This is a genomic window from Hahella sp. HN01 (assembly GCF_018986435.1).
GTDB lineage: Bacteria > Pseudomonadota > Gammaproteobacteria > Pseudomonadales > Oleiphilaceae > Hahella.
Genome location: NZ_JAHMIN010000004.1, coordinates 173,014 through 230,684, shown reverse-complemented (window position 1 = coordinate 230,684; position 57,671 = coordinate 173,014). Strand labels below are relative to the sequence as shown.

The 57,671-nt window shown below is 54.4% G+C and carries 45 protein-coding genes and 1 pseudogene (2 of these 46 only partly in view); 20 read left to right on the top strand and 26 right to left on the bottom strand.

Going from position 1 to position 57,671, the window contains the following annotated elements; genetic code table 11:
- A protein-coding gene (locus KP814_RS05905) for a chemotaxis protein (RefSeq protein WP_216735883.1) crosses the window boundary here: on the bottom strand, positions 1-386 show its 5' end (the start). It extends 1,312 nt beyond the left edge of the window; 386 of the gene's 1,698 nt are visible here — the first part of the coding sequence; its start codon is at positions 384-386; its stop codon lies beyond the left edge, outside the window.
- A gap of 364 nt (positions 387-750) precedes the next feature.
- Between KP814_RS05905 and nhaB the strand changes: the two genes are divergently transcribed.
- On the top strand, positions 751-2,250 hold the full coding sequence (gene nhaB / locus KP814_RS05900) for a sodium/proton antiporter NhaB (RefSeq protein WP_216735882.1): 1,500 nt from the start codon (positions 751-753) through the stop codon (positions 2,248-2,250).
- Positions 2,251-2,358: 108 nt separating this feature from the next.
- On the opposite strand, the gene dnaQ is transcribed toward nhaB, so the two are convergent.
- Genes dnaQ through KP814_RS05885 form a run of 3 tightly spaced genes read right to left on the bottom strand, consistent with a single transcriptional unit; the run spans position 2,359 to position 4,313 of the window.
- Positions 2,359-3,081 (bottom strand): DNA polymerase III subunit epsilon, encoded by a 723-nt coding sequence (gene dnaQ / locus KP814_RS05895; protein ID WP_216735881.1) that lies wholly within the window; start codon positions 3,079-3,081, stop codon positions 2,359-2,361.
- 10 nt (positions 3,082-3,091) lie between these two features.
- A complete protein-coding gene (rnhA, locus tag KP814_RS05890) occupies positions 3,092-3,538 on the bottom strand; it encodes a ribonuclease HI (RefSeq protein ID WP_127969882.1) in 447 nt (148 codons plus the stop codon).
- Positions 3,525-4,313 (bottom strand): class I SAM-dependent methyltransferase, encoded by a 789-nt coding sequence (locus tag KP814_RS05885; protein WP_216735880.1) that lies wholly within the window; start codon positions 4,311-4,313, stop codon positions 3,525-3,527. The genes rnhA and KP814_RS05885 overlap by 14 nt, the downstream gene beginning before the upstream one ends.
- 194 nt (positions 4,314-4,507) lie before the next feature.
- Between KP814_RS05885 and gloB the strand changes: the two genes are divergently transcribed.
- A complete protein-coding gene (gene gloB, locus KP814_RS05880; RefSeq protein WP_216735879.1) occupies positions 4,508-5,281 on the top strand; it encodes a hydroxyacylglutathione hydrolase in 774 nt (257 codons plus the stop codon).
- 84 nt (positions 5,282-5,365) lie between these two features.
- A complete protein-coding gene (locus KP814_RS05875) occupies positions 5,366-7,111 on the top strand; it encodes a LysM peptidoglycan-binding domain-containing protein (protein ID WP_216735878.1) in 1,746 nt (581 codons plus the stop codon).
- A gap of 123 nt (positions 7,112-7,234) precedes the next feature.
- On the opposite strand, the gene KP814_RS05870 is transcribed toward KP814_RS05875, so the two are convergent.
- Positions 7,235-8,677, bottom strand: coding sequence for an HDOD domain-containing protein (locus KP814_RS05870; RefSeq protein WP_216735877.1), 1,443 nt, complete (start codon positions 8,675-8,677; stop codon positions 7,235-7,237).
- A 381-nt stretch (positions 8,678-9,058) separates the two neighbouring features.
- Between KP814_RS05870 and KP814_RS05865 the strand changes: the two genes are divergently transcribed.
- The 6 genes from KP814_RS05865 (at position 9,059) to KP814_RS05840 (ending at position 16,956) form a co-directional block, all read left to right on the top strand.
- Positions 9,059-10,861, top strand: a complete 1,803-nt coding sequence (locus KP814_RS05865) for an extracellular solute-binding protein (RefSeq protein WP_216735876.1) — start codon at positions 9,059-9,061, stop codon at positions 10,859-10,861.
- A gap of 3 nt (positions 10,862-10,864) precedes the next feature.
- A complete protein-coding gene (locus KP814_RS05860; RefSeq protein WP_216735875.1) occupies positions 10,865-11,950 on the top strand; it encodes a microcin C ABC transporter permease YejB in 1,086 nt (361 codons plus the stop codon).
- A gap of 3 nt (positions 11,951-11,953) precedes the next feature.
- Complete coding sequence (locus tag KP814_RS05855; RefSeq protein WP_216735874.1) at positions 11,954-12,985, top strand: ABC transporter permease; 1,032 nt, start codon at positions 11,954-11,956, stop codon at positions 12,983-12,985.
- Between the two features lie 13 nt (positions 12,986-12,998).
- Positions 12,999-14,588 (top strand): ABC transporter ATP-binding protein, encoded by a 1,590-nt coding sequence (locus KP814_RS05850; RefSeq protein ID WP_216735873.1) that lies wholly within the window; start codon positions 12,999-13,001, stop codon positions 14,586-14,588.
- A 257-nt stretch (positions 14,589-14,845) separates the two neighbouring features.
- A complete protein-coding gene (locus KP814_RS05845; RefSeq protein ID WP_011396388.1) occupies positions 14,846-15,628 on the top strand; it encodes an enoyl-ACP reductase in 783 nt (260 codons plus the stop codon).
- A 257-nt stretch (positions 15,629-15,885) separates the two neighbouring features.
- Positions 15,886-16,956 (top strand): alpha/beta fold hydrolase, encoded by a 1,071-nt coding sequence (locus KP814_RS05840; protein WP_216735872.1) that lies wholly within the window; start codon positions 15,886-15,888, stop codon positions 16,954-16,956.
- A 71-nt stretch (positions 16,957-17,027) separates the two neighbouring features.
- Here KP814_RS05840 and KP814_RS05835 read toward each other — a convergent pair whose 3' ends face one another.
- A complete protein-coding gene (locus tag KP814_RS05835; RefSeq protein ID WP_216735871.1) occupies positions 17,028-17,447 on the bottom strand; it encodes a PilZ domain-containing protein in 420 nt (139 codons plus the stop codon).
- 3 nt (positions 17,448-17,450) lie between these two features.
- On the bottom strand, positions 17,451-19,256 hold the full coding sequence (locus KP814_RS05830; protein WP_253938189.1) for a DUF1631 family protein: 1,806 nt from the start codon (positions 19,254-19,256) through the stop codon (positions 17,451-17,453).
- 756 nt (positions 19,257-20,012) lie between these two features.
- On the opposite strand from KP814_RS05830, the gene KP814_RS05825 reads away from it, so the two are divergent.
- The gene (locus tag KP814_RS05825; protein ID WP_216735870.1) at positions 20,013-21,083 is read left to right on the top strand and encodes a 3-deoxy-7-phosphoheptulonate synthase; all 1,071 of its coding nucleotides are present in this window, start codon (positions 20,013-20,015) and stop codon (positions 21,081-21,083) included.
- Between the two features lie 97 nt (positions 21,084-21,180).
- On the opposite strand, the gene KP814_RS05820 is transcribed toward KP814_RS05825, so the two are convergent.
- Both KP814_RS05820 and KP814_RS05815 read right to left on the bottom strand, forming a co-directional pair.
- Positions 21,181-22,044 carry a universal stress protein gene (locus KP814_RS05820; RefSeq protein WP_216735869.1) on the bottom strand — a complete coding sequence of 288 codons (864 nt, stop codon included), beginning with the start codon at positions 22,042-22,044 and terminating at the stop codon, positions 21,181-21,183.
- On the bottom strand, positions 22,044-23,537 hold the full coding sequence (locus KP814_RS05815; protein WP_371824036.1) for a SulP family inorganic anion transporter: 1,494 nt from the start codon (positions 23,535-23,537) through the stop codon (positions 22,044-22,046). Before KP814_RS05815 ends, KP814_RS05820 begins: the two co-directional genes overlap by 1 nt.
- A 318-nt stretch (positions 23,538-23,855) precedes the next feature.
- Here KP814_RS05815 and KP814_RS05810 point away from each other — a divergent pair, with 318 nt between their 5' ends.
- From KP814_RS05810 to KP814_RS05800, 3 genes are all read left to right on the top strand, one after another.
- Positions 23,856-25,631: an ABC transporter substrate-binding protein gene (locus KP814_RS05810; protein ID WP_216735868.1), complete on the top strand. Its 1,776-nt coding sequence runs from the start codon at positions 23,856-23,858 to the stop codon at positions 25,629-25,631.
- A gap of 260 nt (positions 25,632-25,891) precedes the next feature.
- Positions 25,892-26,086 carry a DUF6316 family protein gene (locus KP814_RS05805; protein WP_127969866.1) on the top strand — a complete coding sequence of 65 codons (195 nt, stop codon included), beginning with the start codon at positions 25,892-25,894 and terminating at the stop codon, positions 26,084-26,086.
- A 341-nt stretch (positions 26,087-26,427) separates the two neighbouring features.
- Positions 26,428-26,658, top strand: a complete 231-nt coding sequence (locus tag KP814_RS05800) for a hypothetical protein (RefSeq protein WP_216735867.1) — start codon at positions 26,428-26,430, stop codon at positions 26,656-26,658.
- 178 nt (positions 26,659-26,836) lie between these two features.
- Here the strand turns inward: KP814_RS05800 and yegD are convergent, their stop codons facing one another.
- The 12 genes from yegD to KP814_RS05740 all read right to left on the bottom strand — a co-directional run bounded on the left by yegD (position 26,837) and on the right by KP814_RS05740 (position 41,665).
- Positions 26,837-28,216: a molecular chaperone gene (gene yegD, locus KP814_RS05795; protein WP_216735866.1), complete on the bottom strand. Its 1,380-nt coding sequence runs from the start codon at positions 28,214-28,216 to the stop codon at positions 26,837-26,839.
- Between the two features lie 265 nt (positions 28,217-28,481).
- The gene (locus tag KP814_RS05790) at positions 28,482-28,835 is read right to left on the bottom strand and encodes a hypothetical protein (RefSeq protein ID WP_216735865.1); all 354 of its coding nucleotides are present in this window, start codon (positions 28,833-28,835) and stop codon (positions 28,482-28,484) included.
- A 38-nt stretch (positions 28,836-28,873) separates the two neighbouring features.
- Complete coding sequence (locus KP814_RS05785; RefSeq protein ID WP_216735864.1) at positions 28,874-29,212, bottom strand: hypothetical protein; 339 nt, start codon at positions 29,210-29,212, stop codon at positions 28,874-28,876.
- 80 nt (positions 29,213-29,292) lie between these two features.
- Positions 29,293-30,330, bottom strand: a complete 1,038-nt coding sequence (locus tag KP814_RS05780; protein WP_216735863.1) for an NAD(P)-dependent oxidoreductase — start codon at positions 30,328-30,330, stop codon at positions 29,293-29,295.
- Positions 30,331-30,334: 4 nt separating this feature from the next.
- Entirely contained in the window at positions 30,335-31,381 is a 1,047-nt protein-coding gene (locus KP814_RS05775; protein ID WP_216735862.1) for an MBL fold metallo-hydrolase, read from the bottom strand.
- A 71-nt stretch (positions 31,382-31,452) separates the two neighbouring features.
- A complete protein-coding gene (locus tag KP814_RS05770) occupies positions 31,453-32,220 on the bottom strand; it encodes an SAM-dependent methyltransferase (protein ID WP_216735861.1) in 768 nt (255 codons plus the stop codon).
- A 138-nt stretch (positions 32,221-32,358) separates the two neighbouring features.
- Positions 32,359-35,658: a benzoate-CoA ligase family protein gene (locus KP814_RS05765; protein ID WP_216735860.1), complete on the bottom strand. Its 3,300-nt coding sequence runs from the start codon at positions 35,656-35,658 to the stop codon at positions 32,359-32,361.
- Between the two features lie 31 nt (positions 35,659-35,689).
- Complete coding sequence (locus KP814_RS05760) at positions 35,690-37,210, bottom strand: NAD(P)/FAD-dependent oxidoreductase (protein ID WP_216735859.1); 1,521 nt, start codon at positions 37,208-37,210, stop codon at positions 35,690-35,692.
- Between the two features lie 48 nt (positions 37,211-37,258).
- Positions 37,259-38,446, bottom strand: coding sequence for a Phenylacetic acid catabolic protein (locus KP814_RS05755; protein WP_216735858.1), 1,188 nt, complete (start codon positions 38,444-38,446; stop codon positions 37,259-37,261).
- 4 nt (positions 38,447-38,450) lie between these two features.
- Positions 38,451-39,851 (bottom strand): enoyl-CoA hydratase/isomerase family protein, encoded by a 1,401-nt coding sequence (locus KP814_RS05750; RefSeq protein WP_216735857.1) that lies wholly within the window; start codon positions 39,849-39,851, stop codon positions 38,451-38,453.
- A 28-nt stretch (positions 39,852-39,879) separates the two neighbouring features.
- Complete coding sequence (locus KP814_RS05745; protein ID WP_216735856.1) at positions 39,880-40,860, bottom strand: NAD-dependent epimerase/dehydratase family protein; 981 nt, start codon at positions 40,858-40,860, stop codon at positions 39,880-39,882.
- A gap of 88 nt (positions 40,861-40,948) precedes the next feature.
- On the bottom strand, positions 40,949-41,665 hold the full coding sequence (locus KP814_RS05740) for a nitroreductase family protein (RefSeq protein ID WP_216735855.1): 717 nt from the start codon (positions 41,663-41,665) through the stop codon (positions 40,949-40,951).
- 224 nt (positions 41,666-41,889) lie between these two features.
- Here KP814_RS05740 and KP814_RS05735 point away from each other — a divergent pair, with 224 nt between their 5' ends.
- The 4 genes from KP814_RS05735 to KP814_RS05720 are packed head-to-tail and all read left to right on the top strand — an operon-like array spanning position 41,890 to position 47,039.
- Positions 41,890-42,504: a Dabb family protein gene (locus KP814_RS05735; RefSeq protein WP_216735854.1), complete on the top strand. Its 615-nt coding sequence runs from the start codon at positions 41,890-41,892 to the stop codon at positions 42,502-42,504.
- Between the two features lie 49 nt (positions 42,505-42,553).
- Entirely contained in the window at positions 42,554-43,408 is an 855-nt protein-coding gene (locus KP814_RS05730; RefSeq protein ID WP_127969851.1) for an outer membrane lipoprotein-sorting protein, read from the top strand.
- A gap of 23 nt (positions 43,409-43,431) precedes the next feature.
- Positions 43,432-44,694: a hypothetical protein gene (locus KP814_RS05725; protein ID WP_216735853.1), complete on the top strand. Its 1,263-nt coding sequence runs from the start codon at positions 43,432-43,434 to the stop codon at positions 44,692-44,694.
- A 14-nt stretch (positions 44,695-44,708) separates the two neighbouring features.
- The gene (locus KP814_RS05720) at positions 44,709-47,039 is read left to right on the top strand and encodes an RND family transporter (RefSeq protein WP_216735852.1); all 2,331 of its coding nucleotides are present in this window, start codon (positions 44,709-44,711) and stop codon (positions 47,037-47,039) included.
- Between the two features lie 487 nt (positions 47,040-47,526).
- Here the strand turns inward: KP814_RS05720 and KP814_RS05715 are convergent, their stop codons facing one another.
- Both KP814_RS05715 and KP814_RS05710 read right to left on the bottom strand, forming a co-directional pair.
- Positions 47,527-47,832, bottom strand: coding sequence for a hypothetical protein (locus KP814_RS05715; protein ID WP_216735851.1), 306 nt, complete (start codon positions 47,830-47,832; stop codon positions 47,527-47,529).
- Positions 47,833-47,963: 131 nt separating this feature from the next.
- Complete coding sequence (locus KP814_RS05710; protein WP_216735850.1) at positions 47,964-48,425, bottom strand: Lrp/AsnC family transcriptional regulator; 462 nt, start codon at positions 48,423-48,425, stop codon at positions 47,964-47,966.
- A 147-nt stretch (positions 48,426-48,572) separates the two neighbouring features.
- Between KP814_RS05710 and KP814_RS05705 the strand changes: the two genes are divergently transcribed.
- Positions 48,573-49,496, top strand: coding sequence for a DMT family transporter (locus tag KP814_RS05705; RefSeq protein ID WP_371824035.1), 924 nt, complete (start codon positions 48,573-48,575; stop codon positions 49,494-49,496).
- 138 nt (positions 49,497-49,634) lie between these two features.
- Here the strand turns inward: KP814_RS05705 and KP814_RS05700 are convergent, their stop codons facing one another.
- From KP814_RS05700 to KP814_RS05695, 3 genes and pseudogenes are all read right to left on the bottom strand, one after another.
- Positions 49,635-50,360 carry a substrate binding domain-containing protein gene (locus tag KP814_RS05700; protein WP_253938188.1) on the bottom strand — a complete coding sequence of 242 codons (726 nt, stop codon included), beginning with the start codon at positions 50,358-50,360 and terminating at the stop codon, positions 49,635-49,637.
- Positions 50,361-50,426: 66 nt separating this feature from the next.
- Positions 50,427-50,585, bottom strand: a pseudogene (locus KP814_RS33340) (LysR family transcriptional regulator); the annotation flags it as partial.
- Positions 50,586-51,320: 735 nt separating this feature from the next.
- Positions 51,321-51,638: a 2Fe-2S iron-sulfur cluster-binding protein gene (locus KP814_RS05695; protein WP_216735848.1), complete on the bottom strand. Its 318-nt coding sequence runs from the start codon at positions 51,636-51,638 to the stop codon at positions 51,321-51,323.
- Between the two features lie 1,147 nt (positions 51,639-52,785).
- On the opposite strand from KP814_RS05695, the gene KP814_RS05690 reads away from it, so the two are divergent.
- On the top strand, positions 52,786-55,002 hold the full coding sequence (locus KP814_RS05690; RefSeq protein ID WP_216735847.1) for a M4 family metallopeptidase: 2,217 nt from the start codon (positions 52,786-52,788) through the stop codon (positions 55,000-55,002).
- 537 nt (positions 55,003-55,539) lie between these two features.
- Positions 55,540-57,671 carry the 5' portion of a choice-of-anchor B family protein gene (locus KP814_RS05685; protein ID WP_216735846.1) on the top strand. The gene runs 13 nt beyond the window's last position, so 2,132 of the gene's 2,145 nt are visible here — the first part of the coding sequence; its start codon is at positions 55,540-55,542; the stop codon falls past the right edge of the window.

Genomic DNA, 57,671 nt, shown 5'->3' with positions numbered 1-57,671 from the left:
CGCAGGAGATTGATGATCTCCAACAGCAATTCGGGATGGTCTTCACGACGACGCTGGTAGTATTCGGTATAACGGCGCAGTACAAATAAAGCCTGACTCAACGACGACAGCAATCCGTTTTTATCCTCAGCCGCACCGACGGGAACTTCATTGGCGATCGCCACGGATTCCTGACACAGAACGGTGCCGCCCTGCAGTTCAATCAATACAAAAATACCGCGCAGTTGATTCAGATAATCAATGCAATTCTGTAGATCTTCGCCGCTTTCGCGGTTTTCCTGAAAACGTTCGAGACTAAGCTCCGCTTGCTCAATCGTATTATTGATCTCCCTTTCGACCAGATCGAAGGAACTAGACTTTTTCGCGGCTAGCGTCGCGTCAACCATATACGATGTCCTTAATCCTCAGTTCATCAGCAACTGGGGAGTTTATTGTCAAAAAGTGGAAAATCGCCGAGTTATTACTAACTTATAACACAAAATTCAAGTTAAACAAGAAACTAACTGTTTCATTTGTTATCTGCTTGCGGAATCGCGAAAGCCCCGCAGGCATTAGGCCTAAAGAGAGAAACGATAAAAGGCGAATTCAAGAATAGTTGGCTATTATTGGAGTCACAACCGAATGCTCTCGCTGAAGCGGCAGTGCGAGCTTAAATGCATGGATTTATTGCCGTTTTTCATTAGAATGGTCGATCCTTACAATTTTTTAACTGGTCGTTTCGGCGGCCGCATTCGTTAACAGGAGCCAAGTATGGTGACCACTTTGCCGCAGGCGTTTTACAGTAATTTCCTGGGAAACGCCCCGAGCTGGTACAAGAAGGCCATTTGCCTCTTTCTACTGATTAACCCTTTCATCTTTATGGTCAGCCCCTACATCGCAGGCTGGGTGCTGATTCTGGAATTCATCTTCACTCTGGCGATGGCGCTGAAATGTTATCCGCTGCAACCTGGCGGCTTGCTCGCTATCGAAGCGGTCCTCATCGGCATGGTGTCGCCGCATACAGTATATGAAGAAGTCTCCGGCAACCTGGAAGTTATCCTGCTGCTGGTGTTTATGGTGGCCGGCATCTATTTCATGAAAGAGCTGCTGCTCTACGTGTTCACCAAAATACTGCTCAGCATTCGCTCCAAAGCGGTGCTTTCGCTACTGTTCAGCCTGGTGGCGGCGGTGCTCTCCGCGTTCCTGGACGCATTGACGGTAACCGCGGTCATCATCAGCGTCGCCGTCGGCTTTTACTCGGTCTACCACAAGGTCGCGTCAGGCAAACATTTCCACCACGATCACGATCATGGCGACGATGAGTCGGTCCATCACGACCACCGCTCCGACCTCGAACAGTTCCGCGGCTTCCTGCGCAGCCTGTTGATGCATGCCGCAGTGGGCACCGCGTTAGGCGGCGTATGCACGCAGGTGGGCGAGCCCCAGAACCTGCTGATCGCGCAGCGGATGGGCTGGGACTTTATCGAGTTCTTCGTACGCATGGCGCCCATCTCCATGCCTGTACTGGTGGCCGGTCTGGTGACTTGTTTCATTCTGGAAAAGACCCACTGGTTCGGTTACGGCGACGATATCCCTGCTTCCGTGCGCAAAATCCTGGAAGATTTCAATGAAGCCGAAAAGAAGAAAATGACGCTGCTGCATGAGTCCAAACTGATCGCCCAGGCGGCTGTCGCCGTTATCCTGGTAGTGGCGCTGGCGTTTCATTTGGCGGAAGTGGGCCTGATCGGTTTGACAGTCATTATCCTGGCGACCGCGTTTTGCGGCGTAATTGAGGAACACCAGATCGGCAAGGCCTTTGAAGAAGCGCTGCCCTTCACCTCCCTGCTGGTCGTGTTCTTCGCCGTGGTTGGGGTTATCCATGAACAACACTTGTTCACCGGCATCATCAATTATGTGCTGGGTCTGGAGAAGAGCATTCAGCCCGGCATGTTCTTTATCGCCAACGGCGTGCTGTCGATGATCAGCGATAACGTCTTCGTTGCGACGGTTTACATAGATGAAGTGCGTAACGCCTTCAAAGACGGTTTGATCGACAGAGCGCATTACGAAGCATTAGCCGTGGCGATCAATACCGGCACCAACCTTCCAAGCGTCGCGACGCCAAATGGCCAGGCTGCGTTCCTGTTCCTGCTGACGTCAGCCATCGCCCCTTTAATCAGATTGTCCTACGGCAAGATGGTCTGGATGGCGCTGCCCTACACCATCGTGATGGGCGCGCTTGGTTACGTGATGATTGTCGTTACTCTCTAAAGCCACGCCAGTCGCACTTAAGAAAAGTCAGAAACAAAAAAGCCGCCTCAAACAGGCGGCTTTTTTAGTTTAAAGCGGGAACAGATTGTCGGACTAAAGCAGCCCCGCTCAGTTCAGCCCTTCATCCGGCTTCTTGCGCCACAGGCTGAAGCCAGCGGCTTTTTCCACCGCGTCCAGTTGCCTGGCGTGCTCCGCCAATTCCGCTTCAGAGGCGCGAATCACTCGCAACGACGGTCTTTGCCTATTGATTCTGCGCACTTCGGAGGCCTCTTCTTCCGCCCCACCATCTTCGGAGTGCAGCGAAAGACTGGTCTGTCCACCGGTCATGGCGAGATAGACATCCGCCAGAATCTCCGAGTCGAGCAAAGCGCCGTGGAGGTCACGGTGGCTGTTATCGATGCCGTAGCGTTTACAGAGGGCGTCCAGGTTGTTCTTCTGACCCGGGTGCTTCTTGCGCGCCATCATCAAGGTATCGACGACGGAGCAATAATCGCTGACTTTGCCGAAAGGGGCTCCCAGCATGGAGAATTCGTAGTCGATGAAGCCCACGTCAAACGCCGCGTTATGGATGACCAGCTCCGCGCCGTTGATAAAGTCCAGGAAATCCTGGGCGACTTGTTTGAATTTGGGCTTATCCGCCAGGAATTCATTGGAAATGCCGTGAACTTCAAAGGCTCCGGCGTCCACTTCCCGCTCGGGATTGATGTAAACGTGATAGTGATTGCCGGTCAGAGAGCGATCGACCACTTCAACGCAACCGATTTCAATGATCCGGTGGCCTTGGGAGGTTTCCAGACCAGTGGTTTCAGTATCCAGTACTATTTGACGCATATAAAGATTCTCAGCCTGTCTCGCCTAACGCTTCTTTAACGCCAAGATTGGCCAGCTCGTCCGCGCGCTCGTTTAATGGATGTCCGCTGTGCCCTTTAACCCAGCGCCAACTGATATCGTGCTTGTTGCGTTCTTTGTCCAACGCCTGCCACAGATCAACGTTCTTCACCGGATCGCCGCCGCTGGTGCGCCAGCCTTTCTTGATCCAGTTCTGCATCCATTCGGTGATGCCTTTGCGCACATATTGCGAATCCGTATAGAGCTCGACTTTGCAGCCTTGCTTCAACGCGCGCAGCGCCTTGATCGCCGCCATCAGCTCCATGCGATTGTTGGTGGTGTCGAGCTCTCCCCCGAATATCTCCTTTTTATTCTTTCCGTATATCAGGATTGCTCCCCAACCGCCGGGCCCGGGGTTCTTCTTGCAGGCGCCGTCGGTATAAATTTCAACTGTCTTCATTCTTTTTGTACGGCCTGTAGGGCGTAAATTGGTGGACCACAGCCGCCCCCGCGACACGCGAGCGACGCCATTGGGGCCGCAGCGGAATCACGCATCCCACTCGTTTTTGAGCAACGATAGTGTAATAAGCTCCCAGGGGCAGCCGGAAACGTGCGCCGAACTTATCAAGAAACGCAAGGCGACTCAACCATTGCAGGTTAGTGACCGGTGGCGCATAGAAACGGTAGTGTACGTCTTTAAGGCGGAAGTCCAGCAGACTCAACCAGTCCTCCAGACGCGAAGAGGTCAGAAAACGTCCGGACCAGGGCGCTTTCGGACTTCTGAATATCGCCCGACGCAATCCCCATGCGCTAAGCGGGTTAAAGCCAATGATCACCATATGGCCGCCTGAGCGCAGTACGCGCGCCGCCTCGCGCAAGGACTGGTGCGGCCGCGCGGCTACATCAAGCGTATGGTGCAGAATGACCAGATCAATGCTGTCGCTTTCCAGCGGCAACTCATGGGAATGACACACCAGAGAGCCCTCGGGCAGCTCTTTCTCCCAGCGGGGAACGGAGATGATACGGTGTCCAAGCAGGCTGGACTGCCCTACCGGCAACTCATGACTGACCAGTAACTCCAGCTGGTGATAGCCGAAGAAGCGCCCGATGCTATGTTCTACCGTCTGGCGTTGATTGGCCAGTATGGTCTGCCCCAGAGGCGACTGAAACCAGGTTTCAAATTCCTTCTGTAGACGCTCCGCTTCCATGTCGCTTTTAACTTTCAGTCCTCGCACGCATCCCCCTTGGTCAGTTCTCTGTGAAAACTTACTTTCGTTTGAAAACCACTTAACAACAGACAGCGAGCAGCTATGCTATTAACATGGTCTTCAATCTGTCAGGTTAATGATAAGGGCAGTTCAAAATATGATAAGCGCCCTACGGCAAGTTTTCTAATATTTCATCAACGCATAGCAGTCAGTAATTCAGAATGACCGAAATACTCCCCATTCCCGCCTTCAACGATAACTACATTTGGTCGATTCAAAACGATCAGGGCGACGCCTGGGTGGTGGACCCCGGCGACGCGCAGCCCGTCTTGCGTCACCTGGCGGAAAACAGCCTCACGTTGAGAGGCATTCTGATTACGCATCATCATCACGACCACATCGGCGGCGTGAACGAGCTACTGGCGAACTACGCTGTTCCGGTTTACGGCTTCATGCGCTCCGCCATCAAGGCCATCACCATACCGTTACAGGAAGGCGACCGCGTGGAGTTAGGCGACTTTTCTCTGGCAGTGCTGGAGACGCCCGGGCATACCCTGGACCATATCGCCTACTTTGGCGAGATCGCTGGCGCGCCGCGTCTGTTTTGCGGCGACACCCTGTTTTCCGCCGGTTGCGGGCGTTTGTTCGAAGGCGACCCGGCGATGATGCGCCAGTCCCTGGACAAACTGAAACGTCTGCCAGCGAATACCTATATATATTGCGCTCATGAATATACGTTATCTAACCTCCGTTTCGCTCAGGCCGTAATGCCAGAATCGGACGAGGTAAACAAAAGAAAACTTCAATGTGAGTCTTTGCGGGCCCGAGGCGTTCCAACATTGCCTGCCGTGTTGGGCGAAGAGGTCGCCTACAATCCGTTCTTAATGGCGGAACACCCCGCAGTACGGCGGATGGCGCAGGAAGTATCCGGTTCTCCCTGCGCTACTGCAACCGACACTTTTGCGGCGATTCGCGCCTGGAAGGATCGGTTCTAAAATTTTTTAACTTGCTGTCTATAAAATGTGTACCTAAAATCCGACCCTGGCATTTTTCAGGCTCAAAAGTAAAGTTGTGAAGTTATGGTTTGGATCTCGCGCCTCGCGATCACGTTGTCATTACTAGTCTGCGTCTCCTGTACGCAATTAAGAGGACTATCAAAGGAAGGCGGAGAGCCCCTGGCTGACGAAAGCGCCGCTCAACAAGCGGACGCCTCTACCCGTAAAAACGGCGAAGGGCCGGCGGGAGGCAAACAGGACCCTTGGAATCCCTCTCTGCAATCGGATTACGAATATCTCGACCTCAACGACCTCTCTCCCGAAGAGCAGTTGACTTGGGCCGCACAAGGCGCCCGGGGTGAGGACGGAGACATTGAAGGCGGCGTGGACGCAACGCCCGCCAATATCTGGAACCGCATCCGCGCTGGTTTCGCACTGGATCTCGTTAATCAGACTAACCCCCGTATCGACTCAGAACAGAAGTGGTACGCGAGTCATCAGTCTTATCTTGATCGCACTTTCGGTCGTAGCGCCCTGTATCTGCATCACATTGTGAACGAGGCGGAAAAGCGCAAGATGCCGCTCGAGCTGGCGTTATTGCCAGTGGTGGAAAGCGCCTTCGATCCTTTCGCCTATTCTCACGGACGCGCATCCGGCATCTGGCAGTTCATTCCCAGCACCGGCAAACATTTTGGACTGCAGCAAAACTGGTGGTATGACGGCCGTCGCGATATCGTCGCATCTACCGATGCCGCGCTGACCTATCTGCAGAAACTGTCGGACATGTTCGACGGCGACTGGCTGCTGGCGCTGGCGGCTTATAACTCCGGCGCAGGCACCGTTATGCGGGCGATCAAAAAGAATCAGGCGAAAGGCCTGCCGACCGATTACTGGTCATTGAGTCTGCCCCGTGAAACCAGCATGTACGTGCCGCGTCTATTGGCCATCGCCAAAGTGGTGGCGGACCCGGACAATAACGGCGTCACGCTGGTGGATATCGCAGATGAGCCTTACTTCGGGGTTGTAGAGCTGGATTCGCAAATTGACCTCGCTCAAGCAGCCAAACTGGCGCAAATTGACGTTGACGACCTTTACGTTCTCAACCCTGGTTACAACCAGTGGGCGACTGCGCCGCTGGGCCCGCACCGTCTGGCGCTGCCTTTGCCGCAGCTGAAAGTCTTTGAAGACGCCTACGCCAACACGCCGAAAAAGCAGTTGGTGAACTGGACTCGCTACAAGGTCAGACAAGGCGACACCTTGATCACTATCGCCAAACACCACAAGACCACTCCAGAAGTAGTGCAGGAAGTTAACCGTCTGAAAGGCGCGTTGATCAGAGTTGGCCAACAGCTGCTGATTCCCAGCTCTTATGAAGGCGAAGATTTCTACAGCCTGAGCGCAGACAACCGTCTGGAAGCCAAACAGTCAAAGCAGGTTGGCGGCAACGGCACCGCGAAGGTGGAGCACGTTGTGAAAGCCGGCGACACTCTGTGGGATATCGCCCAGGACTACAAAGTCAATGTCCGCAAACTGGCGCGCTGGAACGGCATGGCGCCCGGCGATGTGCTCTCTCCCGGCAAAACACTGGTTATCTGGACCAAGTCCGGCGTGCAGCAAACCGCCAAGGCGTCCTCCCCCTCCATCAAGAATCGTCAGGTTATTCGTAAGATCGGCTACAAAATTCGTAGCGGCGATTCGCTGTACCGCATCGCCAGCCGCTTTAACGTCAGCGTCAACGATCTGCTGCGTTGGAACTCTATCAACAAGGGAAGCGTGCTGCGCCCAGGCCAGCGCCTGAGCATCTACGTGGACGTCACGCAAATTAACTGATGATATCGCGGCTTACGGACTGAACGGTCACGTAAACGAAGCGACTAAAAAGCCAGCGACAACGCTGGCTTTTTTATTGCTGAAATAAGAGAAGTTGTCTAATCAACAGCGCCCGCTACGAGCTTATTTCTTCGCCAGCAGCGACAGACATAAACAGGTTTGCTGCACAAAATGCTTGAACCCCGTGTAGTAAGTTTCGCTCATGGGTCGCCCGCTGACTCTTAAATCCGCATAGAGAAAGCCGACCTCTCTACCGTTGGCGATAACGGGCCCGATAAAAAAATCCCCCATCCCAACGATATCGATGAAGTTGCGAGTGCGTAGTTTGCTAAGGGAAGCATAGCTGCCGCTGCCAATCCAGGCGGACTGATGCGAACTCATGACAGCGTGGAAAAAGTTATCCTGCGACTTGTCATAGGCGAATCTGAACCGCTCGCGCCAGTTGATCATTTTTTGCCCCACCAGGAATTTCGCACCAACCTGCGTTCGCGGCTGATTGAAAATCGCCAATACGACTCTCTCCAACCCCACCCCTCGATGGAGACCTTCCAACACCGTCTGGAACAAGACTCCGGTATCGATTTTCCCCGCCATCATTTGCATGATGCGCTGCAAGGTTTCCAGCTGAAACTGTGGGTCCGGCTGTAGCAGAGGTTCATCCGACGCCAGTTCAGCGGACTTCGCCTCCCGGCTGGTCTGCTCCAGAATTCTGGAAATCTGCGGATCAGAGTACTCCCTGGACAACTCAGCCGCTTCCTCCATACTGGCTTGCAGCTTGGCCTTGATGGTATTGACGGGCGTGTTGCTGAACACCGACACTCGCTTCAACACCGCCTGCATTTCTGGAGAGTCCCAGCCCTTCTCCACGGCGATGGAGATGTCTTCGCCCAAGCGCACCGCCTGCGCCTTTCTGCTGGGTTCATCCGGGGGCGACAAAGCTTCGCTCAGCGTGTCTCCCAGCCCCCACTCATTGGCCATTTCCCGGGTCAGCCGGTCGAAGGTCACACCTAACAAGGATTCCAGTTCCGGCGTGGAGACGCCTTGCTGGTACATGCGATAGGCCTTGTCCACAGCGGGATGAGGGTAGCCCCAGATCAGCATTTCTCCCAGGTGCAGCAACAGCGTTGCGACGAACACTTCCTCTTTTACATCCGCTCGCGCTTTATCACATAGATTGCGAGCCTGTACGGCGGCGTGAAAGGACCGCGCCATTTGCATGACCAGGCTATCGCGAGGATGCTGCTTCAACAACGCCTCCATCAAAATGGAGGACACGCAAATCGCCCTTACCGCATTGAAGCCGATATGCATGATCGCCCGGCTGACAGTGGGTATGGGAGCCCTGCTGGGGTTATACACCGCACTGTTCGCCAGCTTGATTATTTTTGAGGTCAGCGCGGGGGTCTTCAGCACCACATCCGAGAGTTGCGCCACGGAGGACTCCTCCGAGGCCGTCAACTGGTTCAGTTGCCTGATGATCGCCCCCATCACCACAGCGTCCATGTGCGCCAACTCTTCAAGCCATTCGTCCAGGCCAAAAGGCGCCTTTGTCTTTGCCAAAACCATGATCGCTCTACTGGGTTCTCTTAATTAAATAGTAGAAGTCGCCGCAGGATGCGTAAAAGTCATGCGTTGAATAAGTGTAGTCGCTTTACGGGAAGTCAGCCGTTTATGGGGTCTCGCGGCGCGTCCAACAAGTTGCGCGACAGCGATAAGAGAGCGGCTCAGCCTAAACGGATCGTAATATAAAGCGCTTGAAGCCTCGCGCCGGACAAAGCAACATGCAAACAGGAACGCCCACCCACCGGGCGCAGGGATTTTGTCGGCAAGGACGCGTGGATCACAGTTTACGGCGGCGGTCCGTCAATCATCTTGTACGCCCGCATTAAACTGCTAATATCAATAACTGCTTGTTTTCAATAAATTAACCTTTAACAAGGCTATGAAATGATTCGATCCTTCGTTCTGCTGCTCTTATGCGCCGTTAGTTTGGTATGTTATGGAGAGCCGGAGGTCATCACAGCAAAAGGCATCGCGCTCAGGGGCGAACCCAAGTACCCGGACGATTTTACCCACTTCGATTACGTTAACCCCGACGCGCCCAAAGGCGGCACGATCCGACTTCACTCCATCGGCACCTACGACAACTTTAACCGTTATGCGCAAAGGGGCACTTCCGGAGCAGGCGCAGACGAGCTATACGATAGCCTGCTGATCGCGTCACAGGACGAAATTGAAGTTTACTATCCGTTGATAGCGGAGAAGATTGAGTTCGCGTCTGATTATTCCTGGATCATTTTCCATATCAATCCCAAGGCGACCTTCCAGGATCACAAGCCGATCACCGCCCAGGACGTCAAATTCTCCTTTGAGAAGTTCGCCAATGAGGGCGTGCCTCAATTCAAGAAATATTATTCATTCATCACCTCAATCGAAGTTCTGGATGAGCATCAGGTCAAGTTCTCTATGAAGGACGCCAACAGGGAGCAGATGTTCTCCTTGTTCAGTCTCAAAATCCTGCCAGAGCACTACTGGGCTTCCCGTAATTTCGGCGACCCTATCAAAGATGTTCCCCTGGGCAGCAGCGGCGTCACCATCAGCGATTACAGTTACGGCCAATATGTTGTAGTGAAAACGCTGGATGATTACTGGGGCAAAGACCTGCCCGTCAACAAGGGCCGCAACAACATCACCTACACCCGCTACGATTACTACCGGGACGCCACTGTTGCATTCGAGGCGTTTAAGTCCGGCGAATTCGATTTTTGGCAGGAAGGTGAAGCCAAAAACTGGGCGACAGCCTACAATTTTCCGGCGATCAAGAACAAGCTCGTCAAAAAAGAAGAGTTGGCCCACAGTATCCCTCAGAGCACAACCGGCTTCGTCTACAACACGGAACGCCCTATCTTCAAAGACCGTCGCGTTCGTAAAGCGCTGAGCTATCTGCTCGATTTCGAGTGGATGAATAAAGCGCTTTTTTATGGCCAATATGTTCGCACCACCAGCTACTTCACCAATACGCCTTACTCCACCTCAGGGCTTCCCAGCGAAGCAGAGCTGGAAATATTAAATCCGCTAAAAGACCAGCTTCCGCCGGAAGTATTCGAGAAGCCATTCAAGCTGCCCGTCACCAACGGCGACGGCTACATTCGCGACAATATCCGCATCGCGCTCCAATTATTGAAGGAAGCTGGCTGGGAGCTGAGAGATGGAAAGACCGTCAACGCCAAAACCGGCCAACAAATGGAATTTGAACTTCTCAGCTACAGCCCCACTACAGAGCGCTCAGCAGCGCCGCTGAGGAGAAACCTGGAGAAAATCGGCATCATCATGAATCTGCGCCAAGTGGACCCAAGCCAGTACATCAACCGCGTGCGCACCCATGACTTCGACATGGTGTCGTTCCGTTATCCCGCCCTCTCCTATCCTTCCAGCGATCTCAAAATCCTGTTCCACTCCAGCTTTGTCGATTCCACCTGGAACTCCGCCAACCTTAGAGATCCAGCGGTGGATGCGATTGTTGAAGGGATAGAAAAAAGCCAGGAAGACCCAGACAAACTGATGGTCTACGGACATGCGCTGGATCGCGTACTGCTATGGAAGTACCTCATGATTCCACAATGGCACCTCAGCGCCTTCCGCATCGCCTATTGGGACAAATTCAGCCGTCCTGAAACCCGCCCCAAATACGATTTAGGGCAGGACACCTGGTGGTTTGACAAAGACAAAGCAGCGCAACTTGGGCGTTAATCTATGGCCGCTTACATAATAAGACGACTCCTACTGATGATCCCCACCCTTTGGGCGATCATCACCATTAACTTTTTCATTATCCAGATAGCCCCCGGAGGCCCGGTAGATCAAGCCATGGCCCAAGCCATGTCACTTGAAGGAGGCAGACTGGATAAAATATCTGGCGCTAACCAACAGGATGTAGGATCAGCAGCCAGTGAAAGCTCTCAATACCGCGGAGCGAGAGGTTTAGACCCTGAGGTTATAGCAGAGATAGAGAAGCGCTTCGGGTTTGATAAGCCAATCCACGAACGTTACTGGAATATGCTGAAAAGCTATGTGATGTTCGACTTTGGCGATAGCCTGTTCAAAAGCGGTAGCGTTGTTGGCCTTATAATAGAGCGAATGCCAGTCACCATCTCACTTGGACTTTGGACAACTCTACTTATTTACATGATTTCCATTCCCCTTGGCATCTCAAAAGCCCTGAGAAATGGGCATCAATTTGATAGATGGACCAGCAGCGTACTGTCCATCGCCTACGCAATTCCAGGCTTCCTGTTTGCTATCTTGCTGGTAATTCTATTTGCTGGCGGCACCTACTTTGACTGGTTTCCACTGCGTGGCCTGGTTTCCGAAAACTGGGACAGTTTATCCTGGCCCAATAAGATTCTGGATTACTTCTGGCATATAACTCTGCCTGTCTTGGCGATGGTTATCAGCGGCTTCGCAACACTAACCCTTTTAACCAAAAACTCATTTTTGGATGAGATCAACAAGCAGTATGTCATGACCGCCAAGGCAAAGGGGCTCACTCAGCGGGAAGTGCTTTATAAACACATATTCCGCAACGCCATGCTAATCATTATCTCGGGGTTTCCCGGCGCATTTATCAGAATTTTTTTCACCGGCTCAATCATTATTGAAGTGATCTTCTCTCTTGAAGGAATCGGACTCTTGGGCTTTGAAGCAATTACCCAACGCGATTACCCCATTGTATTCAGCACTCTCTATATCTTCACTTTAATGGGGCTTCTAATATCACTGATATCCGACCTTACTTATACCTGGGTTGACCCCAGAATTGACTTCGAGAAAAGGGGCTAGCTAATGGCGTCATTCAAGCTCAGCAATAAAAGTGCGCGGCGCTGGCAAGCATTCAAATCTCATCGAATGGGCTTTTACTCACTTTGGCTCTTTCTGTTCATATTCCTATTCTGTCTATTCGCAGAACTTGTCGCGAATGACAAACCTATTCTCGTGAAGTATGACGACAGTTATTACCTCCCAATTTGGAACACCTATCTGGAAACAGAGTTCGGTGGAGAATTCGAGTTCGAAGCGGACTATAAAGACCCATATGTCGCCAAGCTGATTGACGATAAAGGGTGGATGATTTGGCCGCTGGTTCCATACAGCTATAAAACAATCATCTATGATCTGGATTCTCCCGCTCCAAGCGCTCCAAGCACAAAAAACTTGTTAGGAACCGATGATCAGGGGCGAGATGTATTAGCCCGGGTGATTTATGGATTCAGAATATCTGTCTTATTTGGTTTTAGCCTAACCATTATCTCCGCCATCATTGGAGTAATCGCGGGGGCGATGCAAGGATATTACGGCGGCAAGATAGACTTGTTTTTCCAACGCTTTATCGAAATCTGGGCGAGTATGCCAACGCTGTTTCTCCTGATTATTCTGGCCAGCATCATTGAGCCTACTTTCTGGGTATTGCTCGGTTTCATTCTTCTCTTCACATGGATGGGGTTCGTTGGCGCGGTACGAGCAGAATTTTTACGTGGCAGGAACTTTGAGTACGTCACCGCAGCAAGAGCAATGGGCATGGGCGACAGGAGAATCATGTTCAAACATATCTTACCTAACGCAATGGTGGCCACGCTGACATTTATGCCGTTCATACTATCAGGCTCGGTGGAAACGCTCACTACGCTCGACTTCCTGGGTTTCGGCCTTCCAGCCGGCTCCCCCTCTTTAGGCGAGTTATTGGCTCAGGGCAAAGCTAATTTACAGGCCCCCTGGCTGGGCATCACGGCCTTCGTTGTTCTCGCGCTACTTATGGGCTTATTGGTCTTTATTGGAGAGGCTGTCAGAGACGCCCTTGACCCACGCACCAGCTACTAACTGAGAGAGTCTCATGGATAAAATTTTAAGCATGCAAGACCTGACTCTTAGCTTTGCCCAGGGAGGCAAAGAAAATCAGGTGGTCCATGGCGTCAGCTTTGATATCAAAGCGGGACAGACTGTGGCGCTAGTAGGCGAAAGCGGTTCCGGCAAGTCCGTTAGCTCATTGTCGATACTCAAGCTCCTGAACTCCCCTCCTCTCAAATTCAAAAGCGGCAAGATTCTCTGGCAAGGAGAAGACCTGATCAGCGCGCCGGAGTCTCGAATGCGACAAGTGCGCGGCCATGAGATAAGCGTGATCTTTCAAGAGCCGCTGACCTCTCTCAACCCACTGCATAAGATTCATCGGCAGATTTCGGAAACCATTGAAAGACACCAGGGATTGACCAAAAAGCAGTGCATGGAGCTCGCGCTGGATTGGCTCAATAAAGTCGGCATCCGCAATCCGGAACAAAAACTCAATGCGTATCCGCATCAGCTTTCTGGCGGGGAAAGACAGCGCGTAATGATCGCCATGGCGCTGGTCAACAAGCCCAAATTATTGATCGCCGATGAACCAACTACGGCGCTGGACGTTACCATACAGGCGCAAATTCTGGATTTGATCCGTGAGCTGCAGGCAGAGATGAATATGTCCGTCCTGTTTATTACTCACGACCTGCACATTGTGAGGAAGCTTTCTGACTATGTTGTTGTCATGGAAAAAGGCAATGTTGTCGAACAGGGAGAAACTCAGGCGCTATTCTCCAATCCTTCTCACCCTTATACGAAAAAGCTGATTGAGGCGGAGCCTCATGGAACGCCCCCCCAAATCGCAAAAGATAAGACACCCATCTTGGAAGTAAAAGAACTGAAATGCTGGTTCCCGATTAAAAAAGGCGTCTTCCAGCGCACGGTGGACCACATCAAAGCCGTGAACAATATCAGCCTGAGCATATTGCCCGGAGAATCCGTCGGACTGGTAGGCGAAAGCGGCTCGGGCAAGTCCACGCTGGGGCGCAGTATCTTGCGCCTGGAAAACAGCGAAGGCGTCATCAATTACAACGGTCAGCGTATAGACCTGCTGGACAGCAAATCCCTGAAGCCGCTCCGTCGGGAGATCCAGGTTATTTTCCAGGACCCTTTCGGCTCTCTCAGCCCTAGGTTGACTATCGAGGAGATTATCAGCGAGGGATTGGAAATCCATAAAATCGGCGACGCCGCCAGCCGCGAGCAAAGCGTGATTGAGGCGATGCGGGAAGTGGAGCTTGATCCGGAATGGCGCTATCGCTATCCCAATGAATTTTCCGGTGGACAGCGGCAACGTATCGCCATCGCCCGCGCGCTGGTGCTGAAACCCAAGCTGCTGATTCTCGACGAACCCACCTCTTCTCTGGACCGCACCATCCAGCAGCAGGTCATCGAGCTGTTGCAGCGACTGCAGAAAGAGCATCATCTCAGTTACTTGTTCATCAGTCATGATCTGCGAGTCGTGAAAGCCCTTTGCCACCGTATCGTGGTCATGCAGGGCGGTGAGTTGGTGGAAGCCGGCGACTGCGACGCCATTTACGCCAATCCGACGCAGCCCTACACACGCAAATTATTGGAAACTGCTTTTTATTAATACAAAGCGGCTACATCTCATACCAGCGCGCCCTCCCTCGTCCCGTTAAATTCTCCCGGGGCGTTGCGGGACGGGCCACGGCGCGCCTTTTTCTGTCATACTAAAGACTCATAGAAGCGTCGCCGTGATTAGTAAGAAAATATTTAATGTTTCAGCCGACAATAAGTTTTGGATGTTAGCTTAAGTAAATACAATCATCGGCCGTTTATTCATAAACAGCTTGAAGGTCTCTCTGAAGATAACTACAGGATAGAAAAATGGGATTACTAAGCGGAAAAAAAGCACTGATCGTCGGTGTTGCAAGTAAATTATCCATCGCCAAAGGTATTGCTGACGCTTTCCATCGGGAAGGCGCTGAAATCGCCCTGACCTACCAGAACGATAAGCTCAAGGGCCGGGTGGAAGGTTTCGCCGCGGAATACGACTCCAAGCTGACATTTCCCTGCGACGTAAGCAGCGACGCTGAAATCGAACAACTGTTCAAAGACCTCGGCCAGCATTGGGACGGCGTCGACATTCTGGTGCACTCCGTCGGTTACGCGCCAGGCCACGAGCTTGACGGCAACTACGTGGACGCCACCACTCGCGAAGGCTTCCGCATCGCCCACGACATCAGCTCCTACAGCTTCGTCGCGTTGGCGAAAGGCGCCCGCGAAATGATGAAAGGCCGCAACGGCAGCCTGCTCACTCTGACCTATCTGGGCGCAGAGCGCGTTATCCCCAACTACAACGTAATGGGTCTGGCCAAAGCCAGCCTGGAAGCCAACACCCGTTACATGGCGTGCAGCCTGGGGCCGGAAGGCACTCGCGTCAACGCGATTTCCGCAGGTCCCATCCGCACTCTGGCGGCGTCCGGCATCAAGGACTTCCGTAAGATGCTGCAGGAAAACGAGAAGCAGACCCCGCTGCGTCGCAACGTGACCATTGAAGAAGTGGGCAACGCCGCGCTGTTCCTGTGCTCTGATCTGGCCAGCGGCGTGACCGGTGAAATCATGTACGTGGACGGCGGCTTCAACATTACCGCCAGAGGCGGCGAATAAGCTATCGCTGCTGACTGCAATACCGGGGAGCCGGATCATGCCGGCTCCTTATTTAAACGTCTCCCCTTTTCTTAACCTCTCTTCGTCAGCTTTCTCCAAGGCCCTTATCCCACAGGCGCGTATTGGTTTTCAGCACCACGTCACTGTATGAGTCCGACATTAGGGTTAATGTAACCTTTTGTTATCTCGGGACATGACGCTCCCACCGCGCAACGCATATAAAAACAAAATCCACACCAGGAGTATTTCAGCCGCATATGAACAGGAAGCTCTTACTGTCGTTCTGCCTTCTATTCGTCGTCGGGCTCAGTGGCTGCGCTGGCCTCAAGCCGTCTCTCAAAGCCAGTCCCACTCTCGCCAACGCCCTGGGCGTCGCAGACATTCCCCTGAAAGAGTTAAAGAAGCAATACGCGGATAAAGACTCCCGCTTCATGGAAGTGGACGACCTGCAGATCCACTATCGCGACGTCGGCGAAGGTCCGACTATTGTGTTGCTGCACGGCATCATGTCGTCGTTACATACTTGGGAAGGATGGATTGAGGAGTTGCGCAAGAACTACCGCGTCATCGCTCTGGATCTTCCCGGTTATGGCCTGACCGGAGGGCCGGAAGACGCCGACGACTTCGATGAAGATTACGTTTACATCCGTTTCAGCAAGTTCATCAGACAACTGGAGCTAACCCGATTTAGTCTGGCGGGCAACTCCTTTGGCGGCTATCTTTCCGCCCGCTATGCCGCGGAGCATCCAGAACAGGTGGAAAAGCTCATTCTGATTGACCCGGTAGGCTACCCGCAGGAACACACGCCAGGAGTATTCGATCTGGCCACCATGCCGGTGGTGGGAACACTGGCCAACTATGTGCAACCGCCCATATTAGTGACGCGCAATGTGGAGCAGGTTTATGGCGATCCCAAGCGCATCAGCCAGGACAATCTCTATCGATACGTACACATGTCCCAGCGCCCCGGCGCCAGGAAGATTTACGTGCGCACCATGCGCATCATGAAAGAAGCCGCGGCGGAGCAACGCAACCTTCCCTTCGCGGACATTCGCTCGCCGACGCTATTGATGTGGGGAGAAGCGGATCGTTGGGTTCCCATAAAACTGGCGGAGCGCTGGCGCGGGGACGTCAGAAACATCAAGTTCATCAGCTATCCCGGGGTAGGACACGTGCCCATGGAGGAGATCGCCTACCAGACTGTGCAGGACGCTATCGTATTCCTGTCAGACCTGCAGCAGGCGCCGACACGCAGCGAGCCTTCCATTGAGGAGCTGGAATCCATTCTGCAGGGCGACGGCGGCTTCGAGCCGATGGAGGGCATCTGACGCCTTCTGCGCATCGCCCTCTCCCGGCGACCACGCCATAATCATTCCGTCACCCCGAGGATTACAAATCCTCAGTGGGTGACGTGATCCGCGTGGTCGGCGTCCTCATCGGAAAACATGGCTGACACCGCCAATTTCCACTCGACGATGGAGGTCTCTTCGGACTCAAACAACGCCAATCCGGTCATATATCCATAAGTTCCTGGCAGGCGTTTGCGCCACTTCACTTCGGCGGTAAGATGAAACTTGTCGCCGGTTTTCTCCCGCAGGATGCATATCTGCAAGATGGCCCCGACTCGCAGCGCCTCTGGAATACGCACTTGCAGCCCGTTGGCGGAGATATCCACCGTCTCGGTCGCCCGCACCGCCGGATTGAGATCGTCGCTTTCCACCGCGCCAGGGGTCATGATCTCCACATAAATCACTTCATTGTGCGGCAGACGCGGCTCCGTGCGCTGGTTATCGTCCAGGGGGTTTTCTTTCACCGACATACGTCACCTCTTCGCAATGCCTATTCTGCCCAAGGCGCGGGACAACCTTTCTTCCATTTCCACACCCGCTCCCAACACTTCAAAAAGCCCGTCGAGAATGTGGTCCACAACCTCATCACGTTTCATTTCTGTTATTTTCATCCCGAAATCATCTACAAATATCAGCTTGTCCGTGGCGTTCAAACGTACGCCCAGCTTACAGCGCACAGGTTCGCCTCCCTTCTGCAACTGCACCCAGCCCCCCACTTTGAGGCCGTCTATCGCATTACGCGCCTGCTGACGTCTCTCCAGGGCTTTTCTTTCCTGCTCTTCCAACTCCCGCCGGAGCAACTCCTGCTCCGCCTCCAGGCGTTCCTGCTCCAGCTTTCTGGCGGCTTCTTCCCGCGCAGCGATGATCGCCTTGGCTTCAGCTTCCGCTTTTTCCTGCGCCGCCTTACGCAGCGCCTTTTCCTTCGCCAGCAAACTTTGCTGACGCAAACGCTGCGCCCGATCCCAGACAATATACTCCCTGGCCAGCTCATAAAACACTTGCTGAATGCGCGTCGAGCCATCGAACGCCTGCAGGCGTCCTTCATTCTTGTCTTTGATCAAATCCTCTATGGGCTCCATCGACGTTTTTCTGCCGTTATAGTCGCCCCAAACCACCACTTTCTGCCCCGGCAGATAGACCAGAAACTTGCATACTTTGTCGAACCGGTTGAACCAGCCCCCGCGCAATTCCGTGAGCGCCAGTTCGTCAATCTGCAACTGATCTCTGACCTCATCCAGCTCCGTGGGAGCCGGCGTGAACATCACCCGCTCCACATCCTGACCTTTGACGATGCTCATCAGGATATCCTCCAGCCAGGCCAGGGTCTGCTCCGCATCGTTGGGATTGTGGCTCAGGCTCACCAGATGTTTCTCCAGCTCCTCTACGATCAATCCTGCGAAGGTGTATAACTTCTGCTGGCTGGCGGCCGTGTGATCGCCGCGAAATGTGAACACAATGCGATCGCACAGCTTACGCATGATCGAATAGTGTTTGCTGCTTTCGCCTTCCTGCAACAGCACAAGACGCATGGAGTCGAGCCAGGGCCCTTTCATGAACTGCACCACCACTTCCGGCAGCTCTACCCCCTCTGCTGATTGATTCACCGCCATCGCGGCCTTCTGGTGGATATACCAGGCATTATCGAGCCCCAATTCAGTTTCAATCAGGCGCTTTTCCAATTGATGACGGCGCTGACTTTCCCGCTGCCACTCCGCCATCAAGGCGTCGTACGCGCGACGCTGCTCGTCGGAGCTGAGGCAGTTGTCGTCATCCAGCAGATGCGTCAGCGCTGAAAGGGACTTCATTACAAAGGGCGGCGGTTGGCCTCCGCCCTCTTCCCATCCCATGAACAGCTTTTCCACCAACGCCAGCAGGCGCGCCACCGGGTGCTCTTCGTTGATGACGAATTCCGGCTGATCCAGCAGCAAGGCGGCGAATATGTATTTACGACGCAGCAGCGTCTTCTTTACGAATGGGTCCAGGGGGCTGGCGTTTTCCCAGCGCTCCGCCGCGCGGTCGATGAAAGTAAGGCAGTTGACCAGCGTTCTGTCCAATCCGCCAAGTTCTTTATTGAGCGCCAGCACCACGCCTTTGAGGTTTTCCTGCTTCTCCCGGCTGACGCTGGCCAGCTTGTCCGCCACCTCATGGCGCTCTCTGTCGATTTGCGGCGGCGCGGCGGTGTCGCCAAGAAAAGAAAAGATTTCTTTCGTCTCTGGAAGCTCCAGTCTGACCAAGGCCGCGGAAAGGGCTTCTACTGTAACTTCAGCTTGCTCCATCATGTACCTTTTGCACGCAACCCATCTTTTCAAGACAGCCGCATCAGCGAGATCCGGGCCGAAGCGGTCCGGTGTTAGAGGGGAATAAAAACGCGAGGTTAAAAATGTCCGGACGACTCTAAAAGTATAGTCGGATTTGTCGCGGACGGGTCGCGCCTGACAGATATTTCATGCGCGTCGCCTATAACCGCCAATTCTGTACAGACCCCTCTTATGACCAATCAATATGACCTCACAAACGTAATACTGTTATGCTTTAAAGCAGAGTCCGCAAGACCGAACAGCAGTGAATAACAAGGAGGACTCGATGTATAACCTTTGCGAAGATCGCCGCCGCAGAGAGCGTCGCAACCAACCGGGATCGAACGCGCCCAGGATCAAAAACCTTGAGCGTCGCAGCACTGACCGGCGCAGGGACAGACGTCCATTGGACGAATTCCCCTATTTGCCCCAGTGTTGCCTATAGTCGGCTAACGCCGACCCTACCGGAGACGGAAAATTCCGTCTCCGGGTTCCCATTCCGCGGCTAAACCGCCCGCAAACTCCCTCTGCGCGCTGAATTTCCTCGATTCATCTATAGGCTAACGCCGGCAAGCTTGCTATTCTTCTTGTCCTGCCCGGGCCCGGCCGCGCCGCGGGGTTCGCCGGCGGGATCAAATCAAACCAGCGCCATCGGGGACCTGACGAACTCTTTTTCCCATAAGCGAAGTTCGCCTGACGCCTGGAGTGCTGACACGGGAAATCAAGTAGGGATCAAGCATGTCCTTAAATCAGATTGAAAACGTAAATGTAAACAGTCAGGAGATTCTCATTACTCCTGACCAGCTTAAGAGCGACATCCCTCTGTCCGAACAAGCGGGTCAAACCGTAATCGAGGGTCGCGAAACCATCCGCAATATTCTTGATCGCAAGGATCACCGTCTGTTCGTAGTGGTCGGGCCCTGCTCGATTCACGACGTGGCGGCCGCCAAAGAGTATGCGCAGAAACTTAAAACGTTATCGGACGAATTAAAGGACACTCTCTATCTGGTTATGCGCGTGTATTTCGAAAAACCGCGCACCACCATCGGTTGGAAAGGATTGATCAACGACCCCAACCTGGATGATTCCTTCGAAATTGAGAAAGGCCTGCACCTGGGACGGCAACTGCTGGTGGAGCTGGCGGAAATGGGCCTGCCTACCGCGACGGAAGCGTTGGACCCGATTTCTCCGCAATACCTGCAGGACACCATCTCCTGGTCCGCCATCGGCGCCAGAACCACTGAGTCTCAGACTCACCGTGAGATGAGCAGCGGCCTGTCCATGCCTATCGGCTTCAAGAACGGCACCGACGGCAGCCTCACTGTGGCGGTTAACGCCATGAGCTCCGTCTCGCATCCGCATTCCTTCCTGGGCATCAACCGGGAAGGACAAGTCGCCATCATCCGCACCAAAGGCAACGCTTATGGTCACGTGGTGCTGCGCGGCGGCGGCGGTAAGCCGAACTACGACTCCGTCAGCGTCGCACTGTGCGAGAAGGAACTGCAGAAAGCCAAACTGCGCGAAGCCATCATGGTGGATTGCAGCCACGCCAACTCCAACAAGGACGCGTCACTGCAGCCGCTGGTCATGCAGGACATCACTCATCAGATCATGGAAGGCAACAAGTCTATCGTGGGCGTGATGGTGGAAAGCAATATCCATTTCGGCAATCAGCCAATCCCCGCCGATCTGGCGGATCTGCAATATGGCGTCTCCATCACCGACGCCTGTATCGACTGGGCCACCACAGAAAAGGCCTTGCGCGATATGCACGACAAGCTGAAAGACGTTTTACCAAAGCGTATCTAGACGGCGGGTCAGAAAGTTCGCGTCCGCCGCACAGGCGGACGCCTTCCCTCTTTCTTAAATCATCCTGTTCAAACTATCCCTGTTTCTCCAGGAAATCCTAGCGCAGCAATAACAATGGCTTTTGCGTCATTGTCAGCATCTTGGCGGTGAAGCTGCCGAGCAGCAGTTCACGCAGACGGGTATGGCTGTAAGCGCCCATGACAGTCAAATCGATATCGTGCTGACGCTGGTAGTCGCATAATTCCTGCTCCACCGCGCCAGTCAGTTTGGCCGTGACGACATCAACGCCAGCGTTCCGCAAACGTTGCGCCGCCTGCTCCAGCACCTGCTCATTGGCCTTGCCGTCGCGACTGACATGCACGACATGGCAACGCAGGTCTTTGTATAACGGGCTTTCCGCCACCATATTCAGGGCCTTGCCAGCGGCTTCGCTGCCGTCATAGGCCAGCATAATGCGCTGAGGCGCGCTGAATTCGCCATTCACCACCAGGACCGGACGATGCAGGGAGCGAATAATGGTTTCCAGATGCGCGCCAACGCGGCCCGCCTGACTCTCATGCTCTTCGCCGCGAATGCCCATCACCAGCACCCCGATATCGTCCTCCAGCTCAATCAGCGCCTCGGTGAGACCGCCGTGACGCTGGTTGACGATGGGATCGCTGACGCCAGCGGCGATCACTCTTTCTTTCGCCGCCTCCAGCATCAGTTTGCCTTCCTGCAACAAAATCTTGCTGCGACGCTGCTCCAGGTCGGTCAGCTCCGCCAGGAGTTTCTCTCTGCTGCCCAGACCAATGCTGCCAGTCAGATCCGACACGGCGGGCGCTTCGCGATGTTCGATGTTGTGCAACAGCTTCAAGGACGCGCCGACACGCTGCGCAATCCAGGCGGCGTAATCGCAAACGGCGCGACTGAAGTTGGAGCCGTCGATACAGGCCAACACCGTCTTGTTATTGTTATCCATTAATGACCTCCCATGATTTTCTCGATCTCTTCGGGCTTATCGTGCACGCCGAAGCGGTCAACAATTGTCTCGCTGGCCTCGTTCAGGCCGATCAACTCGACATCCGCCCCTTCCCGGCGGAACTTTATCACTACTTTATCCAACGCAGAAACGGCGGAGATATCCCAGAAGTGCGCGCGATGCAGGTCGATGACCACTTTGTCCACGACTTCCTTGAAATCAAAGTTGGCGACAAATTTGTCGGATGAATTGAAGAACACCTGCCCCACCACCCGATAGGTGCGTTGGGCGCCATCTTCACTCAGGGCGGATTCGACATACATGAAGTGGCTGACTTTATTGGCGAAGAACAACGCCGCCAGCAACACACCGAGAAAAACGCCGTAAGCGAGGTTATGAGTCGCGATGACCATGGCAACGGTAGAAATCATCACGATGTTGGTGGAGAGCGGATGCTTCTTCAGATTAATGATGGAGTCCCAGCTGAAAGTACCGATAGACACCATGATCATGACCGCCACCAAGGCCGCCATGGGTATACGCGACAACCAAGGCCCCAGGAAAGCGATCATCACCAGCAGAAAAAAGCCCGCTACGAAAGTGGATAGCCTGCCGCGACCGCCGGATTTAACGTTTATCACCGACTGACCGATCATGGCGCACCCAGCCATGCCGCCAAACAGCCCTGCGACGATATTGGCGATGCCCTGCCCCTTACATTCACGGTTTCTTTCGCTCTTTGTGTCGGTCAGGTCGTCAACGATAGTCGCCGTCATCAAAGATTCCAACAATCCCACCACCGCCATGGGTGCGGAAAACGGGAAAATGATCGCCAGCGTTTCAAAGTTCAAGGGTACGTCGGGGAACAGAAAGATTGGCAGCGTATCCGGCAGTTTGCCCATATCGCCTACCGTACGGATGTCCAGATCAAATAGCACCGCCACCGCGGTCATGGACAGAATGCAGACCAATGGCGACGGCAGGGTCTTACCAATCACCGGCACATGGGGGAACAGATAAATGATAGCCAGTCCCGCCCCGGTCATGGCGTATACGTGCCAGGTGACGTTGGTCAGCTCCGGCAATTGCGATACAAAAATAAGAATCGCCAGCGCATTGACGAAGCCCGTCACCACCGAGCGTGAGACAAAGCTCATCAACTGGCCTAGTTTCAGATACCCGGCCAGTATCTGCAATACGCCGGTCAGCAAGGTGGCTGCAAGCAGGTACTGCAGGCCATGAACTTTCACCAGATCCACCATCAGCAACGCCATGGCGCCGGTGGCGGCGGAGATCATACCGGGTCTGCCGCCGACGATAGCGATAGTCATGGCGATACAGAAAGACGCGTACAGCCCTACTTTGGGGTCAACGCCAGCGATAATGGAAAACGCAATCGCTTCAGGAATCAGCGCCAGCGCAACCACCAGTCCGGCCAGCAGATCGGCGCGCACATTTCCCAGCCAGTCATGTTTTTTTGAAAGTAACAACATATTTGTTCCACGAACGATCAGAAGCGGAGCGGCCTTCACCAGAAAGGCGAGACCGATAAAAAAAGGGCGTTGGATTATACACATTGCGCACAAAAACGCCATTTTTCCAAATTTTTCGTTTTAGAAAATCCATTCATCGCACCCACTTAGCTTATTCACATACGAATAATTACAAATAATTCAGCGCCAGCCATTTAAATTACGGCATTTTGTGTATAAATTTTATCCATTGCAATTGGCGTCATATTTCGAATGCCGGCTGTATCGCTTTCCTTTCTCAAATAAAAACGAACAAATACGAAGACAGGTTGAGTAGTTATGATCACAATAAAAAACACTTTCAGCGTCTCTATGCTTTCTCTCACTCTTGCTGCGGCGCTGCATACCGCCGACGCAGCCGCCGGCCCCTATGCCGACAGGCTGACGCCGCAAAAACGCGCGCAGGTGGAAAAATGGGTGGACAGCGAGTTCAAGGACTCCTCCATCAACCGGGATCAGCAAATCGAAGAGCTGGCCTGGTTTATCCACACCGCCGCGCCTTATCAGGGACTCGAACTGAACGTACTGTCGGAAACCATTAAAACCCACGAATATGAATCCCAAGTGTTGGCGAAGGCGTTCAACGAACTGACCGGGATTAAGATCAACCATGAATTGCAGCCGGAAGGCACAGTCATTGACCGCCTTTGGGTGCAGTTCATTGGCGACCAACACCGTTATGACGCCTTCATCAGCGACTCCGACCTGATCGGCAATCACTCCCGCTCCGGGCGTATTCTCGCTTTGAGCGATTTCATGCAAGGGGAAGGCAAAGACGTCACCTTGCCCACTCTGGACATCAACGACTTTATCGGCGTCAGCTTCGTGACCGGGCTCGACGGCAAGATCTATCAGCTTCCCGATCAACAGTTCGCCAACCTTTACTGGTTTCGCTACGACTGGTTCCAACGCCCGGATCTGAAGAAGAAGTTCAAAGAGATTTACGGTTACGAACTCGGGGTGCCGATCAACTGGTCCGCCTATGAGGACATCGCCGACTTCTTCACCAACAAGGTCAAACACATCGATGGCGAACGGGTTTACGGACACATGGATTACGGCAAGCGCGATCCGTCTTTGGGCTGGCGCTTCACCGACGCTTGGTTTTCCATGGCCGGCGCGGGAGACCCGGGGCTGCCCAACGGCAAGCCCGTAGATGAATGGGGCATCCGCATCGAAGGTTGCCACCCGGTGGGCTCCAGTATGGATCGCGGCGGCGCCACCAACAGCCCCGCCGCCGTGTACTCCCTGGAGAAATATATCGACTGGTTGAAGAAATATGCGCCGCCGGAAGCTATCAAAATGGACTTCAGTGAAGCTGGCTCCGTTCCCGCGCAGGGCCACATCGCCCAGCAGATTTTCTGGTACACCGCCTTCACTTCGGACATGACCAAACCCGGGCTGCCAGTGGTGAACAGCGACGGCACGCCAAAATGGCGTATGGCGCCCTCGCCTCACGGAGCCTATTGGCAGGAAGGGATGAAGCTGGGTTATCAGGACGCCGGTTCCTGGACCATCCCTAAAAACATGAGCCCAACCCGACAAAAAGCGGTCTGGCTGTATGCGCAGTTCACCGTGGCCAAAACCGTATCCCTGAAGAAAACTCTGGTGGGCCTGACGCCGATTCGCGAATCCGACTTGAGATCCGCCGCCATGCAAAAAGCCGCTCCCAAACTGGGCGGACTGGTGGAGTTCTACTTGAGTCCCGCCCGCAAAGCCTGGACGCCCACCGGCGTCAACGTCCCGGACTACCCCAAGCTATCGCGCTACTGGTGGCCGACGCTGGCGGACGCCATCACCGGCAAGAAAACCCCGCAGCAGGCGCTGGACACTTTGGCGGAAAGGCAGGATCGGGCGATGGCGGTTATTCAGAGAAACATGGAGCTGCAGTCCTGCGCGCCCAAAATCGCGGACGCCAGTGAGGTCAAGGGCGCAGACTACTGGCTGCGCCAACCCGGCGCGCCCAAGCCCAAACTATCCAATGAAAAACCCAAGGGCGTTACGGCATCTTACGACGAGCTGTTGAAAGCCTGGAAGAACGGCCGCGTACGCTGATATCGCCAGGAACACAAGGTATTACGACGAACGATGCGCCGGTCGGAGACTGGGAGTTCAAAGAAGTCACTCTAGTTAATCGACCGGCGCCCTATCTGAGCCCCAAAATGACTCCGTCCCTAGGGAATACCCTAGTCAAAATGAGGGGTATTCGCTGAAAGTCTTAGAAGGGCGAGGCATTTCACTCTTTTGTAACAAAGTGTAAATGTGTATAATTTTTCGCCTTTCCGGTTCTAACAGCAGTTTCTTATTGAGTAGACATGAACCAAATGACACGCACCGACGACGCGCTTCAGCGTCCCAGCTACGATCGCTCAGATCGTTTTTATATCGAAAACGGCGAGTGGTTCTACCTGACCCGCGAACAAATTCCCATCGGCCCCTACGCTTCGCAGCAAGAAGCGGAAGACGGACTCAACGCTTATATCGACTACATGCAGGTAGAAGCGGAATAAAAAAGGGAATGCAAGGATGACGAACTATCACAGGAAGATAGCCCAAAATGAGCCAAGCGCCCGCCAGTCTTAGCAGCGCGACTCTAAGTAAAAAGCGGGTGTTTGGAAATTTCTCCCCCGTAAATTGAACATTGTTGAAATAACCTACTTATCCTATTCGAAACTGCACGACAACCCCTTCCTGAACTGATCAAGTTACAGTTGCCCTCCCCCTGAGCCATCAGGCTAACTTGGACATAATCGAGACGCCCTTTAAAGTTATAGCACTGCACCGCCTTGTCTGACTCGAGACATAGAGCTATAACCAAGCTAAATCATCACGCTTATGTCGGGGGCCAGCAATGAAGAAGAAAAAGAGTTCAGATGATTCATATTGGGAAAATATGAAAGTTGCTCAAATCAAAAGGGAATATGAAGAGTTTCTAATAAGCCGGCATAAGCAGTCCAACCCTGATGAGGCCGAAATTTTTGCAGACAATAAAACAGGAAGTGGTCATCATGATTACTTAGGGTTTAAAAAACGCGAGTTAATAAAGTTACTCGCTGGAAAATTGCCGCCTTATTATGATTAACATAGATAGGATGCTACTTCTGACTTTTATATGCCGATAACCAATCGCCATTTACCTGTTATTCTTTAGCAAAGCGAGCAACCAAAACCCAAACAATCCTAACGTTAGTTTCTTGATCACTCGCTCCATTTTGTTTCCTTACTTTGCGACCTTTGTTAACGCCTTTATCGGCAGCCTGTTATCGGTAGATTTTAGCGGCCCATTGGGTCAACCCCGCCGCGACGCTGCCGAAAAAGTCGCCGTCCACGACGGGAATTTCGCCGAGTTCCTGCTCAAGCGCGGCGCGGATAACCGGGGATTTGCCGCTGCCGCCGGTGAGGTATACCAGGTCCGGGCGACACTGCGCCAGTTTCAGCGCCTCGCGCACGATGTCGATAATCCGGTTGAGCGGATTTTGAATCGCTTCGCCCAGCATCGCGCGATCCAAAGGCTGGCTGAGGCCTTTTTCGATGTAGTCGAGATTCACCTCATGGGCGTCTGCGTCTGACAGCTCGATCTTGGCCTGCTCTCCGCTGCGCACCAACTGATAGCTCTTGCGGCCTTCCTGCAGCAGCAACAGACGGTTCAATAACTCCGGGCGTTTGGCGTCGCGGCATAGCTGCGCGATGTCATCGCGGGTCTGCCAGGCGCTGAATTCCGCCTGAGTGCGCACATTGTTGATTTCGATGGCGCTCCAGAACGGCTGCGTGGGCATGGTGAGACCGGATTTTTTATCGGTTCCCAGACCAAACAACGGCATCAGGCCTTTGTATGTCAGGTAGATATCCAGATCATTTCCGCCGGTGCGCTGGCCGCAGTGCGCCAGGAAATCATCGCTGCGATTGTCGTTATTGCGGTGCGACGGCCCCATTCTCACCATGGAGCAGTCGGTGGTGCCGCCGCCGATATCGACGACTAGCAGCACTTGATCCTGCTGCATGCGACTTTCGAAGTTAACGCCCGCAGCAAGAGGCTCATACATGAATTCAAAGTCTTTGAATCCCGCCCGCTGCGCCGCGGAGGTCATGATTTCCATGGCCTGCCGGTTCGCCGCGTCGCTATCCGCTCCTTGATAATTCACCGGACGACCGATCACCGCTTGCGACAGCTCCGCTCCCGCGTTCGCCTCCGCCTGGGACTTCGCCCATATCATCATGGCGGTGACTACGTCTTCAATGAAGTCGAGTTGCGGCCGACTCAGACCGCCAGAACCCAGGAAAGATTTGGGAGACTTGATATAAAAGCCTTCATCCGGCGCTTCGATGTGCAGATCCACCGCCTGCCGGCCGACGCACAGCACTTGTTCGTCAGAACCGATGCTCAGCTCGCGGCGGGCGCGTTGCGCCTGTCCGGCAGCGTTAGGGCGGGAGGTGAGATAGGATTCACGGGCGTCCGGATCAGCAATGCGCCCGGCGACATATTCACATACCAGACTGCGATCCAGAGCATAAAGATTGGAAGGCAGCAACACCGAGTCCCGATCCAGGCCCAGCAACTTCACCTCCGATGACGCCTCTTCTCCGCGACGAATCACGCCCAGCGCGCAATTGGAGGTCCCATAATCAAAACCGGCGAACATAACTGGCCCCTTTTTGGAAAAAAGCCGGCGATTATAACGATGCGGGTCGGGGTGTTCTAGTTTAAATAGAGATAGATTCGGACGACGAGACAACGTCGCCTGCCTGATTAACGGGTAAACACGCACAGCAAAACGAGCGCACTTGAACAAATGCGCCCGTTTCGTCGCCCCTTACATTTACTTGCGTTACTCAGTAAGGGCTTGTGCGTCTGGTCGCTGTTGAAGACGGATTTTGAACAACGCGTCTTGCCGTCTTACTTTTGCATCACTCAGACTTCACCACAACAAGCTCTTCCTCCAGGTCAGCCAGAAATTCGGAGGAAATACCGGTGGTGATGGTGGTGTTGCTGGCCTGAGCAAGGGTGACGGATTCTTCGATATCCGCGCCGATTTCACTTTCCAGACCATAATCGCCCGAGCCCCATTTCACGCACTTCCACAACTCCATGGGGGCCATGTAGTCTTCCCGCAGATGCTCTTTGAATAGCTCAATGGCTTCCATCATCTCTCTGGCGGGAACGGCGCTGACGCCGACCATGTAATCGGAGCCGTCCATATTGATGGACGAACGGGGGCTGAGTGAGGACTTGTGATAAATCAACCAGATGTCTTTATTCATAATGAATCCTTTCCGTCTTTTTTATTTTAAGCATGGTGTTACGCAATAAAGTCACGCGCCCTGAAAGGCGTTGAGTTTGTTAAGTATTCATCCAGCGCGTCGATGGTTTGAAAACCCATCGTTGTCGACTCCTTTTCTTCCCCCTTAAGGGTCGCCCTGAATTCCCCATCATAGTAAAGAACCGCCTGCATGCGCTCGCCATCGGAAATGATGGTCGAGCTGGCTTGGCCACCTTCCTTCAGCGTCGCTTCCAGCGCGCTCAAGTTGCGCTGATGGCGCTCTGCGGCATTGCGAGCGCTGATTTCGCCGGGCAGGTCCAGAACAATATAGACCAGCCATAAGACAGAATTGTTGATGAAGGACAAAAGAGATTCCATTATGCGATCCATTTCCCATATCCACGGCGCGGCGCAGGCTGCGCACAACTTACCGATAGGTCCGTAATTTAAACAGACTCTCAGGTCTCCAACAAATTATGCATAGGCGCCAGGGTTTTCTGGCGGCATATTTCTTCAATTTGTTCGTCAATGGAGCGTCGCCAGTCGATCTGCGGCTGATAGCCCAGCACAGCGGTCGCGCGGCTGTTGTCAGCCCCGGTTTCCTCCAGCAAGTGAATCAGGCTGCGGGTAACCAATGGGTCAAAGGGCATCAAGGGATCAATCAGCTCCATCAGTTCGCCCACGCCATAGGCGACGGGAAACGGCACGCTGTAACAGGGTTTGGGAATCTGATGCCGGTCGGCGATGTATTCGATCACTTCACGCACGCTGGGCGGGCCGGAACCGACAATATTGAAGGCGGCGAAGTTTTCTCCCGGCGTCCATTGCGCCGCCAGAGAAAACGCCTGACCGATATCGCGACCATCGATCAGGGGCAAGCTGGTTTTGCCGCCGCGAATCCAGGGAATCAGCCGTGTTTTCAGGCGTGGCAGCAATATCGGCAGAAAACCGACGCGATAACGTCGCCCGACATAAATCCCCATGCGCAGGTTAATCACCTTAAACCAGTCGCGAGCGTATCCGCGCAGGATATTTTCGATGCGCACCAGATTACACAGGTGCGGCCAATAAGGAGGCTCGACGCCTGGACTATAGGGGTCCGAGGAACGCTCCGGCGCGGCGGCGGAAGCAGTGCTGGTGTTGATGAAAACCTTCACGCCCGCCTGCCGCGCCGCCTCGATCAATCCGAGGGTCGGCTGGAAATACAGGCGTTGCGAACTTTCGCGATGACCATACAGAGACGTCCAGGCCGCTGCGTGAATCACCACATCCACGCCCCGGCACACATCCTTGATGTAATTGGCGTCACGCAAATCGCCTTCGCGCACTTCGCAACAGACTTCCGCCGGCAGTGCGCCGGGATGACGGCAGGCGGCGATAGGCCGGATTCCTGGGACTCGACTCAGCGCTTCCAGAATATGGCTCCCGGCGAACCCCGTCGCGCCGGTCACCAGAACTTTCCTGACCTTGAACACCCCGCTGCTCCTCTCCGTCATGACCTTACACCGAAGACGCGCAGGCGGTTTCCTCCCTCTGCTGGTCGGCTTGGGAGACGGATTTGAAAGACCAGGTTTTCTCGCCCTCGCGATGCATCAACCCGATGCTTTCAAGATAACGCAGGTGCGCGGCGGTCTCTCCCAGCGCAAACATATACTGGTGAGGCGGCAGTTCCGTATTGAACAGCATGCCCACCGCTTCGAACACAGTGGTCGGTTCGCCGCAACCGCTCAAAAGTTTCTGCAACTGCCGATGATGATGCATTTTGATCTCAGCGATGCGCTCATGGTAGTTCTCTGAAGGCAGTCCATGGGCAGGGAAATATCTGGCGCAATCAATCGCCAGAAAATCCTCCAGGGACAACAGGTAGTTTTCAAGTGGGTTAGACAGACCGCCCACAATAATGCCGATATTCGGGGTGATTTTCGGCAACACGTGGTCGCCGGTGATCATCTCACGGCTGGCCTCATTCCACAGACACAGATGCTCTGGAGAATGACCGCTGCCGCTGACCACCCGCCAGTCGCCGCTGGCCGCGCTGATGATATCGCCAGTGCGCAGGAACTTGACCTGTAAAGGCAGTTCCTTCACCAGACGCTGATAGTTGCCGCGGTTTTCGATCAGTTGCTCGAAGCGCTCCCCGTCCACGCCAAACGCCCGGTAGTGCGCCGCGTAGCGGGGAATCGCGCTTTCCGCAGGGGAAAACCACAGCCGCTGCGCCATCAGCCAGTCCCCTTCGGAAATATAGGCGTCCGCCTTGAAGCGGCGCTGCAGCCAGGCCGCCTGACCAATATGATCCGGATGCAGATGGGTGATCAGGATCTTCTTGATCGGCTTTTGCTGGAAGACCGTATCCGCCAACGCTTCCCATGTCTCACGCACAGCGCGATGATTCAGGCCGGTGTCGACCAGAATCCACCCGTCCTGATCATCGATCAGATACAGGTTGATATGATCCAGGCGAAACGGCAGCGGCATTTTCAGCAGGAATACGCCCTGCCCCACCTGAACCGGACTCCCGAAAGGGATGTCCTTGTGTATGTTATCCATATCTTATTCCTCGTGCGTTAACCGCGATCCATGGGAAGAGCGGGCGAACCGCTCGGCATGCCTGACGCGAATCACTCTTTACGCAGTTCAATACCGTAGATATCGAAACCGATGCCCGCCGTCATTTTGGAAGGCGGCCAGTTCACCCACTCCCACAACGGCATGGGGCGACGCGTGACTTTCCAGGGGGCAAACAGTTCGCAGAACTTGTCCACGTTACGAATGTGCATGGGCGCATTGACCTTCTTGAAGAAGGTGCGAATGAACTTGGCGCGCAGGTCGCTCTCCGATCCGGTGATGCCGGTGGTGCTGATTTTCAGCACGGAGCCCGGCGCGCACCAGTCGTACAGGTATTGGAAGGTGCTCTTGATTTCCGCGTCGTCCACGAACATCAACACCGCGTTGGAACCGAAAGCCACTTTTCTGGAATCATCGAAGAAGCCGTCCACCAGACCTTTTTCCAGCAGCCCTGGCAACGCGCCGACGCTGGAGGTTTCGTATCTTGCGCTGGCGCCGGCGGGCAGTTTTCTGCGCGCATGCTCAACGATGTCCGGGTTGTGATCGACGTACATGATATTGGCTTCGGTCGCCCACTCATGACCTCGGGGAATGGGGCCGGCGCCGATATCCAGAATATTGTTGAAGCCTTCCTGCTGGTAGCCCTCGTACATCTGCCGGACAAACGCGCGGTTGATGCGCATCTTCTCCGGGAACGGGGTGATGAATCCCATCAGGCCTGTAATGATGGAGTCTTTCCAATCGTGGTAGTCACCCTCATCCAAAGCCGCGCTGTAAAGTGTGGCCGTGTTTGAATAGTACTTTGGGTTACTGAAGCTCATTCTACTTCTCTCCGTAAGAGTATTGTTTAGAGCCCCCCACCTCCTCCGCCCGTAGGCGGAATCAGTTTCTTTGGGGGAAGTTTTTTTATTAGTCCGCCGCGCCGGGCCCATCCCAACGTCGGCGTTTAGAGTGCGGCGCTACTGCGCCATGTTCAGCTCCCGTTCTGGAGCGCTTTCTCTCACCGGTCTGGCCCAGATGACTTCCTGAGCCATATCCCGCAGGATCGCCTTGGCGATTTTGCCGGTGGCGGTGCGGGGCAGTTCGTCCAGCGCCTCCACGCAATGAGGGGTTTTGTATTTAGGCAGACGCTCCCGCAGGAAGCGGTGCGTATCCGTCTCCACCCGCTGTTTGTCCTCGAAGCTTTCCGCTTCCCGGGCCACCACATAGGCTTTGGATTTCAATAGCCCGTCGTTGCCCTGGAATACCACCACGGAGGACTCCGCCACCGCCGCCAGCTCACCCAGCACCGCTTCGATCTCCAGAGTGGAAACCCACAGGCCGGAGGATTTGTAGGTGTCGCCATGTCTGCCGACAAAGACATACTCGCCTTTGTCGTTGGCGAAGTAGCGGTCGCCGGTCAACAGCGATCCGTCGTAGAAGGTTTCCGCCGTCTTGGCGGGATTGTTCCAATAACCCTGCGCCAGGGTAGGCCCTTTCACCCGCAGCTCGCCGATGGCGTTTTCCGTCAGGACTTTGCCGTTCTCATCGCACACGCAAAGCTCATAGCCAGGCACAGCGCGGCCGTAATAGCTTTCCTTGGCGGAGGAATGGTTGGAGACGCAGAAGATATGCAACGCCTCAGTGCTGCCGATGCCATCCAGCACTTCCACGCCGGTGGCGGCGCACCACTGTTGTGCCAGCTTGATCGGCAGCGCTTCGCCGGCGCTGACGCACAAGCGTACGGAGCGGAAGTTGTCTTCCGTTGCGCCGCCGCCTTCAAGGATGCCGCGATACACCGCCGGCACCGCAAAGAAAACCGTCGGCTTGAGTTGCCCCAAAATATCGCGAATCACTTCCGGCGCCGCCTTGGTGCTGCACAACAGCGCGGTGGCGCCGAAGTACAATGGGAAGTACAGCGAATTGCCCAGTCCATAAGCGAAGAACAACTTGGAGGAAGAGAAAATACGGTCGCGGTCGTTGATCTTCAGGGTTTTGCGCGCAAAATTCTCCGCGCTGAAGCCCATGCTCACCTGGCGATGAATCGCGCCTTTGGGTTTGCCAGTGCTGCCGGAGGTGTAGAGAATGAAGCCGATGGTTTCATCGCTGACCGGAAGAATATCCTCCACCGGCTCCATGCGGGAGGTGGCGATGTCCTCGTAGCTGACCACTTCCACATGGGTCTGCTCGTTGATCTGCTCTACGGAGTAACGAGCCACCAGTTCCGCCTCGGTGATCAGCAGCTTGGCCCCGGAATCCTCCAGATAATGGGTCAATTCCTGCTCTTTCGAGAAGGTGTTGAGCGGGATCGCGATGGCGCCGATTTGCTGCGTCGCCAGGAACATCGCCAGATATTCGGGACGGTCGTTCAGCAGCAACGCCACACGGTCGCCCTCGTCGATGCGGCTGGCTTTCAGGAAACCGGCGTATCGACTGGTCAGGCTCCACAGTTCGTCGTAAGTGTATGAAACGTCAAGCGTCTCCACCGCCGCTTTGCCGCCAAGTCCGGTTTCAACATGCTTTTTCAACAGAAAGTAAGCCGCGTTTTTTGTGGCCGCGCTGCTTATCAAAGATTTGTCGTCCATCGCTAATCGCCCTCTGTCTATCATTGCGGAGAGTTGTTCGGCGCTGATCAGCTCCGCGTGTACTTCATCGGATTCTGAGTCATAGCGGGTCAGCGTCCGTTGTGAGCTCAGGGCGGGATTTTCATCCCCGAAATCGTCCCGGAAGAAACAGCCGCGGCTTTCCTGCCGGGCCAGGGAGGAGCGCATAATGGCCTCGCCCACCAGCAGATAGGCCACCACGTCATCCAGTTCCCGGTGTTGCGCCGTCAGCGTGCGTCGTTGATCCCGAATCCAGTCGGCGAAGGCTGCCGCGCCTTCCACATCCACGCCGCTTTCCTGATAGCGCTGCAATCCCTGCTGCAACTCCGCCACCAACTTCTTGTCATAGGCGGACGCTTTGTCATCCAGCTCGAACGGCGTAGACAGCAAATGTCCCTGCCGCTTGAGCAAGTCGATCTTTTCTGAAATCACTTTGGCGGCGCAGAGATACAACGCCCACGGCAACCCTCCGACCCGATGAGCGCCGTAGTCGTGCATGGCTTCGCCGCACACGAACACGTTCTTCAGGTTGGTTTTGAATTTGTGGTGGGCCACGCCGCCCATGGAGAAATAGGAGATCTGACGAATGCGGCTGCGATCCACCGGATAAGCGTCCGCGACCAGCGCCTTGATCTCGCTGAACGTCTCAAAGTTGTATTCCCGTTCATGCCGGTTCACCGCTTCCAGAATCTCCCGCAGAGCGTCTTGACTGGCTTCCGGGCAGCGCTCCACCAGACCGGCGATGAGCGCTTCTTTGTCCGCACAGATATCTTCGATGTCGTCGGAGCCGACTACGGCGATGCGTTTGATGCTGCGGTGCAGTTCGCGATAGCGGAAGTCCACGTAGTATTTGAGATCGCCGCCCTTACGCCAGGTCATGAACGCCTGGAAGTGGTTGCTGGTGCCGCGTCCGTAGAACAGTTCCTGCTCCAGCCAGTCCACATGTTCGCCGTTCTCGTCATAGATTTCCGCGCCAGGCAGTTCTTCCGTCGGCGTCAGGGTGCCAAGGTCCGGTTGTCCGTAGCCGTGTTTGAATACGAACTCCAGATTGCTCAACCAGCCGCCGGCGGCGAGATGACGACCGTGCACGGAACCGTAGGTGCCGGTTTTCACCGAACCATGGAACAGGCCGGAATAGCCGCCGGAAGCCAGCACCACCGCGCCGGCGTACACCGCTCCGATTTGATCGCCGCTTTGATACTGCACGCCATGGCAACGCTTGGCGTCGGCGACGATGCGGGTCACCCAGGCGTTGTCTAAAACGACGCCGCCCAGATAACGGATTTCCTGCAGCAACCGCGCCAACAGATGTCGACCGGAACCGGATTTAAGCGCCACACCCAGTTGGATGTTCTTGAGCGCGTCGAACTCCAGCAGCGCATCCAGTTCCGACGCCAGGTGATTTCTGGTGATGGCGCCGACGTCGGAGTGCTCTTGTCCGCGCCCCAGGTCGGTCAACCATTCCAGATAATCCCCGCGCGTCAACGGAGAGGTGTTGATGGCGCCCACCGACAAGGCGGAAGCGCCCAGCTTGCCGCCCCGATCGCTATCGCTGTAAAAGGCGATGGCGGTGGGGATACCCTTGCGCAACAGCTTCAGCGCCGTCCAGCACCCCGCGATGCCTCCGCCCACTACGACGACATCAACGCTTATAGGATCAAGATTACTCGCAACCATGTTGTCCTCTCCGTGGTCATTTCTCAGTTGATCAGGCCAATTCCGCGAAGTATCGGGATGACTTGTCCAACCGACGGTGCACGCCGCCGTAAATGGGGTTGCCGTAATCCCGGTAGTTGTAGTCTTTCATTTCGAAGCGCACGAAATCGCGCAGATAATCGAGCTGCTCCTGGGTCACCTCATCGCGTTCATGCAGGTCCTTCACCATGGTGTAGAACTCTTCGAACTTGGCGACGAAGTTGTCGTCGCCGACGTTGAGCAGCAGGAACTTGAGATCGTGCGGACGTTTGATGCCGCCACGGTGCACGAAGCTCTCCGCGCCCATGAAGCAGAAGAAGCAGTAGTACTTGAACACTTCGAAGTGGCGCATGCTCTTGTAGATGCCGTCCACCATGCGGCAGACGTACTTCCACTCCTTGAACAGCGCGGTTTCGTAGTTCTCCAGATATTGACGGGAAAAGTCGTCGTCCTTGAGCATCTTGGTATGCAGCATGTCTACGATGCGATGTGCGCAAAGTAAGGTAAAGCCGAGTCCGGTGCTAAACCAACCATCACCTCCTACCGCCGAACCCGGCAACATGGCCCAACGATCGCCGACCGCTTGTTTTGTGCGAAACTGAATGCGTTTGGTCTTGATAAACGGCATCAAGGTTTCGCGTCCCTTCAACATCTTTTCGACAATCGGATAACGTCCGATGATCTCCCAGAATTCTTCTTCCCCGGTTTTGTCATTGATTGGATAGGTGTCGATATCCAGGTTCAGCCCCACACTGGTGACGCCGTTGTCGAACGGGATGAACCAGATCCAGCCGCCGTCGAAGCAGTGGTGCTGGGTGCCGCGAATACGCGGAACCGGGGTGCGTCCGATAAAGGCGTCATCGCATTCCAGACTGCTTTCGAAGTCGCCGATATCCTTGAAGTGAGTGAAAATGCTGCGGCTTTTCAGCGGCGTATCCAGTTCTTCCTGCGGCACAATCAGGTCGTAACGCTGGGAAATCAGCGAACGATGGCCGGTGCCGTCGATGATGAACCTGGTCTTGATTTCGCTGGCGCTTCCGTCTGGACGGGAGCACTTGATCACCGCGCCGTCGTCATTGAATTCAATGTCTTCAACGGTGGTTTCCTCGAAATAATCCGCGCCGTAGCTGATCGCCACGTCCACCAGATATTTGTCGCTCTCCGCACGGTACAACTGCGTGTCCACTTCCGGCGTCTGCACGATGATTTCCGGCACGGCGCCATTGCTCAGTTTGGCGGAGGACAATCCAGGTTCATGCCAGAAGTAGTGGAACAGCTCCTTGGGTCCGCAGGTGATCGGCATGTGCGCGTTCATGATGGTGTCGTAACTGGCCAGATTGACGAACTCGGGAATGTCGTATTTCTGACCCAGATGCCGAATCGTCTTACTCATGATGGGCGTAGTCGATTCGCCCAGCGCGAAGCGCGGGTGCTTGCCCTTCTCAATCAGCGCCACAGTGTGGCCCAGTTTCGCCAGCATGATGGCGCTTGCGGCGCCTCCGAATCCTGATCCGATGATTGCAACGTCGTACATAACTTTATCCATCCGTATTAATGTGCCGTGTCTGTCCAAGGTCCCCGTCTACGCCGCCGTCATGGTCGGCAGCGCCTGACGAATCCTGTCCGTGTAGCTTCTGAAGTACTCCGTGCTACACAGTTTCTCCGGCAGCACACGGGTCAGGTAATTGATGTATTCAAAGGGGCTGATGCGATTGCCATCCACATCGAAAGTGGACTCATGTATCCCCTCGCCGCTGCGGAAGCGCAGGAAGCGAGTCGAAGGCAGCCGCAGAATCGCGGTTTCTTTCGCCATCAGACGCACCTGCTCCTTGCTCAGTTCAGGATGTCGACGCTGCAAGATGGCCGCGTTAAGAGAGTTGAGCAGCCACTCGATCTCTTTGATGTAACCGCCAATCGCCTCTTTGTTGGACATGGTTTTGAAACTGAATTCCAGGTTGGACTCGCCGCCCTCCTCGCTGCCGAACATTTCCAGCGCGCGGGGATACCAGAGATTGATCTTTTTCTGGATGTCCGCCAGGGTCCAAGGGCCTTCGCCTACCGCCGCCATTTCGCAGATTTCCTTCAGCACTTCCCAACCGGTTTTCAGGTGGAAGGCTTCTTCTTTCAGCATGGGACGCATGCTGGCGGCCATGGGCGCGTAGGCGAACTCTTCCTGCATGGTGAGCTGGAAGCGCCCCACCCGGTCGATGAAGCAGGCGAAAGTGACGTTATCCAGCGAGTCCGTAAAAGGAATGTTGAACGCGTCCAGCACATGGGAGCCGGTGTTCATGGACAACAGCTCGTCCAGGGTGTTTTCCGCGATGCGGCTGGACCCGGTGGTGGACCAGCTGGGGTCGTGAGACAACACCCAGAACATCTGGTAAGCGTGACGAAACTCTTCCGCCATGATGCGCAGCACGCTGAACTTCGCCTTATCCGTGTAGCAGGTGTTCACGGTGTCCATATGCTGCTGGATGGAACCCAGCTCGGTGCTGCACTGGGCCTTGATGATGCGCAGCGCCTGATACAGCATGGAGCCTTTCATCTCGCGGGCGGTGGCGTACTTCTTCACGCCCTGATACTTGCCCTGATTGATGAGGTCCGCTTTCACTTCGGAGAGCTTGGCGGTCAAACGCCAGGCCGGATCATTCGGGAAGTAGACATCCCAATACTTCTCCAGCAGACCGATGTCCGGGAAGTTCTTGCGCTGCCATTCGATCAACGCGTCGTGATACTTCTTATCAATGGTGTATTCGTTAATGGCGGCCATTTTCCTATGCCCCTTTAAAGTTTGGTGTGCGTTTTTCGATGTACGCGCTCATGCCTTCCTGACTGTCCGCGCCGATGAATAGTTGCTCCTGCAGGTGGCGCTCCAGCAGCAGCGCTGAGGGAATGCTCTCCGCATAACCTTTACTGATGGCCAGCTTGGCGTAGCCGATGGCGGTGCTGGCGCCGTTGGGCGGCAGAAACCGGGTCATGTAACGCGCCACCCAGGCCAGAGGATCTTCCTCGTCGATGCAACGGAACAGACCTGTTTCCACCAGTCGCGCCAACGTCACTTGTTTGCCGGCGAGCGCTGCGGGAAGCTGGCTGGGATAGCGTTGCAGAATCGCCAGCTCGCCCGTGGGCAGCGCCACCTCCGCCGTCAATCCGGCCTGGTCGCAGAAGCGGAAGTCGCAGGCCAACGCCAGTTCCATTTCCAGCTCCGACATGGCGCGGTTGCAGTAGAGCACGCACAGGCGGGCGAAGCCGTCGATGCGGGAGAACACCCTGCGACCGTACTCGACCACAAAGTCATCGTTATCAATCAGCTCGTCGGCTCGCAGGAGGCCCGCAGACAGATCAATCGCCAAGGCGTATACGTCTTCGTCGATGCGGGCCTCCAGCAGCCGTTCGTTGAGCGCGCGCAATGTGGAGAACGCATCCGCCGAGACGCTGGCTTCGGTCAAAGTAATCACCGCCAGCCCGTTCTCTTTGCGCAGGGTCGCCAATCCTTCGGGGAACGGCGTGCTCAGGCTCTGCGCCAGCGCCGCGCCGGTTTCGCTGGAGAGCGTCGGCGCCGGTTTCAGCGCGTTCAGTTGCTCGCGGGTGAACGCGATGGCGCGATTGAGGAAGCCTTCCTGGGGATAAATCTCGTCCACCAGACCGATCTCTTTCGCACGCTCCGCACTGATGAACTGCCCCTGGGTGATCATTTCCAGCGCAGTCTGCGGTCCCACCAGACGCGTCAGACGTTGCGTGCCGCCCATCCCCGGGATAACGCCCAGGCGCACTTCCGGGAAACCGATGTTGTACTCGCCTTCCACCGCCACCCGCTTGTGCGCCACCAGCGCCAGCTCCAGCCCGCCGCCAGTGATGTTGCCGTTGATGGCGGCGACGATCAGCTTCTTGGAATGAGTGATCGCTTCCAGCACTTCCGCGGCGTACAGAATGAAGTTGGAGTTGAACTTCTTGCCTGCGGTCAACAGCATGCCGATGTTCACTCCACCGGAGAAAAAGCGCGCGCCCTTGCCAGTGATGACGATCGCCTGCACCTGCGGGTCCGCCTCCAGCGCCAGGAACTTGTATTCCAGTTCATGCAGCAGGTCGTAAGTCAGTGTGTTGGCGGACGGATCGTCCAGTTCCAGAATGGCGATGGACTCATCCAGGCGATTGTTGATAAAGCGAAAATCCATGTTTGTCTCCTTGCTGGCGTTGCGGGAATCAGGCGGGCGACGCCTGCAGTTTTTGACCTGCGCGGGCGCGTCTCATGCTGCGCACCACATCGCCGACTTCATCGAGAAAACGCGGGTGTTTCAGGGTGAAGCCGGTGCTCTTCAATTTGGCGTTGCTGATGCGCTGGGACAGGGTCATGAACTCCACCGCGCACTTGCCGCCCAGGATCGCCACCAGCCATCTCGGCATGGTCATCACCCGCGTCTTACCCAGCGCTCTGGCGATGGAGGTGACGAATTCGCGCTGAGTGACCGGCTGGTCGTCGGCGATGTGAAAAAATTCGCCGGCGTAWTTGACGTCAGTGATATGCGCGATGGCGCGACCGACATCTTCCACGTGTCCGGTGGTGATGTAGTTCTTGCCGTCGCCGACCACGCCCATCTGCCCTTTTTCCAGCGGCTTGACGAAGACTTCGTCAAAGGAGGAAGTGGGCTTGTCGCCGTATACCACGCTGGGGGCCACGGCGATGATCAACGGCAATCCTTCGGCAATCGCCTGCTGGCACAGCTTGGTGGCGGGCGTCGCAACCCGGTTGAAACCGGAGGGGGTATAGCGAATGGGGGTTTCTTCCGTCACCCAGTCCAAGCCCATGTCTTCGAAGATGGTGGTGCCGGTGACGTTGACCACCGCTTTGATGCCTTTTCGGCGCGCCAGATCGATAGTGACTTTGATCCAGCGGGTGTATTTCTCGCAGCACTTTTCCGCGTGGCTGACGCTGAAACGCGCCGGCATGCCGTCGGTGAAAAAGCCCAGCACATTGATGGCGTAATCGATCTTGGGCAGCTTTGACAGCCACTCTTCGGGGCGGTAGACATCGCCCATGACGGGCGTGACGCCGATGGATCTCAATTTGGCGGCGCTGGCTTCACTACGCGCCAGTCCCAGTACTTTATTGCCTTTGGCGATATGGCTTCTGGCGGTTTCCTCGCCGATGAATCCGGTTGCGCCCATAATGAATATGGTGTCCACAGTGCCTCCTTCTAAAGACAGTCTTCGTTTCGCGTGCTTTTAATTGTTGTCGCAGTGGAGTCCGCCGAAGCGTCCCTGCGCCCGCCGTTCAATCCCGGTACTTGTCCTCATGGGTGAAACGGGCCGCCGGAATGCGCCTTTTGCCTGTCCCCGGCTGGCTGACGCCTTTGCCGATGGTCAGAATCATGGCGATCTCCACTCTGTCTTCATCCAGATGCAGAAGCTCGGAAACCCGTTTGTAGTTGAACCCGGACATGGGGCAGCTTTGATAGTCCAGCGATTCCGCAATCAACATCACCGACATGGCGAACAGATTCGCGGAACGCATGGCCTCATCTCTCTCCAGCGCAGGATTGTTTGCGTATATGGAACGCAGCATGTTGGCGAACGCCGCACGGTCCTGGGGATTACGGCTGTGGCAGAACGGCATGCCGGGAGTGGCCCAGGCTTTCTTATCGGCGCACACCACCAGGATCTCCGCCGCTTCGCTGATCTGCTTTTGATTCCAGGCCGCTTTCAGAATCTCGTTTCTGAGCGCCTGGCGCCGCACCCGAATCACGCGCCAATGCTGTATGTTGAAGGCCGAAGGCGACAGGCTGGCCTGCTGCAGGATGTACTCCACATCCGTTTCCGGAATGACGCAGTCCGCATGGAAGCGTTTGTACGCCTTGCGTTTACGCAGCAGTTTCGAAAGCACCGCGGCGTCCTGACGTTGCGAGCCCGGCTTGGTGCGTTTGAAGTATCCGGTGTCCGCATCGGCTACCCAGTCTTCTATGGTTTCGTATTCGCCTTCGATGAATAACATGAGCCTGCAATCCGTGATTTCGCTGTTTGAAAAACCTTAATTGACTCCCCTTCTCGTTGGCTACAACCAAAATCGGGACACAATGTCTCACCATTAACGGTTGCTCAGAGGCGCCCCGCTCATTAAGAATTTGGCCGATAGCAAAGTTGGAACGCTTTATTTAAGTGTTTGAATTAACGAGAGATAAGGAATGCATCAGGCGCATTTCGGAAGTGGAGCCCAGTATGAGATTCAAACCAGAGACGGGTAAATTCAGAACGGAGACAGGATTGTCCCGGTTATTTACCCAAGGCGCGGCGACCTGGACGGAAAACGACGGCTTTCTCTGGCGACTCATGCGTCAGACAGCGGAGGAGTTCGCCGAAGCCGCCGAGCGGTTTCTCATTCAGGCGACGGAAAACGCCTCCGCTCCCACCGAAAAAGAACGCAAGTTCGCCCCCGCCGCCGCATTGCGCTCGTTGCGCAGCCGACTGTTCCGGGCTCACCGGGAAAGCGGCGCCTACAAGCGCATTGTCATGGTGAAGTTCAAGGACGACGCCTCCGCCGCGGATATCGACAGTTTTCAGCAGGCGCTCAATCGCCTCGCCGCCCTGTCTGAAGGTCTGTTGAGCATGGATTGCGGCCCCATACATCGGCTGCAGGGAGAAGAATCCTTATCAGCGGTGTCACCCGATGTCAGTTATGGAGATTTCATTTCCATCTGGACCTTCAAGTCGGAGCACTACCTGCAACGCTTCATCGACAATCCCGAGCACAAAAAGATCGCTGCGCGTTATTTCAAACCCGTAGTGTCCAACCGATACGTCATCAATCACCTGTCCCGGCCCCACGACGCTTGAGTCGCGGGATGACCGGCGGCGGTCACACAGGAATCAGCGGAGATTCATCATGCAAAGAGGAGCACTTTCCATCGCATTTCTGACGGCGGCGCTGACGGCCGGCGCGGTTCAGGCGGGCAATTACGACGAGAAAAACATCAACGGATATCTGGACCCGATCGCCGCGCGCCATCAGTCCGAGTCCCAGAAAAAAGGACTGGAGATTTACACCCATCAGTACCTGATTGACGAGGGCTGGACCTCAACCGAGGCGCGCATGGAAATGACCCTGGTGGACGCCCAGGGCCGCACCAGCAAGCGCCTGGTAATCAAAAAAATGATGGAGGAAGCCGGGGTGCCTGATAAAACCATCGGTATCTTCGTCGAGCCCAACGACATCAAAGGCACGGTGATGCTTACCTTTGAACAGTCCGAAGGCGCGGACAATCAGTGGCTGTTCATGCCCACCATCAAACGCACCAAGAAGATCAACGCGCAGAACAAGTCGGGATCTTTCGTTGGCTCCGAGTTCAGCTGGGAAGATATCTCCACCACGGAACTGTCCAAATACACGTACAACCTGCTGAGCGAAACGCCGGATTACTGGGTGGTGGAACGCACGCCGGTGTATGGCTATTCCGGTTACAGCAAGCAGGTCACCCATGTGGACAAGAGTAACTATCAGACCAGTTACATCGAGTTTTACGACGCCAAGGGCGACATGCTGAAAACCCTGACGCTGAGCGAATGGAATAAGTACGAGAACCGCTTCTGGCGTCCCAAGCACTTTGAGATGGTGAACCTGCAGAACAAGAAGAAAACCATTCTGCAGCTCAGCGACTATGTGTTTGGCGCCGCTGACGGCGGCGAGTTCAATAGCTTCAACCTGAGCCGGGTGAGCAACGACACCCTGCGCCGCTTTTAACCTCGGCGGCGAAAGGGATGCTCATGCCCAGGCACTCACACTTGCGATTTGCGTCACAGCGAGCGGGCGCGGCGACCCTGGCGTTAGCCATCGCCCTGCCCCTCGGCGCCGGCGCTGCGGACATCTCCGTCACCAGCGCCTACCTCAGCCCTGAGATTTACTGGTATCCGCAGAACGGCGCGCCGATTCAGGATCATGGCAATGCGGCGCTGGCGGGATCGGCGGAGCTGTTCACCTACCTCCCGCACAACTGGAGCCTGAAAGCCACGCCCTATGGTCGCATGGATTTCGTTGACGTCAATCGTCACCGCGTCGACTTCAAGGAACTGGATTTCGAGTATTTCCACGATAGCCACATCGTGAATATCGGACTGCGTCACGTGTCCTGGAGCACTGTGGAAGCAGTGAACGTTCTGCCGTTGCAGGTGGCGGATGTGATCAACCAGCGCGACATCGCCGGCGATCCTGCGGGCCAGGACAAACTCGGCGCCCCCAGCATTCGCTACGCGTATCAGGCGGAATCCATGCAGTATGAAGTGTATGCGCTGCCCTGGTTTCGCGAGCGCACTCTGCCCAGTCGCGAAGCCCGGGAGAATCCCACCCGCGGACAACTGGAGTTCGACGAGGACGACGCCCTGTTCACCGATGATCGGGACAATCACCGCCTGAGTTACGCGCTGCGGGTGGAGAAAGTAACCGGAGAGGTGAACCTCGCCGCCTTTCATTACGACGGTTATCGCCAGGACCCGCTCTTTGTTCCCGGCGCCGAGCCCGGACATTTACGCCCACTGTATTACAAGGTGAGAACCACGGGTTTTACTGTGCAGGGCACTGCGGGAAGCTGGTTGTACAAAGGCGAGTTCGCTTACAACAATACGGAAGAATCCAGCTCGCGCTATACGTTGCCGACGGACTTTTTCGCCGCCGTGGCGGGCGCGGAATACACCTTTATCCGCCCGGAAGAACAAGCGGACCTCAGCGTTTTCGCCGAGTATATCTATGACTCTCGCGGCGATGACTCGCTGGGGACGCCTTTCGATCAGGATCTCTTCGTCGGCGTGCGCTGGGCCTCCAACGATTACAACGACAGCACGCTGATCGTCGGGGCCATTGCGGACCTCAATCACAGCGCGGCGGTCTATCACCTCAACTTCAAACGTCGTCTGACCCCCAATATCGCCATGGAACTGACTTTACGCGGTTACGACCCAGACGACAGCGATCCGTTGTATCCCCTGCGCGATGACCAATTGATCAACGCTTCATTCACTTACTATTTCGACTGATCCGGTGATTCACTATGAACAGGCTAGCTCTCACTCTCGCCCATCTGATCATCGCCGCCCCGAAACGGGTGATTGCGTTTCTGCTGTTGATGCCCGTGCTTCTGTCGCCGGGGTTGCAACACATCAAATTCAACGACGATTATCGGGTGTACTTTTCCAAAGACAATGTGGATCTAGTGGCCTGGGAAAATCTGTTGGATACTTACTCCCGCACCGATCCGCTGATTGTGACGGTAGAGGCGACCCAGGGCGCAGACCTGTTCTCCCCGGAAGTGATGGAAGCAGTGCAGCGGCTGACGGAAGAGTTATGGCAAGTGGATTTCGTCACCCGCGTGGATTCGATCACCAACTTCCAGCACATCGAGGCGGACGCAGAAGAAATCCTGGTGGAAGATCTGGTTCTGCCGGAGAAACTGCATAATCCAGGCTATCTCAGTTCCCGCCGGACCATCGCCGAGAGCGAGCCGCGCATCAAGGACAGAATGCTGTCTTCCGATGGCAAGGTCACCGCCATTTATCTGCAGTTGATGATTCCCGACAAGGAAAACGCCATCGCCGAGGCCGCCGCCAAGGTGCGCTCCATTCGCGATGACTATGAACAACGCTACGCCAACCTCGACATTCGTCTGGGCGGCATCGTCATGCTCAACGCCGCTTTCGATGAGTACGCCCGCGCCGATATGGCGACGTTGTTTCCACTGATGTTCCTGATTTTTATGGTCATCATGGCGCTGCTGTTCCGTTCCTGGAAAGTCACGTTGTGCATCGTGTTCTCAACGATTCTCACGGTTTTCTCAGCCTTTGGCGTCACCGGTTTTCTGGGTATCGAATTCAGTCCCCACAGCTCCATTGCGCCTCACGTTATTCTCACCATCAGCGTGGCGGTGGGCATCCATGTGGCGCTCAGCTACCTGTTCGGTCGCGCCCGCCATCCAGGCCGGGACGATGCGGTCAAACACACGCTGCAACAGAATATTTATCCTGTCACCCTGACCAGCCTCACCACCGGCATTGGCTTCTTGTCCATGCTGTACAGCGATGTGCCGCCGTTCCAACACCTCGGCGTCATGTGCGCGCTGGGCGTGCTGTTCGCCTACATCAACTCCATGATTTTGATTCCTGCGTCCATGATGTTAATGAACATTCAGCGCGATCAGTCCGCCACTTCCGTGATCAGTCAGCTTTGCAAGGCGCTGGGGGAATTTCTGGTGCGCAGAAAAGCGTTAGTGGCGGTGGTGTTTCTGGGCCTGATGTCAGCGCCGCTCTATGGATTACGCTATTTCACGATCGACGATCATCCGGTGAAGATGTTCGAGAAAGGCACTGAATTCCGGGACGATGCGGACTTTATCGATCAACGTCTGGCCGGCACCACAACCATTCATTTCAGTCTCGACACCAGCGTTGAACAAGGCATTTCCGATCCGGTTTTCCTGCAAGACGCAGAAGCCTTCAAACAGCATTTGCTCGATGACCCCATGATCAATCATGTGGCGTCTTTGACTGACACGCTGAAGCGGGTCAACAAGTCTCTGCACAATGGCGATCAGGCGTTCTATAAAACGGCGGACTCTCAAGAAGCCAACGCCCAGGCGCTGCTGTTCTATGAAGCTAACCTGCCCTTCGGTCAGGAGATCAACAATGAGATCAATATCGCCAAGTCCTCCACCCGCATGATCGCCACTATCTCCTCCTCCAGCTCCAGTGAAATCATCAATCTGGTGGACCGCACGCATCAATGGCTGCAGGACAATGTACACAGTTTCAAAAGCCGGGGCGTGTCGGTGCTGGTGATGTTTTCTTACATGATTGAACGACTGGCGGACAATATGATCATCAACGCCGCGCTGGCCACCGTATTGATCGGTCTGGTGTTAACGTTGACGCTGGGCAGCGTGCGCCTGGGGCTGATATCCATGGCCCCCAATCTGGCGCCCATACTGGTGGCGTTTGGCGTCTGGTCGCTATGTGGAGGCTCACTGGACTTCGCCGCCGTGCTGATCTTCGCCATGACCCTGGGCGTAGTGGTGGACGACACCGTCCATTTCATCAGCAAATACCTGCGCCTGACCCGCGATCAGGGCATGACGCCCAACGAAGCCGTCGTGGAAACCTTCCGCAGCATCGGCCCCGCCCTGCTGATATCCACCGTCGTCCTGTCAGTCGGCTTCCTCGCCTTCTCCCTCAGCCACTTCCACATGAACGTGACCCTGGGCATCATGTCCTCCCTCACCTTCCTCATCGCCCTCATCTTCGACTTCATCATGCTCCCACTCCTCCTCCTGACCTTCGGCCCCAAACCAAAACCCGCCGCAGAACCACTGAAGAATACAGTGACGGCTTGAAGAATTTTGGAGTGGTTGGCGCCCACCGCCTAGTGCGGTGGGTTGAGAGGGGGACGCGACAGAGAGAGTTCTTCCACCTCTGAAAAACTACCTGCGTTGCCGCCAACGTTTTTTAGAGATTCCCTATCCCTGATCTACACACCCCGTTCGCCCTGAGCTTGTCGAAGGGCCTCCCAGAGCGCTAATCTAAAGACCAGCCTGGGTAGAAAAAACAACTGGATTTAACGTTAGTGTTCCACTAATTCCGGTGTCCGCCTGTCGAATAAGAAACGAGTCATCAAGAGCCCTTCGACAAGCTCAGGGCGAACGGAGGGAGTCGCGGGGAAATCGCCCAGCATGTTCAATATTTGCCAGGTTGGCCGCCGAAAAAGAGGATGAGACTTAGGGCGCCTCAGTATCATTAGAGTTTACGCTCCCTGAGCTGGTTCAGGTGATTTTCTGAACTCTTTTGTCCACAATCATAGGCGCGTACTTCTGCCGACGGATATCATTGCTCATCTGATACTTTCTCCCAGATACTTTCATATCCCTGCCTTTCAAGATATCCAGATATTGAATACATTATTTTCTCATTCCAAAACTCGTTGGATTCAACAAACAAAGATGGCTCACCCTGTTCTTCATCTTCAATAGATTTATCCACCATTCGCCAAAAGAAACGACTTAAGTATTCAGCCTCGTCTTCAGAACCTGCTTCTCCCGCCTCCAGTATATTTAACGCTCTAGAGTCGTTCATTTTCCTAGCGTAATGAGAAACGTACTCTTTTTCTTCAGGAAATTTGAAAGTAATCATAATACTCCCCCTTCATTTCGGATTACTGACATCCGGTGAGCCACAAATTTCAGTTTCTCTACAAGTTTGCTTACATGCATTCTCCCAGTGACTGCATGGTGATAACCCTCTGCGCCAAACCCAACAAAAACTCACAACGGCAAACTCAAGTCGGCTTTTACCGCTTCGATAGCGATGATGGTGTAGAACTTACTGATCTTCATGTCGTCTGGAAACAGTTTGCGGGTGAGTAGGTCGTATTCGGCGATGTTGGCCACGTTGACGATTAATACGAAATCGAACTCCCCTGCTACGTAGTAGCATTGCTGCACTTCCGGGAATTTGATGACCCGGCGTTTGAAGGCGTCGACGATTCGTGGTCCGCCTTTTTCCAGAATTACCTGAATGATGACGGTCATTCTGTTACCCAGCAGTTGCGAGTTCAGAATCGCCACTTCCTTGTGAATAATCCCCTGCTCTCTCAATCTCTTAATGCGACGCTGGATCGCCGTGGGCGATAGGCCAATCTTCTCCGCCAGTTGTTGGGAGGTTTGCTGGCAGTCTTCCTGCAGTGCTTTGAGTAATGCGACGTCAAACGAGTCCAGTGCGTTCATTTTCGCCTCTTTTATGCGTTTATTATGAAAATAAGCGGATTTCCGACATTCTAAATCATAAATACGCAGAAATTCCCCCCAGCCATCCTCCTAAAATGTCGTTCTGGCATTCGGCAATTAAAAGTTTCAAATAGCAGTAGGTGAATCGTGACAGTTGAGCGGGCTCGTATTGGACAAGGCATCGCCATGGGCGTCCTGGCGGCATTGATTTGGGGTATCTGGCCGGTTATTTCCCGTCTGGGCGTGCAGCAAACTTTAACTGCCTATGATGTGGCAGCCATTCGCTTTATTGTAGCTGGCGTGATTTTTCTGCCCTGGGTCATCAAGTCGGGTTTGGGTGGCCTGACCTGGAGACAGGCGCTGATCCTCACCACCGGCGCCGGCGCGCCCTATGTTTTAATCAGCGTTGGCGGTCTCACTTTAGCGCCTGCAAGTCATGGCGGGGTCATCATTTCCGGTTGCGCCTTTTTGTTCGCCACACTGGGCAGCGTTCTGTTATTGAGCGACCGTCCCTCTTCCCAGCGCTGGATCGGTTTCATGCTGATTGCCTTGGGCATCATGAGTATTGGCTATCGGAGCGTCACCACTTCATCGGACGCTCTTGCTAACGCCTGGATTGGCGACCTGGTGTTCGTCCTGTCCGGTTTCCTGTGGGCGTCCTACACCCTCAACAGCAAACGCTACAATGTTCCGCCGGTCACCGGAGCAGCCATCGTGTCCGTTCTATCCATGCTGATATATGTTCCCGCTTATCTAACGCTCGGCGAGCCTCACCTGCTTCAGGCAAGCGGGCAGGAGTTAATGGTTCAAGGCGTTTTCCAAGGCGTCCTCGCTGCCGCCATCGCCCTGGTGTGCTACACCAAATCCATCTCCATTCTGGGCGCAGCGCAAGCCGCCGTCTTCACGTCTCTGGCGCCCGGCCTGGCGGTGCTTTTCGGTGATGTCATACTCGGCGAAACGCCAAGCTCCGCCGAATATATCGGCGTCTCTCTGGTCATACTGGGATTACTGACTTCACTGGGATTATTCAATTGGCGGAGAGCGTCTGGCGCTGTGGCGGCAGACTCCTGAACAGAGCTATTTATGATCAGGAACTCACGACTGAGAAGAAAGTTCGACGCTAACTAAACCGTTCAGAAGAGCGAGCTTTCCGATATCTCTGAAGGGGAGACAATATCGGAAAGCTCCGGGCGCGCTGCTTACTTTTGACTATTTCTGCATCAGCAACGGTTCTCTGTCGACATTCTTATGCGGGGGAATCATGGTATGGGGGGATGGGAAAACATCGTCGACATATATTTCCCAGGGCGGTATTGGGCGGGTTTCCTCTACAACGTGGTTAATGAACTTCCTGACGTGGGCGGGTTGGTGACGGGATTGGGTGTACACCAGGTTGAGGTGCCGCGTGGGTTGGAAGCATTCTTTCTGAATGGGGATCAGAATGCCTTCTCTGATTTCATCCACGCACATAAACACCGGCAGTACAGCAATACCAAAGCCGTCCATCGCCATTTGTTTCGCCAATGAAAAGTCATTTATCTGCACGCGATCGCCAATCTTCTCATTGATCCGGAAATCATCCAGAAGCTTGCAATCATGCATGGCGATAATGGTGTGATTGATGACGTCATTGGGATTATCAGGCAGTCCGTTCATTTCCACATATTCCGGGCTCGCCACATAAGTAAAGGTCAATACGCCAAGTCCCCGCGCAATCATGGTCGAATCCACCAGCGGCCCCAGCCGGAACGCCATGTCTATCCCTTCACTGATCAGACAGGTGCGGCGGTTGCTGAGATGTATATCGATTTTTACTTGCGGGGTTTTCTTGAGGAAATTGGTGAACAATTTCGACATGGCGTTATTGTTATTAAACGCCAGGGGCATACTGACTTTAATTTCACCTACCGGAGTGCTTTGTAGGGATTTGACCATCGCATTGGCCTCCTCCGCTTGCTGCACTATACAGGTGCAATATTGGAAATACGCTTGACCGGCGGTGGTCAATTCAAAGTTACGAGTGGTTCTCCTTATCAGGCAAACGCCTAATGATTCCTCCAATTGAATAATTTTACGACTGATGGTTTGTTTACTTATACCAAGCATCTGACTTGCGGAAGTAATGCTCTTAGTTTCCGCGACCTTGGTAAAAATACACATACTGTTAAGATCCATAGTGCATTCATCCCTAACTATAATGAAAAGCTTATTTTCTTAGTTTTATTAACGCCCGGCGTCTGGCCTCCAGCTACCGGTCAGTCGGTCCTGCGACCAACGTCTTTTCAACTAAACTGCAACCTATTCCAACAGCTGATGATCCATCTTTTTAGTTATAAACAGGTTCAACCGTCTGTGCTGTTAAATATTCACATTTGGTGAACCTTTTCAGTCGCAACGCCTTACCGCTGAACCGCAAAGAGCGCCGCCTCCGGCGGAGAACGCATCACGTTCGCGCACGGAAATTCAGGGTGTCATGAACCGGCAAACCCGGTTCTTATTAGTTCCAGGGGAAGTAATAGTTATTCAGTATTTTTTGATATTTTGTGGAGTGAGCATTCATCCTCAGAGCAGAATGTAAACTGATTCGATGAAGCTTTAAATAAACCTTTAGCCTAAACCGGGATATTTTTTTAAAAAGTGCTTCCGTCACCATAACTTAACCCTATTGTCCTACAAGTTTCGACTTGGATGAAATACCCGCACCCAGAGCTCCTGGATAGAGATATTTATACGTGAAGAGATCAGGAGATTGGAAACGCGGAGGCGGGATTAGTTCCGCTGACGCACCGTCGCGGACAATAAAAACGATTAAGTGATCATCCCTTTTAAGACGAACCTTAATCGCCTGCGTGCGCCCCACCGCCAAACAGCCCGGAGGGGTGAAGTAAGCGAGAGTCAGTTATCTTCGGTCAACTCCAACAACAGACCGTCCAACTCTTCTGCATAACTTATCTGACACGCCAGCCTCGACACTCCCTCGATGTAATCAGGCTTGGTTTCCAGCAGTTCGGCTTCATCATAAGCAGGTTCAGGCAAGTGGCGTGCGTTCTCCCCGCGCACATGAACATGACAGGTGCCGCAAATGCAAGCGCCTCCGCAAATGGCGGCCATCTCAAAGCCGTTGTCTCGCAACAGCTCCATGAGAGAGTAACCCTCAACCGCCTGGATTTTTACTTCCGCGCCTTGCAAATCCTTCACGTTTATCGTTCCCATGCTCCACTATCACCCTGTCTTGTCTTTACTTCCCACCGCGCGGAGACATCCGCCGCACAGTCGACCCTGTTACGCCCTGACTCGCGTCGTCATTCGAAAGGCAGGTATTTTTCCTGCGTTTTTTTGGGATTCTATCAATTTCTCCGAACCCGGATAGCGTCATAACAGGGAAACATTGTCCCAATTTTGAAGCGATAATTGTCCCATTCGGTTTAATACCAGGCCACCAATACACAATTAATTCGCTTATATAAAAGCAAGTAAAGCGCGCTTTTTCCAAATTCTCACTATACGTTTCTTCTATTGAAACCATGAAAGGAAATCAATTTTTAAACAGAACCTTTATTTCATCTCCGTAATATTTACCGACGCAGATAAAATATTTATGTCAAAGAGAGCGACGGCCGAGATGAGCGGCAGTTCTCAAAACTTAATGCCGTTTATTAAATACCATCAGTAAAAACCGAAAGAATCAACCACTTAACCTGTGTTTTGAGCATAGACATAGGCTTTTACCACTACGGTAAATACCTATAGATAATCGATTATCCTAGTCCTTATTAACGTTGACAGATTGTAATTTTTTAACCTACTATTTTTTCCACTTGCTTGCCGCGGCGTCAGCAAACGATGCGAATGGAAATACCAACTCATACAAAAATCGCATCAAGGAACGACTCCGGCAGCCAAGTTGGCGGATTGTCGCCAAGCCTGGGAATTCAGAGGGTTATCCCTCTCATCAAACAGATGTGCGAGTGACCCGGGTGGCGCATCCCCATAACAAGGATGGGAAAGAACTGTACTTGGATGTTTGGCGATTCGGATAATTAAAGGGCTACCAAGTGCAGTGTATGGATAGCTCTAACGCGACAGGGTTAGCGCGTAAAAAAGATAACAAACGGGTTTGCTAAAAGCCTTATATGACTTTTACATGGAATGTGAAGTTTATTTGCCGTCACTTCACTGCATTTCATACTTTTACCAAAGCATGAAATGATCCTATTGGATCAGGTGTATTTATATCCAAAGCCTGTTCTATTTCGTTTGCCTATCTTTTTATATATCGTTTCCTTTCGTATATATCTTCCTTCTCGCTGAACGCCAGTATGCTTCGACCCGGTTAAATAATTAAAACTGGAGTTTTAGCATGTCTGATCGACACTTTAAGCTTAATGCCTTGATAGTAGGCCTTACGCTCGCTTCCGCTCATACAATGGCGGCGGAGCGCGTAGATCTCCGCACTCATCAAAGCGCGGGATTCTTAGCGTCTGGCTCATCTATGGCTTCCCTGAGCAACGATGCTGCTTTGGGACTGTTAGGGGAGAATGGCCTAGTCAAGCTTTCGAGCCGAACCGAAGCGAACGGCCGCACCTATGAAAGACTGCAGCAAACCTATCATGGACTGAAGGTTTTCGGCGAACACATCATCATGGTGCGCGATGCGAACGACGAAGTGGTCCACATGAGCGGCGGCCTGATTCAGGGCATCCAAGCGGATCTGGACAATGGTTTCGTACCCGGAGCCAACCCCACCATTTCCGACAAGGAAGCGCTGAACATTGCGAAAAACAACAGCGGATTCACCTTCGTGAATGCGCCGCAATATCGCAATGAATCCTCCGAACTGATGATCTACTTCGACCAGGAATCCGAACAGGCGAAACTGGTCTACGTCGTCAACTATTTCTCCGAAGCAACCAATGGCGCGCCTGATCCCAAGCGTCCATTCTTCATCATCGACGCTCATAGCGGCGACGTGATCAAGACCTGGGACGGCCTGGCGCATCAAGAAGCCACTGGCCCCGGAGGCAACCAGAAAACTGGAAAATACGAGTACGGCACCGACTATCCCACTTTTGAAGTGGACTCCCAATGTCGTATGAGCACCGCCAATGTTGAAACGATCAACCTGAACCACGGCACTTCCGGCGGTTCGATCCACCAGTTCACCTGCCCGAGAAACACCGTCAAGGAAATCAACGGCGCATACTCTCCACTGAATGACGCACACTTCTTCGGTATCGAAGTGTTCAAAATGTACAACCAGTGGTTCAACACCTCCCCGCTCAACACCAAGCTGAAACTGCGCGTGCACTACAGCAATGGCTATGAGAACGCCTTCTGGGACGGCAGCCAAATGACTTTCGGCGATGGCGCCAGCTACTTCTATCCGCTGGTTGACATCAACGTGGTCGCGCACGAAGTCTCTCACGGCTTCACCGAGTTCAACTCCGGCCTGGTCTATGAAAGACAGCCCGGCGGCATGAACGAGGCGTTCTCCGACATGGCTGGCGAAGCGGCTGAGTTCTTCATGCACGGCGAAAACGACTTCTATGTCGGCGCAGCCATCATGAAAAACGGCGACGGTCTGCGTTACATGGACAACCCTCCACGTGACGGCAGCTCTATCGGCCACGCCAGCGACTACTATGACGGCCTGGACGTGCATCACAGCAGCGGCGTTTACAACAAAGCCTTCTACCTGCTGGCCACCACCAGCGGCTGGGACACCAAGAAAGCCTTTGAAGTATTCGTGCGCGCCAACCAGACCTACTGGACGCCAAACTCCAACTTCAACGACGGCGCTTGCGGCGTTGAGTCCGCTGCGGAAGACAAAGGCTACAGCAAAGCCGACGTTACCGCTGCGTTCGAGCAAGTTGGCGTAAGCTGCGACGGCACTGATCCTGGCGATCAAGTCATCACCATGGAGAAAGCAACGCCGATCGAAGGCCTTTCCGGCAACCAGGGCTCAATGAAGTACTACAAACTGAGCGTACCAGCTGACGCTACCGATCTGGTCTTCACCATGAGCGGCGGCAGCGGCGACGCTGACATGTACGTCAAGTTCGGCTCCAAGCCAAGCACCTCCAGCTACGACTGCCGTCCATACAAAAACGGCAACGATGAAGTGTGCACCTTCGAAGCGCCAAGCGAAGGCGACTACTACGTCATGCTGCGCGGCTACTCCAGCTACTCCGGCGTAACCTTGGTCGGCGACTTTAACGGCGACACCGATCCTGGCGGCGGCGAGTTCGAAAACACTGATGACTATGCGATTCCAGACAACGACGCCAATGGCGTTTCCAGCCCGATCGAAGTGAAAGAAATCGGCACAGCCAACTCCGTTGAAGTGACTGTGAACGTTGTTCACACCTACATCGGCGACCTGGTTGTTCAGCTGGTCGGTCCAGACGGTAGCGTTCAAACTCTGCACAACCGCTCCGGCGGCAGCGCGGATAATCTGAACAAAACCTACACCGTAAATCTGGGCGGCAAAAACGTCGACGGTACCTGGGAGCTGAAAGTCACTGACCGCGCAAGACGCGACACTGGCTACATCGACAGCTGGAAAATGGTGTTCTAAGACAGGCCCTCAAGGTCTGATCTGATTCCATAAATGTGACCGCAGTCTCGGACTGCGTAAATATCCGGCGACGCAAGTCGTCGGATATTTTCGATTTTATTTAACGCTGGTAAATTCAAGTTACCTATTGTGACATCAATGTGTTACGAAAAGGTGCATTAACGCACTGTTTTAGCGCCGCCACGGTCCGGATGCTGACCGCAAGGCCAGATTCCAGGGAAGCGGCGCATGGTGCGATTATTGCTGAATAGCCGGTTCGCCACGGCTAGAACGAACGCCCGAGATGAATTAGGACGAACGACATATAGGCCAGAAGCCAATGATCGTATTCAATAACAAGGCGTTTCCGTAGTGGCGAAGATTGCGTGATTTCACGCGAGTGACGTGGATGACCGAACAGGGGTTTGGGGCTTCCAGTCGCAGTACTCGACAGACAAGGATAACGTCATGTTCTCCCCGATGACCGTTTCTTCGTCGGTAGTGGAATTCAGCGGAACTAATAAAACTCAAACCGCAGAGTTATAAGGAAATATAAAGATGAAAAATCTTCCTTTAAAGGCTGTAGCGGCGACTAGCGCTCTCTTGCTCTCTTCTCATTCCTGGGGGCACAGCGCAATGTTTCCTGACGGCTTTAAGTACGACAATTCGAACGAGGGCGCGCCAAGCCCAATGATGAGTGCGATGATGGCCGATGAGGGGTCGGCGTCCGTCGCAAGCTTCACCGCCAGCACAGAATGCCAGAATGGCGGCGCCGCAGGTTATCCCTGTAAAAACGTTGACCTGATGTCATTTTTGCCGAAAGGCGATATGGGCGGCGGCTCCGCCAACCTGAACGACATCTGGGGTTACACCGACCCGCAGACCGGCAAGGAAATCGCTATTGTCGGCCGCGAGAACGGCACCTCTTTTGTTGACGTGACAGACGCGGAGAACCCGGTTTACCTGGGCTTCCTGCCTTCACACAACAACGGCTCCGACTCCTGGCGGGATATTAAAACCTACAATGACCATGCGTTCATCGTCGCTGACGGCAGCGGCAACCGCACTCATGGCCTGCAGGTGTTCGACCTGACCACCCTGCGCAACGTGACGCCAGGCTCCACCCTGACGGAAACGGCGCATCTGGGCGGTTTCGGCAATGCGCACAACATCGCCATCAACGAAGAAACCGGTTACGCCTACATCGTGGGCAGTAACCAGTGTAGCGGCGGCCTGTACATGGTGGACGTGTCCAACCCGACTGCGCCTTCCTACTCCGGCTGTTTCTCCGCTGACGGTTATACCCACGACACTCAGTGCGTGGTGTACAACGGTCCGGATTCGCGCTACTTCGGCAAGGAAATCTGCGTTGGCTACAACGAAGACACCATCACCATCGTAGACGTCTCCAACAAGAGCAACCCTCAACAGATCTCGCGTACGCCTTACCAGGGCTCGCAGTATACGCACCAGGGCTGGTTCATCGATGACAACCACTCTGTGTTGATCATGAACGATGAGCTGGATGAGCAAAACTCCGGCATCAACACCACGTCTTATATCTGGGACGTGAGCGATCTGCAGCATCCGGTAGAGCTTGGACGTTACGTCGGCCCAACCGAAGCGATCGACCACAACCTTTACACCAAAGACGGTTATGTGTTCGAAACCAACTACCGCGCAGGTCTGCGTATTCTTAACGCAGACGATATCGCCAACGGCAACCTGGAGGAAGTGGCGTATTTCGATACGATCCCCAACTCCAACGCAGCGCAGTTCTCCGGCACCTGGAGTAACTACGCCTACTTCGCCAGCGGCAACATCATCCTGAGCGACATTGGTAACGGTCTGTTCACAGTGAAACCAGATTGGGACGCGATTGGAAACCCTGATCCAGACCCCGATCCAGATCCAAGCGACTACTGCGAAGCCTCTGGCGCCAACGCCAGCGAAGAGTGGATCGGTAAAGTGGAAATCGGCGAATTCGCCAATGCTTCCGGCTCGTCCAAGTACAGCGACTTCACTGACATGACTGTCGCACTGGCCGCCGGCGAAACCAGCGTCACTCTGACTCCTTCTTTCAGCGGCAGCTCCTACAAAGAGTCCTGGAAGATCTGGGTTGACCTGAATGGCGACGGCGACTTCGAAGACAGCGGTGAAGAAGTGTTCAGCTCCGGCAGCGCTTCCTCGTCTCCAGTAACCGGTTCTCTGAACATTCCAGCCTCTGCGGCTGAAGGCAAAACCCGTATGCGCGTGGCCATGCGTTACAACGCAGCGCCCAGCCCTTGCGGCACCTTCAACTACGGTGAAGTGGAAGACTATACGGTTGAAATCGGCGATGGCGGCGAACCGCCCACTGATCCAGACAGCTACGAGAACACCACTCCATTCGCCATTCCGGATAACAACGGAACCGGCATCAGCAGCCCGATTGACGTGACCCGCTCCGGCGCTTCCGGCACAGTCAGCGTCACCGTGGACATCACCCACACCTACAAAGGCGACCTGGTGGTGGACCTGCTGCATCCGGATGGAACTGTGTTCAACCTGCATAACCGCACTGGCGGCTCCGCTGACAACATCCAGCAGACCTTCAGCGTCGACGTCGGCGCTAAAGACTCCGCAGGACAGTGGAAGCTTCGGGTCAAGGATCAGGCCAGACGCGATACAGGCACGCTGAACAGTTGGGG

Bases quoted from the DNA above. Each gene is read 5' to 3' on its own strand.
- nhaB (WP_216735882.1), top strand. From the start codon at position 751: ATGGTGACCACTTTGCCGCAGGCGTTTTACAGTAATTTCCTGGGAAAC.
- dnaQ (WP_216735881.1), bottom strand. From the start codon at position 3,081: ATGCGTCAAATAGTACTGGATACTGAAACCACTGGTCTGGAAACCTCC.
- rnhA (WP_127969882.1), bottom strand. From the start codon at position 3,538: ATGAAGACAGTTGAAATTTATACCGACGGCGCCTGCAAGAAGAACCCC.
- gloB (WP_216735879.1), top strand. From the start codon at position 4,508: ATGACCGAAATACTCCCCATTCCCGCCTTCAACGATAACTACATTTGG.
- KP814_RS05875 (WP_216735878.1), top strand. From the start codon at position 5,366: ATGGTTTGGATCTCGCGCCTCGCGATCACGTTGTCATTACTAGTCTGC.
- KP814_RS05870 (WP_216735877.1), bottom strand. From the start codon at position 8,677: ATGGTTTTGGCAAAGACAAAGGCGCCTTTTGGCCTGGACGAATGGCTT.
- KP814_RS05865 (WP_216735876.1), top strand. From the start codon at position 9,059: ATGATTCGATCCTTCGTTCTGCTGCTCTTATGCGCCGTTAGTTTGGTA.
- KP814_RS05860 (WP_216735875.1), top strand. From the start codon at position 10,865: ATGGCCGCTTACATAATAAGACGACTCCTACTGATGATCCCCACCCTT.
- KP814_RS05855 (WP_216735874.1), top strand. From the start codon at position 11,954: ATGGCGTCATTCAAGCTCAGCAATAAAAGTGCGCGGCGCTGGCAAGCA.
- KP814_RS05850 (WP_216735873.1), top strand. From the start codon at position 12,999: ATGGATAAAATTTTAAGCATGCAAGACCTGACTCTTAGCTTTGCCCAG.
- KP814_RS05845 (WP_011396388.1), top strand. From the start codon at position 14,846: ATGGGATTACTAAGCGGAAAAAAAGCACTGATCGTCGGTGTTGCAAGT.
- KP814_RS05840 (WP_216735872.1), top strand. From the start codon at position 15,886: ATGAACAGGAAGCTCTTACTGTCGTTCTGCCTTCTATTCGTCGTCGGG.
- KP814_RS05835 (WP_216735871.1), bottom strand. From the start codon at position 17,447: ATGTCGGTGAAAGAAAACCCCCTGGACGATAACCAGCGCACGGAGCCG.
- KP814_RS05830 (WP_253938189.1), bottom strand. From the start codon at position 19,256: ATGATGGAGCAAGCTGAAGTTACAGTAGAAGCCCTTTCCGCGGCCTTG.
- KP814_RS05825 (WP_216735870.1), top strand. From the start codon at position 20,013: ATGTCCTTAAATCAGATTGAAAACGTAAATGTAAACAGTCAGGAGATT.
- KP814_RS05820 (WP_216735869.1), bottom strand. From the start codon at position 22,044: ATGGATAACAATAACAAGACGGTGTTGGCCTGTATCGACGGCTCCAAC.
- KP814_RS05815 (WP_371824036.1), bottom strand. From the start codon at position 23,537: ATGTTGTTACTTTCAAAAAAACATGACTGGCTGGGAAATGTGCGCGCC.
- KP814_RS05810 (WP_216735868.1), top strand. From the start codon at position 23,856: ATGATCACAATAAAAAACACTTTCAGCGTCTCTATGCTTTCTCTCACT.
- KP814_RS05805 (WP_127969866.1), top strand. From the start codon at position 25,892: ATGAACCAAATGACACGCACCGACGACGCGCTTCAGCGTCCCAGCTAC.
- KP814_RS05800 (WP_216735867.1), top strand. From the start codon at position 26,428: ATGAAGAAGAAAAAGAGTTCAGATGATTCATATTGGGAAAATATGAAA.
- yegD (WP_216735866.1), bottom strand. From the start codon at position 28,216: ATGTTCGCCGGTTTTGATTATGGGACCTCCAATTGCGCGCTGGGCGTG.
- KP814_RS05790 (WP_216735865.1), bottom strand. From the start codon at position 28,835: ATGAATAAAGACATCTGGTTGATTTATCACAAGTCCTCACTCAGCCCC.
- KP814_RS05785 (WP_216735864.1), bottom strand. From the start codon at position 29,212: ATGGAATCTCTTTTGTCCTTCATCAACAATTCTGTCTTATGGCTGGTC.
- KP814_RS05780 (WP_216735863.1), bottom strand. From the start codon at position 30,330: ATGACGGAGAGGAGCAGCGGGGTGTTCAAGGTCAGGAAAGTTCTGGTG.
- KP814_RS05775 (WP_216735862.1), bottom strand. From the start codon at position 31,381: ATGGATAACATACACAAGGACATCCCTTTCGGGAGTCCGGTTCAGGTG.
- KP814_RS05770 (WP_216735861.1), bottom strand. From the start codon at position 32,220: ATGAGCTTCAGTAACCCAAAGTACTATTCAAACACGGCCACACTTTAC.
- KP814_RS05765 (WP_216735860.1), bottom strand. From the start codon at position 35,658: ATGGTTGCGAGTAATCTTGATCCTATAAGCGTTGATGTCGTCGTAGTG.
- KP814_RS05760 (WP_216735859.1), bottom strand. From the start codon at position 37,210: ATGTACGACGTTGCAATCATCGGATCAGGATTCGGAGGCGCCGCAAGC.
- KP814_RS05755 (WP_216735858.1), bottom strand. From the start codon at position 38,446: ATGGCCGCCATTAACGAATACACCATTGATAAGAAGTATCACGACGCG.
- KP814_RS05750 (WP_216735857.1), bottom strand. From the start codon at position 39,851: ATGGATTTTCGCTTTATCAACAATCGCCTGGATGAGTCCATCGCCATT.
- KP814_RS05740 (WP_216735855.1), bottom strand. From the start codon at position 41,665: ATGTTATTCATCGAAGGCGAATACGAAACCATAGAAGACTGGGTAGCC.
- KP814_RS05735 (WP_216735854.1), top strand. From the start codon at position 41,890: ATGAGATTCAAACCAGAGACGGGTAAATTCAGAACGGAGACAGGATTG.
- KP814_RS05730 (WP_127969851.1), top strand. From the start codon at position 42,554: ATGCAAAGAGGAGCACTTTCCATCGCATTTCTGACGGCGGCGCTGACG.
- KP814_RS05725 (WP_216735853.1), top strand. From the start codon at position 43,432: ATGCCCAGGCACTCACACTTGCGATTTGCGTCACAGCGAGCGGGCGCG.
- KP814_RS05720 (WP_216735852.1), top strand. From the start codon at position 44,709: ATGAACAGGCTAGCTCTCACTCTCGCCCATCTGATCATCGCCGCCCCG.
- KP814_RS05715 (WP_216735851.1), bottom strand. From the start codon at position 47,832: ATGATTACTTTCAAATTTCCTGAAGAAAAAGAGTACGTTTCTCATTAC.
- KP814_RS05710 (WP_216735850.1), bottom strand. From the start codon at position 48,425: ATGAACGCACTGGACTCGTTTGACGTCGCATTACTCAAAGCACTGCAG.
- KP814_RS05700 (WP_253938188.1), bottom strand. From the start codon at position 50,360: ATGGTCAAATCCCTACAAAGCACTCCGGTAGGTGAAATTAAAGTCAGT.
- KP814_RS05695 (WP_216735848.1), bottom strand. From the start codon at position 51,638: ATGGGAACGATAAACGTGAAGGATTTGCAAGGCGCGGAAGTAAAAATC.
- KP814_RS05690 (WP_216735847.1), top strand. From the start codon at position 52,786: ATGTCTGATCGACACTTTAAGCTTAATGCCTTGATAGTAGGCCTTACG.